The following is a 57,671-nucleotide window of genomic DNA, read 5'->3' as shown; positions in this document are numbered from 1 at the left end:
CTGGCGCTCTACGCTCTGCGCATAGAGCTGCTCCAGCTCCTCCTCGGCGCTGGCCAGCGCCGAGCGCAAACCGCCCATGTGCTGACGCAGCGCGTTCAGCACACTGCCTCCGGCCTCGCCCTGCTCGGCCGTCCACTCCGCCAGCTGGTAGAACGTCACCGGCGGAGTTGCCTGCTCCTGAGCCGCCAGTACGGCGGCCCACTCGCGCGCAGGGTCAAGGGCCGCAGCACGCGCAGCGGAAACATCCGCAAAGTTGCTGCGGAAATACGCCTCACCGCCGTCGCCGAACAGCAGAGCTTCCGCCTCGCGCAGCGAGAGCGGCTTCAGCTCGCTGTAGGACGGACGGCCGTGGCTCATCAGCCCGGTCATTTCGGCGATACCCGCCTCATCGGGCAAGAGGCCCGCTGCCCGCTCGCGCAGCGCTTCCGGCGTCAGGCCGAGCAGCGCCTGGCGGTCGCGCAGACTAAAGCCGCCGCCGGTCTGCAGCTTCGCGGCCAGAACATGAAAGGCATGGTACAGCACCGCCATGGCAATCGGCTTGCTCGGCCTGCGCACCGCCGAGAATCCGGCGGAGGCATAGCCCTGCCTGCCGGTACTGCCGCGGATGCCGCTTTTGAACGTCATATTGTTGTAGCCGCCGTGACCGGAAGCCTGATCCGAAGAAGGACGTACCCGGTTCTTCAGCAGACTGATGTGCGCGATAATCTCGTAGTTATCCTCCATGCCGTTCACCGGGGTCATGCCACGCTCGTTTTTGTCCGAGAGCAGGTAGACCAGATCGAACAGGGCGGAGGGGCCGTGAGCCACCGGTATCGACAATCCGTCCTCCGTAACGAGGAGCGGCGCTTTAAATGTATAGTCCGGCAGCTGCATGCCTTCCAGCTCACGCAGAAAAGCCAGCCCGACCGAGCTGGAATATCCGAAGTTATCCCCCTGCTCCCGCTCGTTAATCAGCGTGTACAGGTCGGTCTGCACCGATTTGAACGACTGGCTGAGCACCGCCCGGGCGAGCAAGGCAACTTCAGGCAGCAGCACATTAAGCGGGTCATCGACCCGCGTAATGATGGAGAGATGGATTACGTCAAAAGAAGAATACAGCCGTCCATAGTCTGCTATCCTGTTGCCAATCTGCCGGAGCGTCCGGTTCATCCCGGCCAGATAACGGCCGTCCTCGTGAAATTCCCGGTAGACTTCCTGGCGCACCATGCGGGGATCACGCCCGGCCGGATCCGGCAGGGCCATCGTCATCACCCGTTCCTTGCTATCTTGCACCTTGCCGCCATTCGCGCCGGCATGCAGCGCCAGCACCCCGGCAGCATTATCCCATTTCCGCTCGCAGCGCATAAGCACCGGCTCAATCGCTGCCGACACCTTATCGCCAAGGAACAGAAACAGCGCAGGGTAATGGATGCTGCTGCGTCCATCCCCCTTGCTGTGCAGCGCCTCTTCCTGCGCCGCATATTGTTCTGCATAGACCAGTGCTTCTGTTCTAATCATAGGCTTACTTCAGCTTTCTGCGGATGCTGGCCAGCTTCCCGGTCAGACTCTTGTAGAAGCCGTACATTTCATCGCCGTCGGCATGCTCTACCCGCTCGTATTCCAGACTGTCGCGCGCTTCAAGGAAGGAGACATACAGCCCCTCCAGCTTATAGAGCAGCGGAGTTACATCCTCGGCTGCGGTCATTTCTCCGGAACGGCGTGCCGCTTTGCGCAGCAGCACACTCCGGCTCTTCTCATCCAGAGCGCGGAAATGACGGTAGACGGCATATTCCACGTAGCTGCGTTCCTTCATTAGATTGGCGAACGGCTCCCAGGCATCTTCTTCCTCGTCGCGGTCGTAGACGTAGAGCGCGCCTTTTTTGACAATGGTATCGGTGTAGAGCGCCTCGATGAACTGGTCAAGCCATTTATCTTCATCCAGATACTGGCGCAGCAGCACATCCAGCTCGGCAGCCTTGGCTGCCAGTGCCTCATATTTAGCCAGCTCCTCGCGCACACGGGCAATCAGCTGCGGCGAACGGATCAGGTTCTCCTGAGCCATCTCCTTGTTGATGCTGCCGAAGATATCCTTCACGCCTTCACGCTCCAGACCGTTCTCACGCAGCGAACGCAGTTCATCCGCTGCCTTCTTCACTTCACCGAGGTTCGGACGGGAAGCGCCCAGCTGCAGGTCATATCCGCTCAGCAGCTTATCGAGATCAAACGGCTTGGTAAAGACAACAGAGTAGCGGCTGCTCGTATTTTCATCCAGCCCTTTTTCCGTAATGACTCCGGTATCCAGCGCCCGTGCAAAGTCAGCCCGGACTCTGGCGTTGTACTCACGCACACGGTCATTCACATAAGTGTCGCCCCATGATTTCTCAGGAATCGGGGACGGCAGATAGGTCCAGTTATTCTTGTCGGTCATCACCAGATGGCGGCCAATGCCTTCCTTATCTAGAATGGTGCGTTCGTAGTTCTCTTCATATACTCTTAGCGGAGTATAAACGAAGAGCGGCACACCGTTACGGGTGTTAAGCCAGAAAATCCGGTTCTTGACCTCGCTCTCCTTGATCGTAAACTGCGATTTGCCGAGCGCATTGTTCTGGTAATTACGGATCCCCTTCAGGATGCCCGGCGCTTTAACCGGCACGGAGACGAAACCCCATGACGGGAAGTGCAGGCTGCCCGAGCTGTTGCTCAGATGGAAAATCGGCACCGCATCCTCATCCAGCCGTCCTGCGATAATCCGTTCCACAAATTTGTCCAGCGGCTCCTCGCGGCCGTACTTCATCACCAGGAAGTCTTCCATCGAACGGGTGATCAGATCGCCGAATTTGTCGGTCAGGAACTCGGAAATCGAGCGTACGATATCAATCTCCTGCTCTCTCACCCAGCGTCCGGAATGCTTCAGCATTTCGCGGGCAAAGTCACGGATCAGATCGTCCCCGTCCTTCTGGTCCATCAGCTTGGAGATGTTCGCTGCAATATCCGGCACGTTGACGATATTCCAATAGTAGGTTTTGTTGCCGCGGTGGTCGGTCTGCTCTTCACCGTTCAGCAGAATGTTCCCGTTCTTTTCAAAAATCGTACTCAATGCGCTCAGAATTTCCGTAAACACCCCGTAAATCCGGCTGTTTTCTTCGTTCAGCAGCTCAAACAGATCCTCGTAGAACTGAATCATCTGCTCCGTACGCTCCACATCGGCATGCAGCCAGTACTCGTTGATTTTGGCTTCGATATAAGCATTCTTCTTCTTCTCTTTGGACACAAAAGCGCTCCGCGCATCGCCCAGCTTCTCTTCCGCACTGTCCTGGGCCGTCTCGATATCACGCGGCAGACGCAGCAGGCTCTCGCGCAGCGCTTCGATATAGGACTGGATCAGCTTCAGAATGCAGAAGCCCTTCTCGGTATAGAGCAGGCGGGACACATAGAACGGACCCTGCTCCGGATGCAGGAAAATGCGCTCCAGCTCCTCGCCGAACCGTCCGGTGATTTCGCCCGGCAGCTGCTTTTTGGCCTTGATATATTCCTCACGCGCACGGGACAGGAAGCTCTGTTCGAGCTCAGTGTCCATGTCAACAACCTGGTTCTTGATGACATTGGCGTGGCTCAGCCGTTCGCTGTTCTGATAGCCCGGCAGCGGTTCAGGTACGCGTGATTCAAACGTTTTGATCATCGTATCGAGATCGATGCCCAGCTTGCGGGCAAACTTCTCGACGTCCTCCTGGCCCGGAGCCTGCTGGAACATCTTGTCCATTTTGTCGAACAGGCGGTAGGCCAGATAAGTGGTCATCTCTTCAATCGGCAGCACGGCCGACGAAGCCCCGATAATGTTGTATTGATAGTTGGCCGGATACGTTTTGTTCATCTGGGCAATGTTCGTGTTGATGTTGCTGATATAGTCATGGATGGCGAATTCCTCGCCGGAGGCTTTTTCCTCGCTGGCCATAAAGTTCGTGATATTCTCAGCCGTTACGTTCATGCAGTAATCATAGGCATTCTCCAGCAGCTTGCCTTCTGTGTTGGTTGCAGAGATCAGATGGCAGAGGTTAAACGGCGGCAACGGTGAATTTACGGTCAAAATATTGCCGTACTGCTGGCGGAACCGCTCACCCCGGCTGTCCACATTCATCCAGTAATCCAGCTCTTTGAGCGCCGCATAACCGTTCTTGCGGATATACTCGCGGGTGTGCTCGCTCAGGCTTTTATTGGACAGATTGACGTCCGGCGTGAACAGGTAACCAAGTGTATTGACCCGGTCGATGCCCGCCGCACCGTAGTCACGTTCAATAATCCCGCGCACAATATAGGCGATATCGAGAAATGAACCGCTGCCTGTCCCGCCGGAAAGGCCGGTAAGCAGGAATACCATCAGCTTTTTGTTAGTGCCTACGGACAGTGTCTTGATCTTCTTGTCGATCGCGCCGACGACCTGGTTGATCTTGGTGAACATCAGCAGGCGTCCGGCCTGGCGCACACCGGCGGCCCCGTTCATGCCATCGGTAATGCTCAGCTCAGGCGACAGCCATTCCGTAATATACGGATCAAGGATGCTTCTGTTCTGCAGCAGACCGCCGATTTCCGCATTTGCCAGCAACACAAATTCACTCTGCGGGTCAAGGCCGATGCCTTTGTATTTTTTGCCTCGGTCTTGTTCATTCGTTTCAAAAGCCAGAAACTCCACGTTGTCCGGCTTATCCCGCTTCTTCTTGGAAATCGGGTCCTCTGGCAGCTTAAAGCGGCGGTTAATCTGATATTTCAGGCGCAGCAGGGCATCAATTCCCGTGCCCCCCAGGCCGATGATCAGGATCGGATTGTCAATGGTATCCACTCTGATCTTGTCGCTGACGATTCCCCCGCCGAGCGATACGTCCAGCTGCTGAATATGCTCTCTTACTACCGGTTTCATAGGTTCTCCCCCTCTATATTAAAAACTCCAACAGAATCGTCTTGTCTACTGTCTGCAGCGGCACCGAAACGCGGTCCCCGCTCTTCAGCTCCAGCCCGCGCGAAGCGTCAGCCGCCCGCCCGGATCTCTCAACTGTAATTCCCTCGCTGCTGCGCAGGAGCAGCCGGTCGTTTTTGCCCGGTGTGAAGATGACCTTCTCACTCTCCTTCAGTTCAGGAGCCAGCTGGAGCAGCTGGTGCAGCGTGAATTTGCCGCGGAAGCCGGACAGCTTCTTGTACTGCGGATACGTCTTCTCTCCGGTGTTGCCGTCCAGCACCTCTACGACCATCTGCCCGACAAAGCCGCGGTTGGCCTGCTTGCGCAGCATCCATACTGCCGCCGCCGCTATGAGCAGCAGTAGTACGCCGCCTATGATAAAGTACAGGGTATTTGAGGATTCTTTTGGCTGAAGCGGCTCTTCTCCGGTGGTTCCGCTGCCTGCAGCAGGCGCTGTACTTACAGCCCCTGTCTTCGCGTCGATCTTGAGCACATCACTTTCACGGTAAAAGCTGCTCTCCTCCGCACGGACCTTCAGCTCGTAGGTATGGCTCTCTTTTATTTCAAAAGAACCCTTGAACTCTGCGCCGGAATTGTCCAGCGGAAGCTCCTCTACTGTCCCCGTATCGAGGTCCGTAGCGAGCAGCACCGCATTCATATCTTGATACAAATTGCTGAGTGTTACCTGAGCACCGTTGCTGTAAAGGTGGGAGACGATGTCGATGGTGTCGCCCTTCTTGTACGCTGCTGACGGAGGTGCGTCTATCTTGAGCTCGAGATCATAGTTGAATACGAGATTAATGTCGATTTTATCCTTGGGAACACCCTTCACCTGAAGCTTCCAGTCTCCCTGCTCCGGCGACAGCAGCTTAATCAGGCTATAGGTGGACGACTTGGACAGCAGCACATCATCTGACGGGATCGCCACTTCCTTGCCCGACGGATCGGTCAGCTTCGCAGTCACCGGCTGTGCTGACATAATCGAGATATTCGCCTCCAGCACGCTGCTGTTCGGCACATTTACCGTAACCTCCTGAAAGCTGCCGTCCGCCGTGATCGACTGGACCGGAACAATCTTCAGCTTCAGGTGGCTGGCAAAAATCTCACTCAGAATCTGCGGCAGATCATCCGCGGAATTCGTCGTAAACGATTTGCCGCCTGTCTCATTGGACAGACCGGCCAGAATATCCTTATTCAGCTTGCCATCAGCATTAAGCCCTATAGTATACACCGGGTAGCCCTTCTGCTTGGCGGCATCCACCGCAGCGGACAGCTCCTGGTCAGACTGGCTCTGCGTCCGGCCGCTTGCCTCATCGAGGTCATTGTTGCCGTCAGCCAGCATGACGATCATCGGCTCATGGGTGGGGTCACTGCCGTTCTCAAGCACCTTGACCGCTTCTTCCATACCGACGGCGATGTCGGTGTACGGCCCGCGGTTCAGCCCGTCGATGAAATCCTTCAGGTCCTGCTTGTCGCCGGCTGAGCCGATTTCAAGCAACGCCTTCTCGCGCTGCACCTTGTCGGTGTAGGCTACGATTCCGACCTTATCACCTTGGGTGGACAGCATATCTATAAACATCTTCATCGCCTCACCAGCGATATTGTTCTTGTCACTCTTGTTCATGGAGTTGCTGACATCGATCAGCAGCACTGCATCAATCCGGGACGGGCCCGCCGCTGAAGCAGCCGAACCGGCCGAAGCCGCCGAAGCACGCAGGGTGGTGAACGGCGATGCCGTAAGGCACAGGATCAGCAGCAGTACAGGCATCAGCCTCTGCAGCATTTTCTTGATTGTTCTGGGGCAAAGCTGTGTACGAAGCATAAAGATGGCTCCTCTTGTGTTATATTCGGTAATAGAGACGTTGCAGCAGTTAGCTAAATTCTGTCAATAGCATGCCATTATGATATAATTAAACATTGTAAACTTCAACTTTAGGCCTGCATGAAAGGAAGAGTTCCATGATTTCATACGTCCTGCTCGGCATTGCGTTTCTATATGCCGTCATTCAAATTTCAATTTATGCCTCAAGGCGGCGCAGTCCGCTTACCCGTGACGATATCGACGAGCGGCTGCTCGCCGCCCTGAACGGAGGGACAGCATCCCGTGACTAAAAAAAGACCCGTAACCTTCCGGCCGTTCAAGGCTCCGCGCTACGCCTATAACAAGCTGCGGATCTGCCGGCACTGCGGCAATTATACGGCGCTGGGCGAAGAACGCTGCCTCAAATGCGGCCGCGCCGCGCTCAGACCGGCCCTGCAGCAGGCTGCAGCGCTTGCCGGACGAAAGATGCAGACCCGCCTGCTGCTGCTCCTCCTGCTTACCCTGGCTGCGGTCTACTTCGGCCAGAGCCTGCAGCAGATGGCACTCAGCGGCGCCGGGGGAGCTGTGCTCATCGCAGCTCTCTACTATATGCAGCGGAAAGTCCGGCAGAATGAAAATCTTGTCTCCCTCAACGAGCTGCTGGGCCGGAATGTCGACCGCATCCGGGAAGGCCTGGAGCTGAACCGGCAGGAGGCCGTCGCCGTACTGCGCGAGGATGATGTGCTGGCTTATGAGAAGCTGCGCGAAATCTCCGTCCTGCTGCGCGGTGACCGGATCGCCCGCCAGCGTGTAGCCCTGCTGCACGGCTTCCAGCTGCGCAAGGATATGAATCTGGAGCTGGAGCAGCTGCTGCTGCGTGATTTCGAGCCGCTGCTCGCCGAATATATCGGTGAGATTGCCCGGGTCCGGCCCGAGCTGATCAAGGACCGCACGCTCCGCTATGTCAAAAATTATGAGGTGCAGATTCTCGAAATGGATAAGGGCAGAGACATTCTGGCCGGTGTTGCCGGGGCGGCTGTACGCCTGAAGAGCTATGTACTGCTCTATTCCGGTTTGATCGGAAGATATATTCAGGATCTGCCCAAGGACCGTTTTTTGCGTCTATCCAAGCTGATCTCCGCCAGCCCGTATGAGGCCTGGAACGGACTTGACCAGAAGGTAGCGGAAGTCAGAGAAGCGAAATACCGCTGGGACCCCGATTTTTAGATAGAGTGCCGGGAGATTCAGGCATGCTGTATTTTCGAAAAAAGGGGCTACTATACTATGACGTTCAAACAAGCCATAACCCTGCGGAATATTATGATCATTCTGTGTATATGTATGGCGGGGCTGCTCATCTCGAAGGCGCTGCGGATCGAAGACAAGCTCCGGATGGTGCAGGAAGCTGAGCGGCTGTACGCTGCCGGGGATCTGATTGCCGCCGAACGGCTGTACCGTCAGGCGGCGGATAATTTTTCTATCCATTATAAAGAGGAACAAATTGCCGGACGGCTCATGGAGCTGGCACCGATTACGGCGATCCGCAGCGGTCTGGACTCACTGGTCCGTACATCTGCAGATCAGCTCGTAACCAAAGATTTTTCCGGATTCATGGAGAGTTATGCTGCTCTGCTCAGCCTGAAATCCAAGTATTTTATCAGCGGCGGGCCATATGAGAGCTTTTACCGCCAGCTGTCGGAGGAGTCGGGAATTTCCGCGCAGCTTACGGGCGGTTTCCGGCAATTCAAAGACCAGTTTCTGGCTGAGCTTGCGGCCGGTGGCGGGGATGATACCGGTGAGACTTTCAAATGGAACCTGCTGCTGATTCCGGACGCATATTATGGAGGTCAAGAGGCCAAGGATGAGCTGCTGGCAGCCGGCTTCAAATCCCATGACGTTGCCAGGCTGAAGGTGCTGGCAGCTGCCGGAAGCTTCCAGCCTATGCTGGACAGCGCCTTATCCATGGCACAGGCCTACAGCAGTCACAGTTATACAGCTCCATGGGTGCAGGAGCAGGCGGAAGAAAGCGCACGGCTTATCCTCGGCAAGGATCTTGAAGGCGAGAATGTATCGGCTTTTGCCGGACATGCGGTGGCCTACCGTAACTATGCTGCATCAGCAGGACTTGATGCCGGCACTTCCAAAGTGCTGGCCTCCATTGAACGCAGCACCTCAAAGCTGCTGTCGAGTGCGGCCCGGCTGGTCCGGGACGGACAGTATGCTGAAGCGATTCAGCTGTATAGCAGCCTCACTCCGCTTCAGGATACTTCAGCCGGGATAGCCGCTGCGCAGCTGGCCTGGAATACGGCAGAGCCTGTCCGTCTGCTGCCGGGCGGTGATGAGCAGGGGAAATATGTATTGGTAACTTCCGTTACTTCTAAGTATGGGGCGAAAATCGCTGTAGCCGGTATAGATAACAGCGGCAGGCTGTACTATGCCGATCTGCAGGAGGATGGAATCAGCTCCACCCGGACAGGAGACATTATTCCGGACTTCGGGCGGCTAAGCGGCATTTCTTTTGACGACCGGCTGGCTGCAGTGGCCGAAGTGCCGGTTGTGGTAGCCCAGGGGAGCCGGGATGACGGCCGCATTGATTTTACAGCCTATCAGATTAAGCCTGAGGGCATTTCTGTACTGTTCACCTTTGCCGGTGACAGCTATGAGCTACAGGCAGAGGACGCCTCCATTCTCGTAGCCAATGCAGATACTGGCGACGGCGCGTCCGGCGAGACCGGAGTGTATACTTTAGGTGAAGGCAGCTATCAGTTTGCCGGAATCCGGCAGGTGGTGACAGAGCCTCCGCTTATCTCCGCTAACGATTTGGAGCTTTATCCGTACGAAACCGTGAAGCTGGGTATGGAAATTTATATCGACAATAGCGGACGGAGCGCCGGCTTCGCTGACGGTCGTTACTTCGCTCTACAAGGTGCTGCCGGTTCGTTCACAGGCTCTGCTCTGGTCACAGGGCAGTACCAGGGGAGCAATGATTATATTGGGACGGGAGCCGGTGAACAGTATGTTCCTGTATTCGTTGTTGACTCACTCGAGAGTCTCAACTCAAGCGGTGCAGAAACGGGTACGGATCCGAATATGGATTCCGGTCTGAATATAAACCCGGATGCAGGTGCGGATTCGAATCCGGCTTCGGATGATACAGGTGACGGCACGAATTCCAATACCGGTTTGGACTAAATAAAACAGAGCAGCGATTCTTCAGTTCATCCGAGGAACGCTGCTCTGTTTGTTGTTGTAGAAGATATGCTGACTGTGTAAATCCTGAATCCCTGTCCACGTCAGGTTCAGCAATTTCTAACGGACACAGATGACGTTAAATGCCGGTTTTGCGGTGACTCTCCCATTTAACGGACCCGGATGCACTTATTTATACCACCAAGCCGGGTTATCTGAGTATAGGCGGGCAATAAAGGCTTTGGAGTCCGTTAGAGCTGAGCCGTACCGTAAATTAGGTGTATAACGTCATCTCAGTCTGATAGATCCGCAGCCAGCAAGTCTTGCTTTTTCCCGCAAATCCCCGCTCACATGTTCCAGACACATCCCGCCACCACCGTCCATTCCAGCTCATCCAGGTACTCCAAAAATCACATCACCCTGCCGGGATTATCCTGCTGAACCGGCAATGTCTGACTTTTTCCCGCGTCCCATAAGACGTCTATAGCGCTTCTGCGCATAAAGAACCTCCGAGGCGGCGGAGACGGTATCCTTGACCTCACCCAGCACTGCTTTTGTCTCCTGCACACAGGCTTTCATCCGGCCGAACTCCGACTTCACCCCTGCCTGCCTGATTTTCGCCTCATCCAGCGTCACCTGGACATTTGCCTTCACCTCATCCACCGGCTTTTTGAGGCGGTCTACCGACTGCTTCACTCCATCCAGCGACTGCTTCAGGCCGTCGAGGCTGTTCTTAAATTCCTTAATCGGGTTACCCATGTCTATCCCTCCTGAATATCCTTTCCCTATACTTACCCAGAATGGAAATAGCGGATTCAGCATTTCGCCCGGTTTATATATGCACAATAATGAAGGATCTCTGGAACATTTAAGTACGAGACAGCCTGCTGCGCTCAGCGCGCCGAGCCGCGCAGCTCCGCACCTTCCTGCTTGCCGCTGCGCCGGAAGGAGTACAGCAGCCAGATGCAGGCGGCTGCCACGCCTGCCGCGCAGGCCAGGAACATAGCCCTGTATGTCCCTCCCTCTCCGGCAATCCCGCCTCCAATAACCAGGCCGCCTGCCGCCGTGCCGAGCATCATCCCGATATTACGGGATAATGCGAGTATGCTGCTGACCATACCCAGCCTTTCTTTGGCGGCAAGACCCATAACTATACTGGTGTTGGGTGAGGTTATCATACCCATCGCACAACCCAGCAGCAGCACAGGCAGGAACATCGAGCCTGCACCAAGCGCCGGGGCGGCGAACCCCAGCGCCAGCAGTGTGGCGCTCATGAGCAGAAGTCCGGCCGCCAGAATGCCGAGCGGGCCCTTGCGGTCTGCAATCCCCCCACTTAACGGGGCCGTCACCACAAGTGCCAGCGGATACCCGATCATGATCAAACCGATCCAAGCAGGTTCGGCCCCGGACAGCCGCAGCACCGCAGGCAGAGCCAGCTGTGCTGTAAAAGCCGTCATATACGTAATCACCGTAATGGCAATTCCCATGACAAAGTTTCGGTCGGCAAATCTTCCTTTTCCGGGTACTGCAGAAGCTGGCCTATCCCGGCCAAACCCCGGGCCAGCCTCCACGGACTCCTTAGCCTCCACTTCAACAACAGGCCGCTTCTCCCTCCGGCCCGCTGCACGGGTATGAGAGGCATAAGCGGCACCTGTTCCTGCCGAAGCCGCGAACAGCAGCAACACCGGCAGTGATAAGAACGAAGTCCGGCCGCCGAGATCCAGAGCAAGCATCAGCGCAGACAGGGCAACAGCGAACCAGACGGCTCTGCCTAGATTCAGTCTGCCTCCCGCTGTTTCCATATCCGGAGGAATTAGCAGATGCGCGAGCCCCCCTACAACTCCGGCTACTGCGGCCAGCAGCCAGAAATTGCTCTCCCAGGATAACCACTGGATCAGGAAGCCGCCAAGTGCCGGTCCGGCCATAGAGCCTGCGGCTACAAAAGTGCTCATCAGACCGAGCGCCCGCCCCCGCTGCTCCCCGGGAAACACAGAGACAATCAGGGCCATATTAGTGGCCTGGTACATCGAGGCGCCAACTCCCTGAATGACTCTGAAGACCAGCAGCAGCACCGCATTCGGAGCCAAGGCGCAGCCCAGCGCTCCGAATGCAAAAGCAAACAGGCCGAAGTTATGCACCTTCCTGCGCCCGAGCATATCCCCCAGTCTGCCCATCACGGGCAGCAGTACCGAAATGACGAGCAGGTAGATGCTCACCACCCACTGGGCGGAGGCCACCGGGATATTCAAATCCGTTGAAATATCGACCAGCGCGATATTGAACATGCCGGCAGACAGGTTGGACAGAAATGCGCCCAGACAGATGACTACCTTTACGGGTGAAAGGTTTACCCGCTTAGCCGGGGAATTCATAGAATCTTTTGCAGTGCAGACTGACTCCAGATGTTCCAATTCTCCTCTACTTCAGCTGCCGAAGAGACTAAGCCGAAATAGCCCTTCATGTTCTCCACAGTCATCTCATGCGCCGCCCGGGAGTACGAGGCACAGGCATCCTCTGCCAGTACAATATGGTAATCCCGCATAAAGCCGTCGCGCGCCGTTGATTCCACACATACGTTAGTGCTTACTCCGGTCATGATCAGCGTTTCAATCCGCAGCGTCCGCAGTACAGAATCGAGCCGAGTATTGATAAAGGCGCTGTAACGGTGTTTGTTGACTACAATCTCATCCGCAAGCGGCGTTACTTCAAAAAACTCCGCCCCCCAGCTCCCCCTCCGGCATACCCCCAGCGAACCGCGTCCGGAACGCGAGACCCATACCTGCGAATCCGTGGCTCTTTCATGGAACGTCTGGATATAAATAACCGGGACATCATGCGCTCTTGCCGCCGCAATCAGCCCGTGCAGCCGCGGCATCATCTCTTTTACAGCGGATACATCATTCCCTCCTGAGGCAAGCACACCTTCCGGGTGGCAATAATCATTCTGTACATCTACTATTATGAGCGCTGTTCTTTCCGGCATAATCAGATCTGCTGTTAATTCCATATCGTCACCTCTTCTTTATTTGGGGGAACCCCGTTGCTACATGCTCAGTTCCCGTTTGTCTTGTTGACGAACTGCATATCCACAAGCCCGTCGTAGGTATATTCGCCATTAAAAATCCCTGTCTTGATCATCACATTCATATCCTTATCGAGCGCTTCCTCCGAGATGATCCCGTCCGGACTCCACAGCTGATCTTCGAACGCCCGGTCAAGCGCAGCCTGCGCTGCCGTATCCGAAAGGGTCGGGAACTCGGCCTTCAGCACCTTCATTGCTATCTCCTGATCCTCCTGAATCACCTTCAGCGCTTTAACGACTGCATTTACTGCCTTCTGAACCGTTTCCGGATCCTTTTCAATCGTCGATTTCTTCACGCTAAGGACTGAATACGCATAGTCACCCATGTCATGAAATTTATAAAACGGCTCGTCCCATACCCCCTTCTCCATCCCGTCACTGATCTGCGGCTCTGCACCGTTCGCAATATCCGCAGCTCCCTGCTGCACCATCGCTACAACCGTCGAGCCGTCTGCCGGCTCCAGCAGCTGTACATCCTTTTTGGGATCAAGACCGAGCTCCAGCAGTAAATACTGGGTCAGCAGATTCGGTGTTCCTCCATGCCGTCCGGCATTTACTTTTTTGCCCTCTATAAAAGCTTTTAATTCCTCATTCGAACCGCCTGCCGGTGCCGTACCCTTTTTGGCCATCAGATAGACATTCGCACGGTTGACGACATTGCTTACCGAGATAATCGGATCCGAATTGCCGATGTTCGCCAAGGCGTTCGACTCCGGCCCCCCGATGACCCCCCACGCATCCCCGCTGACTACCGATGTGACATGCGCACCGCCCGCAGCCTGCAGCATTTCCACCTCAAGCCCTTCTTCCTCAAAATAGCCTTCCCGCTGGGCGACATAGAGCGGCAGATAACCGGTGTAGTGAAGGGGCTCGGCGATGATGAGCTTCTTCAGCCCCTTATCTGCAGTGGCGGCGTCGGCATCAGTGGCCCCATCGGCACCGCAGCCTGACAGCAGAATCATACCGGAGATAACCAGCAGGACGGCGGGCAGCTTGAACCTACGTGTGTTTTTCATTCATTTCTCCCCTTTTGGATAAATAATCTATAATGATTTCTGCTACGCCTTCTTCATTCCGTAACCTTTGGACAGCCATTTTTCCAGCAGCACGACTCCCATATACATCACCATGGACAATACTGACAGGACTACAACCCCTACCCAGACCAGATTGATGTCCAGAATCGTTCCGGCATAAATGACCATCCGCCCGATCCCGTGGCTTGAAGCAATAAACTCTCCGACAATGGCTCCGGCAAGCGACAGGGCAATATTAATCCGTAGACTGCTGATCATCCACGGCATTGCCCACGGAATCACTACTTTTGTAAACACCTGATGTCTCTTGGCGCCGAGGGAGTACATCAGCTTCTCCATATCCTTGTCCACACTCTGTACACCGCTGTGCGCCGACAAGGCGGCGACCACTACTGTCATGGCAAATGCCAGCGCCACCTTCGAGAAGAATCCGATACCAAGCAGAATGACCAGCACCGGAGCCAGTGCCAGCTTCGGCATGGCATTCAGCAGGATCAGAAACGGCTCGCTAATTCCGGCAAATTTACGCGACCACCAGAAGGAGAGACCCAGCAGTGATCCAATCAGAGTGCCGCCTACAAATCCGAGAATCGTTGAGCTGGAGGTGTAGGCGATATCCTCAAGCAGCGTCCCTTGCGTGATCTGCGTCCAGGTTGTGGTAAGAATTCGCACCGGACTGCTCCAGTAGTACGCATCCATCCAGCCGATCCGCGTAAACAGCTCCCAGCAGAGTACAATCAGCAGGGCGACTGTCAGGCGTCCGAAACTGATTACCCTTTTGGTACGGCGGACCATTGCTTCTTCGTCCTGAATGAACGGCTCCACCTGCTTTTTCTCCGGCCTGGGCACCGCCGGCCCGGCAGCTTCAAGCTTGTGGATGATATACCCCTTCTTTTGCACACTCTCCATTCTGTTCTCCCCCTTAAGGTTGTAAGTATTAATTAATCCGGCTTCCTTCAGGTATCTGCCCTTCAGGAAATATGAGCAGACGGCTTGCCGGAGAGCAGATCCAGCAGATGGGCCTTGAGCTCCATGAAAGAAGCAGACACAGTATCTTCCATATGCCTCGGGCGCGGCATGTCCACCGAAATTTTGGAGATGATTCTTCCGGGACGTCCCGAGAACACATAAATGTCATCCGACAGGTATATCGCCTCGTCAATATCATGGGTGACAAAGAGCACCGTCTTCCGGAAGTCCTCCCAGATTTCCAGCAGCCAGTTCTGCATCGTCAGCCGGGTCTGGGCATCGAGCGCACCGAAGGGCTCGTCCAGCAAAATAATATCCCGGTCATACAGCAGTGTCCGCAGCAGCGCCGCCCGCTGCCGCATGCCGCCGGACAGCTCTGCGGGATAATGCCCACCGAACCCCTTCAGCCCGTAGCGGTCCATGAGTGGCTGGGCCCGGGCTACGGCTTCTTTGCGCGGCACACCGCGGATTTCCATTCCGAGAATGATGTTGTCGAGAATCGTCCGCCAAGGCAGCAGCATGTCTTTTTGCAGCATATAGCCCACATGCCCGGTCTTTCCGATAATATCCTCCCCGTCAGCCAGCACACGGCCCGTGGATGGAGGCATGAGACCCGCTATGATATTGAAAAGTGTCGATTTCCCGCAGCCGCTGGGGCCGATGATGCTGACGAACCTGCCCTCTTCAATCGATAGATTCGTCTCTTGCATAGCGATAATCTCCTGCCCATCCCGGCGGAACCACTTGCTTACTCCGGCAATTTCAATCTTTGTCTTCATCCCATCGCCTCGCTTTCCAGTCTCTAAATATGCAAAAAGCCGTCAGCTTTAGACAGAGCCCAAGGGCTCATGTCTGAAAACTGACGGCAGGCCGGCTCTCATGACAGATCAGAGTTCCAACGTAACGTTCAGGTACTGCTCCAGGTCCTTCTCCAAAATTATGATCGTACCGGAATACTCGGTCTCCACATCATAATCTTTAAGAACGGCCTTGATATTCAATTGAAATTCATCCATAAACGCCTGCTTAATCTCCTTCTTGAACACTTCATGCAGCACCAGATTAATCTCGCGTCCGGCCGAAGCATGATGGGTATCAAGCACTTTGAGAACGGGAACCCGGCTGTTAACGGATAAGATAATAATCTTGTTCCCTACAAAATCGACCTTCTGCTGCTTAACGCCAGCGTTGAACAGCTTCTTGTTGATCTCGTTGTACACCCTTAGAATATCCTGTTTCCATTGTCCAGCGGAAGCGATCATGGCGATCACACCTTTATAGCTCATAGTAATGTTACATAATACTACACAAGAACCGAAAACCGTGTTATCACCTATCACTTATACATCATTATAGATAAAAAGATAGAGTTGTCAACCGAAATAATGTCATATTTATTAACTCAGAGAAATAAAAAGCATTTAAATGTAAGGTATAGTATCACAAGATTCCCATTAATCCATACAGATGCAAATGCCCCCGAGTCTGACAGGATACCCCTGCCACTCCCTGACCTGTACTCGTCCCCTGTAAGCGAAGGAGGATTTAGGGTATACAGGAGCGGAATCTTTTAGCCGCGAAGCTCTTGCAGCAGCGCCATTATCGTATCTTCCTCCACCGGAACAGAATAAGAGCCATCCGCAAATGACTTCATCGCCCCGATCCCATCCTGGAAAACAAAGCGGATTTGTCCGCTGCGCACTTTTTTATCGGTATACATCTTCTCCACCAGCATCCGGTTCGTAATGGACGAAGGCACTTCCGTAGGCAGGCCTGCCCTCCGCAGCAGAGCTTCGACCCGCCCGGCTTCATCACTGGTCATATACCCGAGCTTCACTCCGAGTCTCGCCTGGATTACGAGCCCCACGGCAATAGCTTCCCCGTGCAGCAGTTCATACCCGCTGACCGCTTCCAGCGCCCTCCCGGCCGTATGGCCGAGGTTCAAGATCTGCCGCAGATTGCTCTCATGCTCGTCCTGCTGGACTACCTCATATTTGATCCGGCAGTTATGCAGCGCAATCTCTTCGCAGATTTCAGGATCCAGGATCAGCTCACCGTCCGGTGTAACAACCCTGCTGATATTCTCCTCGAGATAACGGAAAAATCCGGCATCCGCCAGGCAGGCATGCTTAATCGTCTCGGCCAGACCGCTTCGGAACTCACGGACCGGAAGCGTGCGCCAGGCGGCCAGATCAATATACACCTTGCGCGGCTGATGGAAAACGCCAATCAGATTGGTTGCAACCGGCGTATTCACGCCGGTTTTGCCGCCGACGGATGCATCGGCCGCTGCCAGCAGTGTCGTTGCATAGTTCAGGCTCGGAACCCCGCGGCCGAAGGTTCCGGCCAGAAAACCGGCCAGATCCGTAACCGCCCCGCCGCCTACTGCGATGATGCAGCAGTCCCTCCCGTAGGAATGGCTCAGCAGCTGGTCTTCCAGCAGCGCTTTGGTCTCGCGGGTCTTGGATTTCTCGCCCGCAGGGAAGGCGAACAGCTCTGCCGCAAAGCCATGCTCGCGCAGCAGCTCCAGCAGCGGACGCCCGTACAGCGGCTCAACGGAAGAATCCGTAATCACAGCAAACTTGCTTACGCCGGGGACAAGCCCCAGCTGCAGATCGCGGATCAGCGAGGGAAACAGCTTTTCACCAATTTCAATTGCGTAAGAGTGATCGACCCTCTTTTTCAGTACAACCTCGAAGCTCCGGGACATCGCTTTTCCTCCTTTTTTTCTCCTGCTCAAGCAACTCTCCTGCCGTAATTCCTGTCATCCATACAGCGGGGCTGTCACCATCTTCATATATTTGGCCAGATCTGCTCTGGCCTGTCCGTTCTGCTGCCATACTCCCAGATTCCAGCACATAAACCGGAGGCCAAGGAAGCGGGATGCCGCCCGGAACAGCATGGCATAATGCTGCTGCGGGATTTCGCAGCCCAAGCGGCCAAGATGTCTCCGGTAATCCTCTGCCTGCTGCAGCGTCCCGCAGCGCATGGGGATATCCATGAACAGTGAGCCGTAGCGTGCCTCTTCCCAGTCGATGTAACAAACCTCCACATTGTCCTTTACAAGAACATTGCCCGGGTTCAGATCATTATGGATCATCGTATACGTATCTGTATCATGGATTACCGGTATCATGTCCTTTACAACCCTTTCGGCTATCGCCTCAATTGCCGAAAGGGTTTCTAGCCCGAATGCTTCGGCAAAAGCCGGATTCTGCCTGGCATATTCCCAGGAAACGCTCCAGTTTGCATGAATGACCTCCGACAGATAGGCTTCGTTAACCTGCGGCAGCCACGGCAGATCGCATCTGCAGCCAAGATTCACATAATGGATATACGCCAGCGCCTCCATCTCCTTATGCTGTAGTGCAGGCACATTCAGCCTGCCGTAATCGGTCCGGCAGTCTGCATCTTCAATGCACAAAAGGCTTCGTCCTTCATGCAGCGGCTGGCCCGAGAGGCTGAACGGAACCTTCGCCCCCTGCGAATAGAGCCTGGAGAGTGCCGAACGCTCAACAAAGGTAGCCTGCTTCGTGATCAGCGAGACCTCCTCTTTCGGAGCGGCTCTGCCTGTCATTCCCGGCCCGGACTGAAGCCAGACTTTATTGCGCGTCAGCTCAACGGCCTTTGACCCCAGATTCATAGGGGTGCTCTCGATCTCCAGCACTTCAGCTGCGGATGAGATAAAGCAATAGACTGTATCCTTGATCAGGCCAATCCTTTTGCTGCTGTCGGTCAATTGCATAGGCACTCTTCCTTCATTGTAATGGACTTACTGGTTGTTTCGAATATAGGTATGATCAGCAAAGCTTGCGGTACGTACAAACTGATTCCTTTCGTAAAATCTCAGGGCACCCTTATTGCTGGCAGCCACCCGCAGATAAATGTTATTTTCGCCCGGCCTTTGCTTCATTCGATTGATGCAACGGTTCACGATGCTCTTCCCGTACCCTCTGTTCTGCAGCTCCGGCGCAACTACCAGATCACGGATAAAATCTCCGTCGGCAATGTATGCGCCCGCCAGCCTGTCCCGAAGCCAGAATGACCGGACCTGGCCCGAAGCTTCGTATGCATCCAGCATTTCCCTGAACGATTCAGGCCCTCTGCTGCACTGGTCCGTCTCCCAGCCGTTTTCAATCCTTAGCTGCTCGTAGGCAGTATCGAACAGATCAATGAACGAACCCAGCATTTCCGGAGTAAACCCCCGTTCGGTCAGCAAAGAGCCGTCTCCGGTATACTCTTGATTATCGTTCACATACTGCAGCTGATAGCCCTCCAGATCAGACACAAATCCAAGCTCTCTTACAAACTTTATAATTTCAGTGTTGTTTCCATAAACGTTAAAGCAGATTTCCCGCTGCTCCCCCGGCTGCAGGTAAGGAGAGATTCTGTCATTTATCAAATTCAACAGTACGCCAGGCTCCCCGCATTGGCTGAATGCAGCGTAGGCTATCACACAACCGGTATCTTCCGCCAGACACAACACTCCCTGGTTAATCCCGGATTCCCCGTAATATAACACCGTAACTCCGTTACGTTCAAAAGCGGACTGTACATACTCCAATGCCCCTACGGAGATCAGCGAAATCAGCTGTAAAATCCGGTTATTACGCTCCTCCATTATTCATATGCTCCTTCCGGATCATCGTCCGGTAGACGAATTTGGGAAGCGCCGCCTGTCTGCGCCAGCGGGACTTCTGGCCTTTGGCTACAGGTGAAAAAAGCAGCCGGTGAGCCCACTCCAGATTGAGCTTTTTCCAGATGGCGGGAGCCGGCTTCACCTTGCCCGAGATGACGTCCAGGCTGCCGCCTACTCCGAATGCCAGCTTTACCCCCTCCAGCTCTCCGCGGTGATTATGCAGCCACTTATCTGAATAAGGCGCCCCCATGGCAAGGATCAGCACATCCGGCTTGCTTCTCCGGATATCGGCTATGATGTCCGGTTCATCCTCCGCGCTGAAAAAACCGTGGTGCCGGCCTGCAAGCTTCACCTGCGGATAACTGCGGGCAATCTGTTCCACTGCCTGCACGCTTGTCCGCTCATCCGTCCCCAGAAAATAAAAGCTCCACCCCTGCTCATTCCCTTCTGCAAGCAGCCGCAGTAGCAGATCATAGCCGGTGACGCGTTCTGGGACGGGTTCACCTTTTCTTTTGGCCGCAAGCACAATCCCGATGCCGTCGGGTACAACCAGATCTGCTGAGCGGATAATCTCCTGCAACAGCGGATCTGACTGGCTAGCCAGTGTAATTTCAGGATTAGCTGTAATCAGATGAAACAATCCGAAGGGCTCCTTGCCGATTTGCTCAGCGAGACAGGCCACCGTCCCGTCAAGCGTCAGTCTGGAAAACGGCACACCCAGAATCAAAACATAATCGCTCATATATTAACCTCCCAGTCTTCCAATACGCTCCAGGTCATAGCAGGCTCTCCCTGCAGCGAATGCATAGTGCCCGTAAAGATAGATTCGTTACGTATCCCATTCTCAAAATAATGCTGCAGCACAGCGCGGGTTGACGCCGTAACATGCATGCCGCCAAGCCTGCCGGCTTCGAGCCACAGCAGCTCTCCTTCTTCACCGGAAACCAGCCGGCTTCCAGGTGCAACAATGCCCATGAATATGTACTGCATGCGGATCTCCTGCCCGGCCTTGAGCCGGCTAATGATGTAGCGGAGCTTCAAGCCTCCGACATCCGGCCCCGCAAGCCCTGTTTCTTCTGCAATTTCCCGCACACACGCCAGCTGCGGATCGCCGAATTCCCCTTCCTCTATATGGCCTCCAATAGGAACCAGATGTCCGCCCAGAAAACGGCTGCCGCTCTTTTTTTGCAGAAACAGCATTTCTCCGGCTTCATTAAACAAAAAAGCAACTGCCATCTGCCTGAGCCGCATACTAAATCACTCCACTCCCCGGATACGAACACGCAGGAAAATTATACCACAGTACATTCCAGCCAATCAGCCAAAAAAGCCATATGCAGGAAAAGTATTCCCGGCAGGTGAATAAGAGTACAAGCTTAATCTATTGGAGGCTGATAAAATGTTGATTAATGTGCTTGATAAGGGATACGTCCGGCTTGTAGATCATATGGGCAGTGATCTGACCGTTGTGAATGCAGCAAGGGTTTCTTATGCCAAACAATCGGAGGAGCTTAGCGAAAAGGATATCCGGCTGATCCAATTTCTGGCCCGGGAAGGGCATACTTCACCGTTCAGACATGCTGTCATCCAGTTTGAAATCTATGCGCCGCTGATGGTCGCCAGGCAGTGGTGGAAGTATGTGGTCGGTTCGGCCCATTACGAGGGTACCGGTGACAGCCTGGAGGCCTGGAATGAGTCCAGCCGCAGGTATATCACGGAGGAGCCGGCCTTTTACCTGCCTGCGGGCGGAGAGTGGAGGAGTGCGCCGGAGAATTCCAAGCAGGGCAGCGGCAGCCTGATTGCCTGGGAGCTTGGGGAGAAATATACGAAAGAGCTGATGGACTACACCGGGCTGGGTATGCAAAAATACGAGGCCGCCCTCGCGGACGGCATCTGTGCAGAGCAGGCACGCCTGTTCCTCCCTGCCTACGGCCTGTATGTCCGCTGGTACTGGACGGCATCCCTGCAATCGGCCGCCCATTTCCTGCAGCAGCGGCTGGAGCATGATGCCCAGAAGGAAATTCAGGATTATGCCAAAGCCATCCTCAGCGTAGTAAAAACGTTATTCCCGGTTACTGCGGACGAGCTGCTGTCACGCTGACTGTCAGTTGTCCTCTGTGCGGAAATCCCGCAAACCGGCACGAACAAAAAAACACCCCTGCATTAAGACTGCAGGGGTGCTGCTTCATTGCATAAAGTTCATTATTCAGTAAGCTTTAACAACCTGCTCCTCCACAAACCTGCCGACACGTTCCGTATATTCAGCCCACCGGTGATCCTTATTTTCTATAACCAGCTTCGGAATATCCCATGCGTCCACTACCGGCCGGACGAATGCCTGACTGCCGCCCCACAACGCAGCGGCCTCCCGGAAATCCTCATCGGTGTGCAGCGAGACGGGTCCCCATTCATTGCCGCGCACACTGCAGATAAACCGCCACTGGGCCTCCACATCCAGCTGGTAGAAATAGATCAGCACCGGGTTCAGCGCGGCCAATATATCCTGCAGCGACGCGGTCATTTTAGCCAATTCAGGCAAGGCCATGCCCATATGATGAGCATAGCTAATAGCATCCTGAAACAGCACACTTTCAATAATCGTTACTTCATCGCTGCTTCCAAGCCGCTCCTTCACAAATCTCCGGAACACAGCCTCAAGCTGTGTCCTAAACAGGCCAGCCTGTTCCTCATCCGCCAGGGAAGTGAATTCATACCCCCGGATAAACAGCGGATGGTTTTCCTCCAGCTCCAAAATGCACCTGCTCACCACTCCCTGTGACGTAAGCAGCTCTGCAACGGAAGAGGCACAGGTTGTTTTACCGGAGCCCGGCATACCGTCGATGATAATCAACCGTTTAATAGACGTTGTCATTTTTGCCACCTCCAATCTGTTCCCTGGTCAGCACGTACATCTCTTCTCCGTTACAGTCCGCGTAATCTCCAGCCAGGCCTTCGAGCACACGGTCCAATGTGAAGCCGAGCCTGCCAAGAATCGTAACAGAGGCTGTATTTCGCGGGTCGGCCTTGGCGTATAACCGGTCCAGCCCGACTACCCCAAAGGTATATTCCGCCAAGGCCGCAGCCGCTTCAGCAGCATACCCCCGGCCCCAGTACTGTCTTCCGATCAGATAATACAGCTCTTTGTCAGGCGGGCAAAAATCAAGTGTGCCTACACCGCACCAGCCGATGAATGCACCGGACTCTTTTTCCCGGATGGCGAACGAATATTTAAAGGCTTCATCAAACGGTGTATCGTAGCTGCTGATCAGCCAGTCAAAAACCCCCTGATACTCCTCAGCGGAAAAGACATCCATATGCATATAAGTAAGCACTTCCGGGTCCTGCATCAGCTCAAACGATTCCTGCAGATCACTTTGGATGTACGGGCGGATAAGTAGCCGCTCCGTTTCCAGGCGCATCACAGATAGAGCCTCTATCATGGCAATTCCTCCTGTTTCTTTCAGGCAATATGTGCTAAGCATAATCCGGCGCGCCGGCAGGTGCCAATGTAGAGTTTGATTTTAACCGAGTTTACCCGCTGCTTATAACAGTCGGAGGCTTCTTAATCAAGAGTCACCGCGTCATATAAGGCTTCATCGATCCCCTCAATAAAAGGCGTCCAGTCCCCAGAGGAATAGAGCATCAATTGATGCATCGCACGCGTACATGCTGTATAAAAAAGCTTCCGCTCACTCTCCCGCCGGTACGTCTGCGCAGAAGCGTCATAGATCAGCACGGCATCGAATTCGACTCCTTTGGCGAGGTAGGCGGGGAGGACCAGGATTCCTTTTTCAAAAGTGAGCGTATCCTTCGTAACCAGCCTCAGGCCTATAGCGCCGTGTGAAGAGAGTGCCTCATAGGCTTCGCGGCTTTCGTCAGCTGTTTTGGTAATGACTGCAATGGAATCGAGGCCTTCCGCCTTGAGCGCAGCAATATCCTTCATCATCCGTAACGAACGTTCATCGGCACTGCCCAGCTTGGTGAGACACGGCTTCCTGCCCTCCCGCTCAAACGGAATGATCCCCGCCTCCGGCAGCAGCGATTTCGTAAACTCCACAATCTGGCGGGTGGAACGGTAGCTCCTGACAAGGGTGATCAGAGCTGTCTCTTCCTCACCATACAATTCCGTTAAAGAGGAGTCTGCTTCAGCCAGATTCGTCGCCTGCGGAAAAATCGCCTGCCCGAAGTCGCCGAGCACAGTCATCCTCGCCCTTGGAAACAGCTGCTTCAGAAAAGCATACTGAAACGGAGAGTAATCCTGACCTTCATCTATAAAGAGATGTCTGACAATGGTATTCGTCCGCGTCCCCTCAATGAGCTCCTTCAGGTACAGGAACGGGGTTGCATCCTCATAGAAAAGCTCAAGCCCATCCAGCTTCTCCCGGGTCTGCCCGCAAATATCAGGCCACAGCTCCGGCACAGCTGCAGTCCCCGTCATCTGCCGGTAAGCCTCATCATCCTCCGCAAACAGCTGGCTGTAAAGTCCGGTTACATCTATAAATTTCAGGCGTCTGACCTCCCGCTTCAGCGGCTTAAAGCTCTCCTTCACAATCAGCCGCAGCAGCAGCTCCTCCTCCTGATCGGCGTAGTCGAATACGTTCTCTTCACCCTGCTCTTGTCCGCGCAGCTCCCCGTAGATTTCCTCATATTGCTCTGCGAAATCGAAGACGGCCGACTGCCGCTGCACTTTTTTGAGCAAGGTGCTGTAGGCTTCGGCATATTGCTCGGTATCGAGATAATCCAGCTCATCCCGGGCCCAGTCCGCCTCCAGCTCCTTCACTTCAAGCGCCGCCAGCTCCCGCAGCAGCCAATCCCGCAGCAGGGTAATCCGGTTAGCCAGACGTATAGTAGGGGCATAGCTGTAGAACTGCGATTTCATCTGTGCCGCCGTAATCAGCTCACGGTCCCGGAAGCGGATGCTGCGGAATAACATGCCGTCCTGGCCCAGCCACAACGCGTAGCTGCGGAGCGCCTGCAAAAAATCACCGGATGCCTTATAGGTCATCCCGCTCATCCGCGCTTCATAACCCGGAGCCGTCTCCGGACTCATCGCATATTCGATCTGCGCGAACGGGTCCTCTAGCCGGAACTCTGTCCCCAGCCAGTGCTCCAGATATTCCTGGAAGGTCGTCTGCTGCATGTTCTCCTCTCCGAGCTCAGGCAGGACGGTGGATACATAGCTGTTGAACATCGAATTCGGCGAAAAAAGCACGATCTGGTCTGCCGTGATCCGGCCACGGTGCTTATACAGCAGATAGGCCACCCGCTGCAGCGCTGCGGAGGTTTTGCCGCTGCCGGCAGCGCCCTGGACAATAAGCATAAGGCTTTTGTCATCACGGATAATCGCATTCTGCTCCTTCTGGATCGTAGCTACAATGCTCTTCATCTGTGAATCAGCACCTTTGCCGAGCACCTGCTGCAGCAGCTCATCACCGATGGTCAGGCTTGTATCGAACACATTCTGGAGCTTGCTGCCCCGGATCTGATACTGCCGCTTCAGCGTCATCGTTCCTGTTATTTCTCCGCCCGGTGTCTCATAAGCTGCAGCGCCGGGTGAGTGGTCATAATACATACTGGCAATGGGCGTGCGCCAGTCATAGACCAGGAAGTCCAGGCCGTCTTCAGTGGCAAAAGAGGCTACACCAATGTAGATCGGTTCGCTGCCGCCCTGGTTCTCCTCCTGAAAATCAATGCGTCCGAAGTACGGGGACGGCAGCAGCCGCTTCATGCTCTTGTAACGCTGCATCCGCACCCGGTGGCTGCGCTCCCGCTCGGACAGCAGCGCCTCCTGCTGCTTGATGCTGTAAAAGGTCTCTTCAAAATCCTCGTCAGTGCTGGTATTAACGGTCACTTCCTCCCAGAACCGCTTACGGATCTCCGTTACCTGCTCCCGCAGTCCGGACACCTCCGGTTCAATTCCGGCAATGGCTGTCTGCAGCTCCTCCGTTACCAAATCCAGCCGCTCCTGCTCCCGCTGCCAATCCTCCGCATGAATCATCCGCTGACACACTCCTTTATTCATCTGGTCTGCCTTCTGCAAAAAATCAGGTTTGACAAAGCTTCAAATCCTATGGTAAGATTAAAGTATAAATAAGATGTAATACTTATGTCTTTATCCAAATGAAAATAGTGACGCTGTTTTACTATATCACAACGGATTTTATCGTGCAACGGATTTATTTATGTGGACCCGGCAGAGACTGCCGGGTTCTTTTTATTCAGCTGGAGATTTCGGCGGAGATTTTAGGCGCGGCTCCGCTCTGCTGATTGAACGGCCGGCCACTTCCCGTTATGATAAAAGTATCCATGTTTGCAGGAGGTTAACGATCAATGGCAGTATTCATGAACGAACAAATACGGGCGTCAGAGGTTGTACTGACCGGACTCCGGGGCGAGAAGCTCGGTGTTGTCTCCAGGGAGGAGGCGCTGGCGCTGGCCCGGTCCCAGGGGGCCGATCTGGTCTGCACCTCGCTGATGAGCAGCCCTCCGCCCTGCACCCTGATGCCCAAGGGCAAAGCAAAGGCTGCAGCCCAGAAGGAAGCGGCTTCCGCACGCAAGGCCGGTTCCGGCCAGGCCGCCGGGCGTAGCGGCGGCAAAGACAAGGTCAAGGTCAAGGAGCTGCGCTTCACCGCCCATATCGAGGAGCACGATTATGACACGAAGCTGCGTCAGGCGGACAAGCATCTGCGCTCCGGCAAGCCGGTGCTGCTGAATGTCCAGGCTTCCGGTGCCAAGGAAGCGGCCGCAGCCAAGGCCGTAATGGAGCGGCTGGTTGCCGATCTGAAGGAAGCCGGAGTCAAGGACACCGGTATCCAGAGCGGCGGCAAAGGCTCAAAGGTGCAGCTGAATCCGCGTTAAGCAACGCGGCAGCTAAAAAAAGGGCGTCATTACAGCCGGGATATGGCTGTAATGACGCCCTTTTGTTGCGGGGGGCAGCCGGGAGACATCTAACGGACTGAGATAACGTTATTCTGTGGTTTACCGGCTCATATAGCTGCAGCCTGGCGAGATTCAGACTCCACCACGGACAGCTACAACCAGCAACAGTCACACTCACACCACGTCCAGCTACAACCCAGCGATTAGTTGTACCCGGCAATATGAACAACTGGTATGCTGTGCATGCATAGACCAGCCCCGAATCAGCTTACTGTACTACTCCTTACTCCCTGCTCTCAAACCCTGATTCCGCCCCCCGCACAAACGACAGCACCACCTTGGTGCCCGCCCCTACTATACTCTCAATGGCGATCGAGCCTCCGTATCGCTCCATAATCGCCTTGGCGATGGCCAGCCCCAGTCCCGATCCGCCCTTTGCCCGGTTCCGCGACCCTTCCGCCCGGTAAAAGCGGTCAAAAATATGCGGGAGCTGCTCAGAAGAAATCCCGATTCCCGTATCTGTCACAGATATAATGACCTGATCCTGATCTGCCTTATGCGCAATACGCACACTGCCGCCTTCGGGGGTATATTTCAGCGCATTCTCCACAATATTGCGCAGCACCTGATAACAGGCACCGGCCGGCATCCGGACCGGCAATGGACCGGCATCGGTTACTTCACCTGCGCTCAAAGTGACACCGGGACCTACATGTACGGTCTGGGGCAGGAGCTCGCACAATACTTGCCGCACATCACACTCTTCCCCGGCTCCCTCCTGCTCCGGCTCCTCCGTCTCGGCCAGCAGCAGCAGCTGGGCAATTAGCTCCCTCATCCGGCCCGCCTCATCCATCATGTAGCCCAGGGATTCCTCCAGCACCTCCGGCGACTGCTTGCCCCAGCGCTGGATCATATGTGTATGTCCCTCAATGATGGCCAGCGGTGTCTTCAGCTCATGGGAAGCATCCGCCACAAAACGCCGCTGCTGGTCAAAGGACACACTGAGCTTTTGCAGCAGCGCATTAAAGGTCGCCCCCAGCTGGTGCAGCTCATCCTGCGCAGCAGGCAGCGCAAGCCGGTGCGACAGATTGTCCGCCCCGATGCTCTGCACCTCGCCGATCATGCTGCGGATCGGCTTCAGGGCGGAGCGGGCGACGAGCCACCCGGCCAGCGCTGCTGCCCCGGCAGCCAGCAGCAGGCCGAGCAGCAGCAGCCGGCCTACCTCGCGCGAGGCTGCCGCCGCTGCAGAATACCCGCTGTCAGCCAGCCGCAGGGTTACCGTGCCAAATGCCGGCAGGGTCAGGCTGCTTACCGCCTCATACTGCCCGGACCCTACACCGCCAAATACCGACGCGCCATTCTCTGCTGCTGCACCATCCGGCCTCGCCGTGTCCTTCCCTGTGCCTGCACCGGCTCCCAGCGCCGATCCCTCTTCTGCGAGTACCCGCCCTTTGGCATCCAGCAGCTGCAGCGTCTGTCCTTCATCCAGATCAGCGGCAAAGGAAGACAGATCCGGCTTCAGCACCGCTGCCGCCCCGCTCCCTCTGCCGAAGCCGGGCCTGAGCAGAGAAGGGAGGAAGGTAACCTCCTTAATCTGCAGCTCGAACTGCTTCAGCTTTTGGGTGAGCAGCTCTTTCTCCTGCTTCTGCGTCCATTGGCTGAAGGTAATATACACAAAGCCGCCAAGCACAGCCGCGACAATCAGGGAGGCCAGCGCAATGGATGCGCTGACCTTGCGGGAGAATGTCCACCTCTTCATTTTCCGTTCACCCTCCCCGTCAGTCCCTCAGAATATAACCGCTCCCGCGGACTGTATGGATCAGCTTGTCCGCGTAGCCCTCATCCACCTTCATGCGCAGATACCGGATATAGACATCCACCACATTGGTTTCGCCCTCATAGGAATAGCCCCAGACCAGATTCAGCAGCGCTTCCCGGTTCATCAGCCGGTTCTTGTTCTGCAGCAGGCAGCGAAGCAGCTCAAATTCACGCTGTGACAGCTCGATGTCCTGACCGGTGCGGGTTACCCGGTGTGAAGCTGCGCTGAGCGACAGGTCCTTGGCTTCCAGCAGATCCTCCGGCTCCCGGCTCTGCTGCAGCCGCCGCTGCAGGGAGCGCATCCGGGCGAGCAGCTCCTCGATGGCGAACGGCTTGGGCACATAATCATCCGCGCCGGTATCCAGCCCCCGCACCCGTTCGCTGATGGTATCGCGCGCGGTAATCATAATGATCGGCGTCTGCTTGACGGCGCGGATTCTTTTGCAGACCTCAATTCCGTTAATTCCCGGCAGGTTCAGATCAAGCAGAATAAGATCATAGCTCCCCTGCACTGCCTGCTCTGCACCGGCCAGACCGTCTCTGGCAACGGTAATGTCATAGCCCTCATAAGCCAGCTCCAGCTCCAGCAGCCGGACCATGGCCGCTTCATCCTCAATAATCAGGACATGCTCCTTCATACTCAAACGGTACTCCACCTTCTCACAATATCAAATTAATTGCTGTGCTGAAGAGACAAACCGGCCAGCGATGAAGCCTCAATGCGATACGTTCCGGCGCCGATGGTTCCGCTGACTCTCCCGCCCTTTACTGTTAACGGGAAATCCGTTTCCGGCTTACCGAATGTTGCACTTGCCTCCACCTGCACATCCGCCTGCTCAGGCCAGGCCAGGCTGACATTACCTGCGGTATTGGACACGTCCCAGTGGCCGCCCACTTTTGAAGACTCAATATGAATATTGCCTGCTACGCTTTCTGCCTTAATGGACGAGTAAGCATCCTCAACAGACAGATTGCCGTTTACAGTCCGGATATCCAGCGGCCCTGTAACGTTTGTAGCATCAATGTTTCCGTTCACCACGGAGGCTGCTGCGCTTTTCCCGGCACCCGCTAGCGTAACTACCCCGTTGTCCGTATGGAGGGTCAGATCGCTCCCGCTCTCTTTTGCCGTAATATTGCCGTTATCCGCAGTTAATGTAATGAGCCCGCCCACCGTCACTTTTGACAAAAGCACGTTTCCATTAGTAAGCTCTGCCTGCAAACCGGCTTTAACAACCTTTGGCAGCGTAACCGTCAGATGAATGCTGATATTATAGCGGCTGCTGGCTGCTTCCCCGTAGGTCTTTATGCTGAGCTCCTTGCCTTCTTGTACCTTAATTCCGCATTTGGCTGCGATAGCTTCCGCTTCTGGACGGGATGCATGATCGACTACCACCTTTGTATGTACCTCTATCTGTGTCCCGCTGCCCTGCTTCAGTTCAATGGAACCGTTCACCCCGGTAATGGCAATCATCTTTGTGTCAGCGCCCGATTTGATGCGGGTAGTCCCTTTGTCAAAAGAATATCCCGACTCTGTCACCTCAACCGTAACCGGCGTCTTCACTTGTCCGGCCGGCTTCGCTTCAAAAACAGCCTCATCCAGCTGCCGGGCAAGCACCCCGCTTCCGAACCCAGAGCCTGCATACAGCAGCACAGCTGCCGCAAATCCCGCCGCTGTAACCTTCACGGATTTTTTCATAACCTTATTCCTCCCCATCCCTTGTGATTGTTCGGCTTAATGGTATACCACAAAGGATGAGAAAGGCTTTGCAGCCAGATTAGAGTTTGATTAGAAGGGCGGGACAAAGCTTTTTCCTGATATGTAATAACATACCACCCGAAAGTCAAATCCGTCTATTTCAGCACACACCCTATTCGCCGGTTCCTAAGTAATTGCCAAAAAGACCATCCGTAACCGGATGGCCTTTTCTATCTAACATCTCTTACCAGTTGTTCCCCGAACCTGTGACGGTGAAGCCGGCAGAAGCATTCATAAATTTACCCGATGGCGCACCAGTAACCGTATTGCTGTTGAACATCGAGCTGCCGGTTGCCGAGCCGTTGATATATACGCCGTAGGTTCCGGAATTCAGTATGCTATTGTTGGCATAAGTAACTGAAATATTCGGAGCCGGTTCTTCCACAAAAATCCCCGAGTACGTGCTGTCCTGGATCGTATTACCGCTTACATTAACCGCGAGGTTCTGCGCCTTGCCGCTGTTGTTCAGCCAGTAAGCCCAGATGGCCCCGATCTGATAGCCGTAGTCACGGTGAGCCGAGCCTGTACGCAGCAGCTTATTCCCCTGAATAGTCAGCGTACCGGTCATGGACGGAGGATTGAAATTGGTGCCAAAAGAGATCCCGCCGCCTGTCCGCACAGTGTCCGTAAGCAGGTTGCCGATTACCTTGTTGTCCTTGCCGCCGTAAATGGCGATGTTGTTGGCCAAGGTCGGAAGCTGCACCGTATTGTAGCTGAACGTGTTATTGGTATTGAGGAACGTGTCAGACCACATAGCCATGCCGTCGTCGCCGCTGTTCCGCACCGAGTTGTTCGTTACGGTAGAGTTTGATGTGCCCCGGTGCAGGTTGACGCCGTCCGCCCAGACATTGCGGATTCTGGAATTGGATGCGGTAACGTTATCCGTCTGATTGGTGAACCAGAAGCCTACTTTTACATGCTCGATCCACAAGTTGGTTATGAGCGAATTCGTACCGTTGCCCTCGACAGCGGTGAGCCCATTGTAATCGTCACGGATGATGTCGCTGCCGCTGATTTTGAAATCGGACAGGGTTACATTTCCGCCTCTCAGATAAAAGCCCGCATAATTGCCGGACAGGGTGGAGTGCCAGATGCCTGCCCCTTTTACGGATACCCCGCTGTCGAGGTACAGTCTTGTTCCGCTGCCGTCATAGCCGGCGCCTTTGTTACCATTGTTCAGATGAAAGGTTCCCGCCGGAATCCATACGCCCTTGTAGGTGCCGCCGGAGTTTTTGACAGCAGCAATTGCGTTGTTAAAAGCCACCGTATCATCTGCACCGTCGTTTGCCACAGCACCATATGAGGTAACAGCTACATAGTTGGACGGCATAGCGAGCGCAGCAGGAACGGCTTCTGTTTCAAGCAAATCTACCGTAACATAAGCGGTCGAGCCAAAATTCAGATTGGACGCATTCCGCTGCAGCTTGATGACCGTTCCGGCCGGATAGACTGTATCGAGCAGTACAGACACTTCATCGTACATATGTGCAGGTGTGGTCGAAGCCGCATTCGGATTGTTGGACCAGCGTACCTCTCCGCCCTCTGTCCCCCATTCCCCGTAGTTCCAGCTGTATTTGGAGGTGAGATTGATGTCTTTGAAAAGCGTTCCGCCCACGTACATGCTGACCGCCGACTCTATGCCCGTTCCGGACGCATTATCCGGGATCGCATAGCGGATTGTTATACCCTGTGCAGGCTTGGCGAGCGTAATCTGCACGTACTGGCCTGCTGCGGTCAGCTTGACCGCTTTTCTGCCCGAGGCTTCGGAAGCAAGCTCTCCGGCTGTAGTTGACGGACCGATGAGTGCGCCGGTGTAGGCGGCATTTTCAGCTTCGTAGGTGTCGTAAGGCATCATTGCTCCAAATGCTCCCGCCGATGGCGTAGGTGTTGGAACCGGCGTGGCTGTTGGTACTGGTGTTGCGGTCGGCACCGGTGTCGGTGTCGCTGTCGGTGCGGCCGTTGGGGCAGGTGTCGCCGTCGGTGCAGGGGTCGGGGTAACTGTGCCTGAGCCGTATACCTCAAGCTCTGCAGCCTGGCCCCCCGTTGCCCCGCTGTTTGCTGTGAAATTCACTCTGATATATCTGGCTGAAGCTGCTGTAAAGGTAATGGATACCGTGTTGTTCGCAGCCGGGTTAAAGGTATAAGTCTGGGAAGCGGCAAGCGTGCTGTAGGAGGTATTATTCGTGCTGCCCTGTACAGACAGGGTCTGCGTTCTTGTCCCCCAGGCGGACGGAAGCTTGAGCTGAACGGTATGAACCGTCTGCGTACTGCCCAGATCAACGGTCAGCGTGTTAGGGTAGCTGTTAGCTGCCCCCTCGTAGTAGCTGGATGCATTTCCGTCCACCGCATTAGCTGCGGGAAAACCGGAGACGGTGTTGTTTGCGGTAACGCTTTTGTTAAGAGCCAAATTGGCTCCCTGGGACAGATCCAGCGACAGATTGTCCAGATTAACGTTGCCGCTGTCTGCTGTATCAAACTTGTAGGTGATTGTGCTGCTGCCTGCACTCAGGGCAACCGTCTCTGAGGCAATGGCCCAGCTGCTCCAGCCGGCTGTGGCTGGAAGCGATATTTGCTTCAGCTTGGTGCCGTTCACGTACAGGCTTAAGGTTTTGGCGGAGCCCGTGCCGTTGGCGTATCTTAGAGCAGCCGTGTAGTTCCCTGCCGAGGAAGCGTTTACATTAAACTTCGCTGAAGCATTTCCTTTATTGCTGTCCGTGAACCCGCCCGCGAATCCGGTCCCGGTGTAGCCGGAATGGTCGGACGCGGACGCCGCCCCTCCGGACAGTACAGCCGACTCCGCTTCATACACTTGTGCTGCCGCCAGAACCCGTGGAGCTCCCGGAAACTGCAGCGCCACAAGCGCGATTACCAGAAGATAGATCAAAAATTTGCCGTTGCTTAACCTTTTTAACATTATACTTCCCTCCCGTGTGTAACAATCTGAGCGCTGCCTGCGGATCATAGAATATGAACGCGTATTGCGGAAGCACTTTTATATTAAAATGTTTTGGCGGCATTATCCGGACCTTTGGCGGTGGAATCCGGACGTTTGGGGACATTTGCCTCTCATTTCCCCCGTTTAGCCAAATGCGCCGGATTCAGAGGCATTTTTGCCTCTTCTTTCGCCCATTCAGCTAAATGTGCCGGATTCAGAGGCACTTTTGCCTCTCCTTTCGCCCATTTAGCCAAATGTGCCGAATTCAGAGGCATTTTTGCCTCTCCTTTCGCCCATTTAGCCATATGTGCCAGATTCAGAGGCATTTTTGCCTCTTATTTCGCCCATTTAGCCAAATGTGCCGGATTCAAGGGCACTTTTGCCTCTCCTTTCCCCCGTTTAGCCAAATGCGCCGGATTCAGAGGCACTTTTGCCTCTCATTTCGCCCATTCAGCCAAATGTGCCGGATTCAGAGGCATTTTTGCCTCTCCTTTCGCCCATTCAGCCAAATGTGCCGGATTCAAGGGCACTTTTGCCTCTCCTTTCGCCCGTTTAGCCAAATGCGCCGGATTCAGAGACACTTTTGCCTCTCCTTTCGCCCATTCAGCCAAATGTGCCGGATTCAGAGGCATTTTTGCCTCTCCTTTCGCCCATTTAGTCAAATGTGCCAGACTCAGAGGCATTTTTGCCTCTTATTTCGCCCTTTCAGCTAAATGCGCCGGATTCAGAGGCATTTTTGCCTCTCATTTCACCCATTCAGCTATATGCGCCGGATTCAGAGGCACTTTTGCCTCTTATTTCGCCCGTTTAGCCAAATGTGCCGGATTCAGAGGCACTTTTGCCTCTCATTTCCCCCAACTAGCCATATATGTGCCACTTCTCAGCTTTTCGGCCTGCTGAACACTACATTTTTCACACCAATTAATCAAAGATATAATGTAACATTAAAATACTAATGCACGCAGCCAAGCCTTATCGCGTAAAGCAAAAGCAAGCATCATTTAAGATCGGAGAACTCCACAAATGCCAAACATTCTAATCATAGAAGATCAGGAGGACCTCAATCTCCTGCTGGCGGAAGCTTTGCAAAGGGCCGGTTATACGGTTACTTCCGCATACAACGGCCCGGACGGGCTCAAGGCCATCCGCAGTAACCCTTATGATCTGCTCCTGCTGGACATTATGCTTCCTTTTCTGAACGGGGATGAGCTTCTGGCGGAAGCGCGGACCATCACCGACATCCCGGTCATCATCATCTCTGCCAAGGATCAGGTCAGCACCAAAATCGGTCTGCTGAAGCTCGGCGCGGATGATTATATTACTAAGCCGTTTGATCTGGGCGAGGTTGCCGCCAGGGTGGAATCCAGTCTGCGCCGCTCCGGTAAACAGTCTGCGGCTGCAGCGATAAGCCGTTATAAGGACTTGGTGCTGGACAGCGGCAGTAAGCGGGTAAACGCCGCAGGAGCTGTACTCGAGCTGACGGCCAAGGAGTATAGCATTCTCGAGCTGCTGATGACGAACCAAGGCAAGGTTTTTACCAAAGCCAATCTGTACGAATCACTCTGGGGGGATGAATACCTTGGGGATGACAACGCGGTAAAGACGCATATGAGTAACCTGCGCAGTAAGCTGAAGAAGGTGAACCCCGCACACGAGTACCTCGAAACCGTCTGGGGGCTGGGCTACCGGCTGAATAAAGAATAAGCAGGCCGGACCGCGTTATAATGAATATTCTTAACCTTTTCTTAACCACCGGGACTTATTCTGTTGTCAGGAAGGAGAGGTTAACTGATGAAATCCTATGTACTCAGAACACACAAGCTCACCAAACAATACGGCAACGCCTCCGCCGCACTGCACGAAGCCTCCATCTCAATGGAGTCCGGTAAAATCTACGGGCTGATCGGCCAGAACGGGGCCGGCAAAACGACCCTGATGCGCCTTGTAGCCGGGCTGTCTTATCCGACTGGGGGGATGCTTGAGCTGTTCGGGCATACAGGGGAACGCGCTCTTCAGGCAGAGCGGAAAAGACTGGGCTGTATGATCGAGCATCCCGGTTACGTTCCCCATATGAGCGCAAGGGATAATCTGCGGTTTTACCGGCTGATGCGCGGGATTCCCGGGCGGGACATTGAGGAGGAGCTGCTGGAGCTGACCGGACTATCCGGCACCGGCAAAAAGAAAGCCAGAGACTTTTCCCTTGGCATGAAGCAGCGTCTGGGCATTGCCATTGCCCTGCTTGGGAGTCCGGAGCTGCTGATTCTGGATGAGCCGATCAACGGGCTTGACCCGCTGGGCGTCGTCGAAATCCGCGAACTGCTGAAGCGGCTGTGCGGAGAGCAGCAGCTCACCATCCTGATCTCCAGCCATAATCTGCCCGAGTTGTACCAGACGGCGACTGATTATATTTTTCTGCATCAGGGCCGGATCAGAGAGAGCCTTACCCTGGAGCAGCTGGATGAAAACTGCAGGCAGTACCTCCGCATCGGCAGTGACCAGCCGGAGAAGGTTGCAGGCATTCTGGAGCTGCAGCTCCATACAACCCGGTATACGGTTATGCCGGACCGTTCCATCAAGCTGTATGATTATGTACAGGATAAGGAAAAGGTAAGCCGGGCGCTGCATGATAACGGTGTGCTTGTATCGGAATTTTCAGTCCAGGGCGATACGCTGGAGAACTACTTTTTGTCCCTGATTGGCGGTGATTCACATGCTTAACCTTATTCAGGCCGATCTGTTCAAGCTGCGCAAATCCGCGGCACTCAAGCTTCTCCTTGCCATAACAACAGTGTGTGCAGCGGTGATGGCGGTCTTTGCCCGCCTGATCCCGAACGGCAGTCTGGATGCCGGTGCCACCGGCCTTGGCTTCCTGTTCTCTGATGTAAATGTCATCAGCATTCTCGGCGGGGTTGCTGCCGGGCTGCTGGTTTGCGGTGATCTGGACAACAAAACAATCCATGATGCGGTTGCGAACGGGTATAGCCGGTTTACAGTGCTTGCCGGAAAAGCGGCTGTACTCAGCCTAATGGTTGTATTGCTGCTCCTCCCTTATGCCGTCATTACCTGGATTGCGCTGGGCACCGGTGCTGAATTCAGTATGGGCTCAGCGGCTCTCGGATTCCTGAATGTGCTGACGAGCGGCAGCAGCGCCGCAGGGGCTCCCAAAATGCTGACTGTTATACTGAGTCTGCTTATCGTATACGCAGCACAGCTGAGCATCTGTCTGCCTGTCGCTTTTTGGATTAAAAAGCCGGTTATTGTGGTCGCTATTGCTTACGGATTCTCGATGCTTACGGGACAATTAATGCAGTTAAGTACACGTCTTCCAGTGCTTAAGCGAGTGCTGGCTGTAACGCCGTATGGGGAAAATTATATTTTCATCACACCGGCTACGGCAGCAGGTGATATGCTTACTGCTATTCTGGTTAGTGCGGGCTTTGCTGCTGTAATGCTTGGACTATCGTATCTGGTGTTCCGCAGAACTGAGCTAAAATAGGATTACAAGGAAGGGTTGTGGGCTATTTGCTTCTTGCCGCCGGAATAACTGCCGTTATCTTAATAGCCGGGCTAGCCTGGCACAATCTGTTGATCCGGCGGCAGCTGCAGAGCATCAACCGGCAGCTGGACAAACGCCTGAGGGAGAATACCCGCCAGCCGCTCCGGCTTGCCCTGATGAACAAGGAGCTGACGCTGCTCGCGGGTCACATTAATAAATGCCTGAAGGCGGAGGAGATGCTCCGTCTTCAAGGCATTCAGGAGGAGCGGGAGCTCCGGGAGCTGATCGCGAACATCTCTCATGACCTGCGTACTCCGCTAACAGCGATCAGGGGATATCAGCAGCTGGTGATAGACGAGGGTCTAACCTCCGGACAGCAGAAAAAGCTGCAGACAGCGCAAAAGCATGCACAGGCGCTGGGGCAGCTGATCGATCATTTTTTTGAATACTCCTATCTGCTGCAGACTGAGCCTGAGCTGATCATACAGGAGATCAACCTGAGCAATGACACAGCTGAATGCCTTGCCGCTTCCGTCGCTGTACTTGAGGAGCGCCGGCTTGGAGTTGAGCTTGTGGAAGCAGCGCCGGTATTCGTGTGTGCAGATAAAGAACACCTGTCCAGAATCATACACAACCTGATCCGTAACGGAATTCAGCATGCAGACGGTATCCTTACGGTGAAAGTTATATTATCTGAGGACGGCAGCCGTGGCGTCCTGTCGTTCAGTAATCCGGTCAACAGTGCTTCTTCCGTGAATGCCGGACGGCTGTTCGAGCGTTTTTATACCGGTGATCAAGCCAGAAGCGGCGGCTCCGGACTGGGCTTGTCGATTGTCAGGCTGCTGGCGGAGCAGATGGGCGGAGCGGCCGGAGCAACCATCCAAAGCGGAATTCTCGAGATCCGCGTTGAGCTGCCGCTGGCCGTCAGAACCGGTACAGCTGTACGTGATTAATGCTATGAATACTGCTATTTAGGACTGCCCTTTCTCTGCAAGCTGCTCCTGGGCCAGGCGGATCATTTCCCTGACCATGGAGCCGCCGATTCTGCCGCCGATATGCCCGGCCTCTTCGGTTGTCAGGTTGCCGTTATTGCCGGACTGCAGCGGAATGCCAAGCTCCTTGGCTACCTCATATTTCACATCATCCGGGTGATTCGGATCCACCGCGTAACCTTCGCGCCTCATTACATCCGCTTTGAAGTTCTGCATGCCCTGCGCAACCCCCGGCACTGCATATTTCCGGCTTCTTCTTGCCATCCTGCTTCACTCTCCTAAGGTTATTTCCCCTAGTTTCTCCGGAGTGCGGTTATCTCATCCAGCCACAGCGCCGGCTGCAGCCGGCAATTCATGGTTCCCTGCAGAGCCGCAACGAGTAATCGTCGATCAGACTGCGCATGGCAAGCCTCGACACCCAGCCTTCCGGGATGCCGCTGAGCCCGTAATAAGCTCCGGCAATCTGGCCGTATACCGCTCCGGTCGTATCAGCATCATTGCCCAGATTAACGGCAAGCAGCGCTCCTTCAGCAAAGCTCTCTGAATGGTGAAATGCCCATAGCGCCGCCTCCAGTGATTCCACAACATATCCGCTGCCCTGAATTTCCGGCGGCTTCTTACGCTTGTAGGAGCCGCGCTTGATATCGAGGATGTGCGGGGTCAGTTCCTCCTCTTTAAGCCAGCCGGCCAAGGCTCCCGGAGCCAGCATTTCCTCCTTGCTCCAGCCGTGCAGGCCGGCCAGAATATAGGCGGCCATCAGGCGGCAGGCGCTGAGGCATTCCGCTGCTCCGTGGGTAGTCCTGGAGCTGAGCGCCGCATAGCGGATGGCCTCAGCCGGATCAGCCGCATAAAACAGCACAACAGGCGCAAGCCGCATGATCGAGCCGTTTCCGGCGGCCAGAGGATTGTCCGAGCCGCTGTAAGGCTCCCCGCCGGACTCATACCTCAGCAGCGCTGCCCGCGTAGCATTACCGATGTCGAAGCATTCCCCGGTGCTGCTCAGGTGGCCCTCGCGGAACCAATTCAGGTACCGCCTCATCTGGTCGGCGGGATCAAAGCCCTGCTGTTCCAGCAGGCTTTCCGCCAGACAGAGTGCCATGGACGTGTCATCCGTCCATTGTCCCGGCTGCAGCCCGAATACCCCGCCTCCGATCATATCCTCCATAAGCGCGAAGGTGCCGGGAGCCTTGAACTCCACCGTGGTTCCGAGCGCATCCCCAGCGGCCAGCCCGTGCAGGCATCCCCGATAGCGGTCTTTACTTAATGCCATAAACTCATCCTCCTTATGGTTGATGTAATAAAGCGGCTCTCAGAGCTATTAAACACATTCTCTGAGAGCCGCCGCAGGTATTATAAGAGCATGAAATTATTCTTCGCCCGGATACTTAAGCCCCCACTGGGCCCGGACCTGATCCAGCAGCTTCATAATGGCAACGGACTCATCCAGCGTCATAACAGGACTTTCGGTCAGGCCAGCCTGCAGACAGCGGCCTACCTCCTCGGCCTCAAAGCAATAGCCGTCCGAAGCACGCTCCTGCTCAAAGGACTCTGCCATCTTCCCGCCGATGTACAGCTCAGCTGCCCGCGGATTCACCAGCGTATCTTTGACAACAATATAGCCATCGGTTCCAAAGACATGCGCTTCCTCCGTCAGTTTGAGCCGGATTCCGCCGTTCAGCGAAGCGCTTTTACCGCCCTCGTAGGACAGCAGCAGCGAGAAGTGCTCATCCACTCCGGTCTCCCCGATATGTACAGTACTGGATACTGACTCCGGATGCGGCCCCAGGATCATGGAAGCGAAGGATACCGGATAGATGCCGACATCCAGCAGCGCGCCGCCGCCCAGTTCAGGATTAAGCAGTCTTCCCTGCGGATTCCAGTCTGAGCGGAAGCCGAGGTCAGCCTTGACCAGACGGACATCCCCGATCCGGCCTGCTGCGATCCATTCCCGCACCTTCACGATGGCCGGAATATAGCGGCTCCACATGGCTTCCATCAGGAACAGCTTGTGTTCACGGGCGTAAGCTACAACCTCTTCAAGCTCTGCACTGTTCACCGTAAACGGCTTCTCGCAGAGTACCGCCTTGCCGGCGCGCAGGGCCAGCAGCGCATTCTCTTTATGGAACGGATGCGGAGTCCCGATGTAGATGGCATCCACCTCCGGATCGCTGACAAGCTCCTCATAGGTAGCATAAGCCACCGGAATGCCATGGTTCCGGGCAAATTCATCCGCACTTTCCTGCGAGCGTGATCCGACGGCATAAGCGATACCATTAGTGGCATGAGCCAGGTCCGTTGCAAACTTATGGGCAATCCAGCCGGTGCTGAGAATCCCCCATTTTATCTTGTAAGCGTTATCGTTTGTCATTATTGTCCCCTCCTGCCGGATTCTTGTGATTCCTAATGATTCTATCAAACTGCAACTCATGTGTAAAAGATTGCCGCCGGCTCAGACCATAGCCAGCAGCGCAAATACGCCCAGTGCCGAGAACAAGACTGTTACCAGCAGTGTGGCTGCATTCCACAACCGGTGTATCAGCGCCAGATTCTCGATATAGCTGCGCAGAAACACCCGGCGAAGCAGCTGCTGCAGCAGACGGATAATTCCAAAGCCCAGCCAGCCGAGCAGACTGATAAGTATGACCTCATAGCTTCCCTTCAATACGAACCTGTCTGCTACGGCGCCGTCGTAATGCACCGGTACAAAATCGGGCATCCGCTTGTATAGATACAGATAGAGCAGTATTGGAATCGTGGCGGCAACGGCACTAAGCGAAAACGTCATTCTGTTCTTGAACATCCGGTTAATCCTCCGCATGCAGCAGAAAAACACGGTTATTAAACCCGCCCCGCTGTGCCGCCTTCCCTGCACGTATTTGCTCAAGCAGCCCGCTGTGTCCGCCATGAACCTCAGCAAGCGCCCGGATCACCTCCAGCAGATCAGACAACTCCTCCAGCGCATGCTTGTCCTGCTCAGCCGTGAAATATTCCTCCATCTCCTCGCGCAGCTTCTCCCTCAGTGCCTGTATGTATTCTCCGGTGTCCATTATCCTTGTAGCACATGTCTTACCCTGCGAAGCAATCAGCGCCGGAATACCGTCTCTGACAAGCTTGTTGTATTCAGTCACAATCGATCATCCGCCTTTCAGCTGTTCTTTTTGTCCCTTATCAGCCGCTCCACAAAGGGCAGATCCGCCGGGGCAAAGTCATATTCCGCCAGCTCATGCCTCTCCACCCAGCGGCAGGCATCATGGTCGCTCATCCGGAGCTCACCGCCGGTATATTCCGCTTTCCAGGCGATCAGCCTGATTCTCAGGCTGCCGTAATCATGCTCATGGCTGCCAAAAGCCTCATAAGGCCGGATGCTGATATTCAGCTCCTCCATCAGCTCCCTGCGCAGACACTGCCGGGCATCCTCACCCTCCTCCAGCTTGCCGCCGGGAAACTCCCATAGTCCGGCCTGCGCTTTGCCCGGCTTCCGCCGGGCGATCAGCAGCTTTCCCTCTTCATTATGGATAATCGCCGCAGCCACTTCAATCATCATTTTTCGCTCCTTTTATCCCGTTACCCGGCATTGATGGAATATGCCATATAGTGGTTTATTATGGTAAAATATGATCTATATACCGTTTCGATGGTTCATAGATTGATAGAGCAGATACTTCTGCGGGGAGGCTAAATGTGAAAGACATATTCAAGCCCAATGTTATGAAGGATGAACCCAAACCGAACCAGTCACTCAGTCTGCGCATCAATATCTTTTTCTTCAGCACGTTTATTATATTCTGCATTATTATTGTCCGTCTGGCTATTCTTCAATTTGTCGAAGGCCCCACCCTTTCTGAGGCAGAGGCCAGCCGCGATACCAAAAATGTGCCGCTTGCCTCCATCCGCGGGACCATTTTCGCAAAAGGCGGAGAGCAGCTGGCTTATTCGACTCCGGTGCAGACGCTCTATTTTTCCCTGACGGCCGAATACGCCCAGACCGCTACTGACAAAGCCACCGGCATTACCGCACGGACTCCCGAGGCCGTTGCCAAAGCGGATTTGCTGGCTGCCGGGCTGGCTGCTGATTTTGCCAAATACGGCGCTAAGGTGCCTGAGGATCAGGTGCTGACCAAAGCGGCTATCCTCAAAGCGATGGACCTTGATTCCAAGGTGTATTCAGGCTTCATGCTGCGGCCGGTCAAACGCGGTCTCACTAAAGAGGAAATTGCTTATTTTATGGAACACAAAGACAAGTATCCGAACCTCACAGTCAGCGAGGAGGACGAACGCCATTATGACCCGGACACGGTAGCTGTGCAGACAGTCGGCTATATCAAAACCTTCAAGAAATCGAACAGTCTGGATATTTACAAGAACATTCTTGCCGCCATGAAAAAAGATGGTGACCCCGGCCTCTCCTACCGTGATGATGAATTTGTCGGCTTCGACGGGCTTGAGCTGCAGTATCAGCGCGAGCTGCGCGGGCGTAACGGCTACATCTCCGTTGGGGTGAACGCCAAGAACATGGCTGAAGGGATCGAGGCAACCGTTCCTCCCGTGAAAGGCAATGATCTGTGGACTACCATCGACAAGAACATTCAGCTCAAAACCGAGCAGGCTATTCTCGATCAGATCAAGTGGGTTCACAGTAATCCTGTGCAGGGAAAAGTTCACCGTGACGCCAAAACCGGCTATGCGGTGGCAATGGAGGTCGATACGGGTAACGTTGTAGCGATGGCAAGTATGGAGGATTATGATACCAACCTGTGGACTACAGGCACGATGCCTGCTGACGTGTGGAACGAGCTGATGCTGAATTATCAGAACGGTGCAGTGACTCCGATTTCCTCAGGCCGTTCAGGTCATAATTTTGACTCGGCGGTATTGCTCGGTTCGGTAATCAAGCCGCTGACCGTACTAATCGGGCTGAATGAAGGCTTCATCACAACCGGTACGAGCTATACCGACAAAGGGAGCACCACCTTCGGGCGGGCCGGTTATGAAACTACGGTCCGCAATTCCGGCGGCCATGCCTACGGGTACTTTAAATCTCCGGCTGTAGCCATCGAGAAATCCTCCAACGTCTTTATGATTGATATGGTCGGCAAAAAACTCTACGAGAAGTATGGCTCCAAGGGCGTCGATGTATGGGATAAGTATATGAAGGAGTTCGGGCTTGGCGAGCCGCCGGAGAGCGGATTACCGAAGGAGCATAAGGGCGTAATTAACTATTTCAAAGAAGCGGAGAACGGGAGTCCCCAGTCTGCACTGGTCTATGCCTCCTTCGGACAGCAGGGACGGTATACCGTGCTGCAGCTTGCCCAGTATGCTTCCACACTGGCTAACCGGGGTGTACGGATTAAACCGCAGCTGGTCAGCAAAATCACCGATCCGGCCGGCAACACCGTCAAAGCCTTCGGCCGCGAGGTGCTGAGCGAGGTTACTTTTAACAATGCTTACTGGAACGAAATCATCAAGGGCATGAACACGAGCGTTACTGCGTTTGAGGATTTCCCGTATGACTTTGCCCGCAAGACCGGTACGTCCCAGCAGGAATATTATGAAAATAAAAGCAGCCACCTGGCCGATAACGGCGTATTCATCGCCTTTGCCCCGCGCGACAAGCCCAAGCTCGCGGTCGCTGTAGTTATCCCTGAAGGGGGCTTCGGCTCCAACAGTGCTGCTCCGGTAGCCCGCAAAATTTTTGACGCCTATGACTGGGAATACGGCCTGGACGGTATACCCAAGAAGAGCCTTCCGCAGGCGGAGAGCACGGCGGAAGGTGCAGCGGCAGACGGAGCTGGAACGGATCAGGAGCAGGGAGATTAGCTGTACTGGCTATTATAATGATCTGTTATCCAGCAGATTCTCAAGAGTTTGCCGTGATTCTCCGGGAAGGACTCCACGCTTACAATTTATTAATTCACAGGCACATCATACAAAAACCAGCCCGTTCCTGAAGCGGAACGGGCTGGTTTTTCATGCGTTATTTTATAAAAATAGTGTTCATTTATATTAAACGTTACTTGTTCAGCACAAGCTCCAGACGCACCTCAAGGTCATTCTCTGTTTCCATTACGATGTTATGCGGACTGGTCAGGCCGAAGTCGGCAAAGGTAACCGTTGTTGTTCCTGACAGCATAAGCTGTCCTCCGCTGTATACCACCTGCGAATCAAAAACAACGTCCTTGTCAATTCCCTTAACGGTCAGTGTTCCCTGCATCTGCACAGGCACCGCTGTACCTTCCGTCCATTCGGCCGGCAGCTCGGAGAAGGAGCTTACGACGAAGGTTGATTGCGGGAATTGGGCTGCATCCAGGAAATCAGCAGCTTTTACATGCTCGTCCCGTTGTCCGTTTCCGGAATCCAGCGCACTCATCTCAATTGCACCTTCACCGGTCATTGCCGCTGCATCATCCAGATTAACATTCCATGTCCCTGTAACCGACGGATTCACAAAATTCACTGTTTCCTGGGAGGTTGTAACCGACCAGTATACCTTCGATGTATCCGCTACGCTCCATGCACCGTTCAATTGCTCTGCGGTAACCGCAGTGCCTGCTGTCTCTGACGTATTTGCACCAGCTGTACCCGAGTTAGCGGATGTCTGTTCCTGCGCAGGGATAACCGACTCGATCTCCACGTTATTGCCCAAGCTGTTGTTCAAAAGTACAAAGCCTGTGATTGCTCCTGCGGCAACGACACCTGCGGCTGCCCATATCCATGTTTTCTTCATTATTATTTCCTCCATCCATGTATTTTCTCTATGCCTTGTCCGGCTTGAACCCATTCTAGCAAAGCAATATGTCGGGAATAAGTCGAAGCACCCTGCGGTGGAATGTGGTAAAATGGTCGTGATTTTAAGTACTTCGGATTGATCAGTCCGCAAAAGGAGGGCTATGACATGAAATCCATTCTGATTGTTGAAGATGAAGAAGCCATTGCCCGCGTGCTCAGCGCCTACCTGAAAAAAGCGGGCTACCACGTCACCCGTGCCGCCGACGGGCGGACGGCACTCGAAGTGTTCGGGGGATCGCCTCCTTCCCTTATATTGCTAGACATTATGCTGCCGGAAATGGACGGCTTCGAGCTGCTGGGCCAGATCCGCAAAATCAGCAGCTGCCCGGTCATCATGCTGACTGCCCGGGACGGCATCAAGGACCGGCTGGCCGGGCTTGACGGCGGTGCGGACGACTATATGTCCAAGCCGTTTATTCCCGAGGAGGTCGTCGCCCGTGTAAATGCGGTGCTGCGCCGCCCTTCCCAGTGGTCTGACGGCAGCGGCAAGCGCCATTTCGGCAGCCTGTTCGTTGACTTCAGCGCACGCAGCATCTTCCTGAACGGGGCAGAGGTCAATCTCAGCCCGCGCGACATGTCCGTGCTGCTGTTTCTGGCTGAACGGCCAAACCAGATCTGCACCCGGGACCAGCTGATTGAGCAGGTGTGGGAGATGGACTATGACGGCAGTGACCGCGCTGTTGACCTGTCGATCAAACGGCTGCGGCAGGCACTCTCGCACTGGCCTGCTTCAGAAGGGGAAATCCGCACCCTGCGCGGGACGGGGTATCAGCTATGGACCGAATAACAAAACCGCGGAAACGCACCTCCATTCTCACCTACTGGACGCTCCGCTACATCATCATTATCAGCACCGGGCTGCTGCTGACGGCGCTATTGACCTTCTGGTGGATTCAGCAGGAAGCGATGAACAACCGGATGCAGACGACCGGCCTGCTGGCCCAGGAAATTGCCGACCGCAGCGTCAGCAGCGACGGGACGATGCAGATCAGCCCGACGCTGGCCAAGCTGGTCGAAGACCGGAAGCGGTTCTTCAAGGTATCACTGGAAATGTGCGTCATTGTTACGGACCCGGCGGGCAAGCTGCTGTTCTCCGATCCGCCGCTGACCCAGGAAGAGATGCATTACAAGCTTAACGACACCTTGACGGATGCCCGCAGTCCGGAATTCAAGGCCGCAGTTGCCCAGATCCGGGAAGGCAGCGAGACACTGGGGCAGGTTATCGTGCTTCAGTCCAAACGCTCGCTGCGGCATATTCCGCAGGAGGAGATTATTTTCTTCTCCATCATTGTTCTGTTCCTGATTATTCTCAGCTGGCTGACCATCTATCTGTTATCCGGCAAGCTGGCCAAACCGATTCAGCGGGTAGCAGCAGCCGCTTCGCAGATCAGCAACGGTGAATATAACATCATTCTGGATACAGGAGCCAAAGAGCGGGAGATTCATGAGCTGCTTGTCTCCTTCCAGGAGATGTCCGGCAAGCTGCAGCAGTTCGAGCAGTCCCGGGCGGTCATGCTGGCCGGAGTATCCCATGAGCTGAAGACGCCGGTCACCTCCATCAAGGGATTGGTCCACGCCGTGCGGGAGGGTGTCGTTGAGGGTGACGAGGCAGATGAGTTCCTCGACATCGCCCTGCTGGAGGCGGGCCGGCTGCAGCGCATGGTCGCCGATCTGCTGGATTACAACGCCCTGACCGCCGGCATCGTTGCTGTCCGTCATGACAGGATAGACGCAGTTCCGCTCCTGTCGGAAATCATCTACCAGTGGAGGCTGACACAGGCCGAAGAGGTGATTGAGCCGGTGCTTGAGCTGCCGGAGAAGCCGCTGTATGTGCGGGGTGATCCGCTGCGCATCCAGCAGATTATTGTCAATCTGCTGAACAACAGCGTGCAGGCCGCACCAGCGGGAGAGCCGCTGCAGCTGACGGTTAAGCTCAGCATGGTTCCACGGGGATATGCGGAGATTTGCATCACTGATGACGGACCAGGTATAGCCCCGGATATCAGGGACAGGGTCTTCGAGGCCTTCTTCCGCAGCAGCAGCAAGCAGAGCCAGCTGCGCGGCCTGGGGCTTGGCCTGACCTTTAGCCGCCTGCTGGCCGAGGCAATGGGCGGCACCCTCATGCTCGGCGAACCTCCGGCTGAAGGCTGTACGTTTGTGCTCACGCTGCCGCTTCAGCCCTAGCGCCCGTGCAGGCGCGGAAGCAATGGCACCGCGCGGGCGAACCAGTAGTACCGCAGCCTGCGCACATGGTATAATCACTTGCACGGGCTTTACATTAAGATGAACCGTGAACCGGAGGCTGTCTATGCTTACTTTTGAACAGAAATTAGCGATCTTTGATTCATACCCTGAGCTTGAGCGCAGAAATGTCTCGCTCGGCCGGGTGAACTACCATTTCGAGGGAAGCCGGCATGAGAAGAAGACCGTCGCCTCCCATCTGCATCCGAACGGCAACGGCTTTGTCTATGCCGGGCTGCTGCGGGGCTACGAGACGGACGGCAAAGGGCTGGTGAATATCCGTGAATATTCCGAAGCCGAGCTGCGCGAGCTCATCGAGGCTTCCATCGCCTCCCTGTCCATGTATATTCCGGAGGCTCCTGCAACAAGCAAACGCAAGAAAAAAGCGGCGGCAGCTGCTGACGCGGAGTCCCTTTGGGTTAACGCTGACGGCAACACGCTGAGCCTCAGATTTGAAGAGGATCTGTGGTACCTCTACGCCGGTCTGCAGCTGGAGATGGCTTTTGAAACCATTGAAGAAGCTGAAGAATATCTGGCGGAAGAGGGCTTCCGCCCGGCAGGGAACTAAAAACTCCGCTGTGAGGCATCAAAAAACCTGTACGCTGCAGCGGATGCTGCGGGGTACAGGTTTTTTTGGTTGTTACTCAACGTCTACCGCTTGCCCGGATTGCATATTCAACGGGGCGAAATTTGTATCGTCTTTTTCGGCAGCATGCCTGTCCTCCCCGCTTATTCCGCAGCCTTCAGCACTTCCTCAGGAACTACTATTTCCTTAACGGTGTTATACTGGCTCATGGCAGCCTCCTGCTTCACTTCCCTGTATGTTCCTTCCCCGTCCAGCATTTCTTTGATTACCAGCTCTTCGGTTGTTCCCGTCGGCCAGTACGTCTGCTTATCTACGCGGTATTCAAGGCTCATGCTCTTGAGCAGCTCAAGCTGTTGAAGAGCCAGTTCTTCACTACTGTACTGAAGCTTGTAAAAGTCCTCCAGATCCTTCGTCTGGTCACCGGACAGCTGTGCGCTCAGGATATATTCCTCCCCTGTCTCCGATACGGTCACGTAAGGCAGAATCGTCTTGAGCATCTCCATCCGCCGTACAGGACTGGACTGTACCTGCACCGTTAGCTTCAAATCTTCCAGAAAAGAGTCAGGCATCTTCCGCCACAAGCCCTCCAAAAACATATAATAGCCGTCATCCGTAAAATACGACTCCGTATCCGCAGGTTCCTTATCTCCTATGATCATCGAGCCGGCCTGATGCATCTGCAGCGGGTCGAGAATATACTCAGACGTTGTTGTTGTCTCCGAGGTATACTCGGCAGCCTTAGTGTCCGGTGATATGCCGGTTGATATCCGGGAATGCGACTCCTGTACATAGCTGTTCAGCGAACCGCCCGCTTCAGCGATTCTGTCTATCAGCTTCTCCGCTTCCTTCTCCTGCTTCTCTGACGGACCGCCATCCGCACAGCCAGCCAGGCTAACCGCGATCAATGCAGCCAGCATACCTTTTACCCACTTCTTCACAATGTAATCCTCCCGTATAAACTTTATATGGGATTATACACCAAAATTAGGCTGTCTGCCGTTACAAAACTGCAATTCACTCTATCTACACGCTGCAATCTATGGTTAGATGAATGGAAGACCAACCAATCCAAAGAGAGAAAGAAGCGTGGACCCGCATGAGTTTTGAAATTGTAGAGGCTACCATTCCCGAAATTCAAACCGCACTTGCCGCCGGAGAAATCACTTCACGACAGCTGGTTCTCATGTATTACGAGCGCATTGCCGAGCATGACAAAAACGGCCTGACGATCAACTCTGTGCTGGAGATCAATCCGGATGCGCTGTTCATCGCCGAAGCTTTGGATCGGGAACGTACACTGCAGGGACCACGGGGCCCGATGCACGGGATTCCGGTCTTGCTCAAAGACAACATCAATACGGGGGATAAAATGCATACCAGCGCCGGATCGCTGGCGCTTGCGGATTCTTTTGCCGGCGAGGATGCCTTCATTGTACAGAAGCTGCGCGAAGCCGGAGCTGTTATTATGGGCAAAGCCAACATGACGGAGTTCGCCAATTTCATGACGAACGGAATGCCCTCAGGCTACAGCTCGCGCGGCGGACAGGTGCTGAATCCCTATAATATCTCCACACCGACCGGCGGCTCCAGCGCCGGATCCGCCGTCGCCGTTGCCTGCAATTTCTGCACGGTGTCAGTGGGCACTGAAACATCGGGGTCGATCCTTAATCCCGGCAATCTCGGCTCGATCGTAGGCATCAAGCCGACCGTCGGACTGCTCAGCCGTTCCGGCATTCTGCCGCTGTCGAACACACAGGATACGGCCGGCCCGATGGGCAGAACCGTCCGCGACGCCGTTCTGCTGCTGAACGCCATGCTCGGCCGGGATGACAGCGATGCTGCTATGGGGACAAGCACCGGCAGGGTGCATGAGGACTATACCGCTTTTCTTGACCCGGACGGGCTGCAGGGGGCGCGGATCGGGATTCCGCGGGATTATTATTTTGAAGAGCTGACGGAAGAACAGCTGGCGCTCTTCAACGCTTCTGTAGCGAAGATGCGCGAGCTTGGGGCAATCATTATTGACCCAGCTGATATCCGCACCGCGCGCGAGATTAAATATTCCTCTGTGGTATTGAATGAATTCAAAACCTCTCTGAATGCCTATCTGGCCAAGCTTGGAGCCGGCGCAAAAATACGGACGCTGAAGGATATTATCGACTTCAACCATGCCCATCCGCAGGAGACGCTGCGCTATGGACAATCAACCCTGATTGATGCCGAGTACACTTCCTCGGGTACGATGACCGAGCCAAATTATCTGCGCGACCGGGCCACCGATCTGCGGCTCTGCAAAGAGCTGGGGATCGACGCAACCATGAAAGAGCACCAGCTGGATGCACTGCTGTTCCCGGCCGATTTTGGCGCAAGAATTACTTCAAGATCAGGCTACCCGTCCATCGTTGTTCCTTCCGGCTACACCTCGGCCGGCGCCCCGTTCGGGGTAACGTTCTCGGCGCAGGCCTATCAGGAGCCGCTGCTGATCAAGCTGGCCTATGCCTATGAGCAGCATTATAAGGTTCGTAAAGCCCCTTCACTGCGCAGCTTCATTTAAGCCGCCAGCCAATCTGCTTACTCCGCAGCTATGCCCATGTGCCTGTTGCCCGCGTGTGACAGCCCCCAGGTACGCAGCTCATAGCTGCGGATGCCGGTAGTGACATAAGGATCACGTTCGGCAATCCGGACGGCTTCTTCCCGTGAAGCCGCCCGGATAATGACCATGCCGCCGGGACAATCGCTGAACGGGCCGCACAGCACCAGCTGGCCGCTGCGCTCAAGCTCCTGCAGATGCCTTACATGCGCCCGGATAATCTCCATATCCCGGCGGTCCTGCTCTGTGGGACTAAGCAGAATCACATAACAGATATCCTCCTGCATCTCCGTTGCTTCCATACTCGATCCTTCCTCTCTTTTTCCGGTTAAATGGTGCTACTCATAATCACTCCGGCTCTCTTCATCCGCAATATTCTGAATCTCCTCCGCCAGCATCAGATAGAACCCGTAGTCACTCTCGGCATGCAGCTTCAGCGCCCGTTCCTTCATAAATTTGGCACTGCCTTCTGCCGCCTCCTCGTCGTAGAACAGGAGAATGGCATCGCTTTTGCGGAAAAGAAGATCATCCCTGGCCCTGAACTGCCAGCTTCCGTCATACGGCGCATTGCTGACTGCCCCGCAGTAATCCGCTCCCGCCACAATCCGCCGGTATTCGTTCTGCTTATCCTCCTTCCACTTCTCTTCCGGATTGGCATGGGCGGTTATGATCCCCAGCTTCAGCTGCGGATACAGCCGTTTCAGCTCCAGCACAACCTCGCAGGCCCAGAGATCCACACCGTATTGTCCGGGCGTAATCACCCAGTCCACACCGTCCTCGATCAGCGGGATGAGCCGGTTTTCCAGCGCTTTTTTGATATAGGGAATGCCCTGATGCTTGTTGTCAAAAATCCCGAGCTCATGCGCACGGTAGCCTGTTACCAGTAAAGTTGTCATGGGCTCCTCTTTTCTAAAATCGTTCTCTGTGTTTGCCGCATTCTACCCTTCATTATATACCAATTGTTTCACCGCTTCCCCCGGGGATTACTGTATCCCGACTTTAAGCCGGCTTTCAGGAACATCTGCTATAGTAACCTCGAAATTCAGTTGAGAGTTCCAATTAAAGGAGAATTGAACATGAAAAAGCATGTCCCTTATATGCTGGCCAGCGGCCTGATTGCCGCCATTCTGCTGGCAGGCTGCAGCTCCGGCAACGGAAATACAGCATCACCCTCTGCCGTTAGCCAAAACGCCGGAACCGGAGCAAACAGTACTGCCGTTCAGCCTGGAACGGACGGGCAAAGACCGGACGGTATGAACAGGTCTGGTATGAATATCGGGAAAATCAAAAGCATCAGCGGCAGCACCATCACCCTGTATACCGCGCAAATGCCGGAAGGACGGCCGCAGAATAACGGTGAAGGCGGACAAGCCGCACCGCCGGACGGCGGCAAGGACGGACAACAGGCTGACGGCCAGCAAAGTACTCCTCCCGAAGGTGGCGCACAAAGCGGTGAAGCCGGCCAGCAGGGCGGCGGACGCCAGGGCGGAATGGGCGGTATGATGCAAAATTTCTCGGAGGAGACGACTGACATTACCGTCACCGCCGATACGGAGTATGTCTCTGTTACCTATGAGAACGGCCAGCAAAAGGAGACTGCATTAACCCTTAGGGATCTCAAGGCGGATGATGTTATCCAATACACCCTGCAGACCGATACTGCCACAGCAGTGAAAATTACGGTTGGTTCAGGCGGCTTCGGTTTCGGCGGAGGCGGCAGGGGCGGTGCTCCCGGATCCGGGAACGGCCAGAGCGGCACTGACAGTTCAGCTGAGGCCGGCTCCACCGGCAAATAAGCCGGGAAAGAGGTTGGAATCCTGAAAGGGAGCCCGCCTCTTTTTTTTTGCCGCTGTACATATTTTTTAGCAGAAATGACTAAATTGAAGCAGTCTTTGGAAAACTTCATATACACAGCTGTCTACTCCAGAAAGGTCGGGTGATCCCATTGCTTGCTACTATCGTGTCCTATATCCCGGGCTGGGCAGTGTTCGGCCAGGCAGGCATTGCCCTGCTGTTCCCCCTTCTCGCAAACAGTCTTTATAAAGGACTGTATTCGCTGGTAGGCAGCGGCAGAGCCGTGGAATCGCCGGGTACCCCAAAAGGACAGCCGGCCGATCCGGCGACAAGTCCCGCCCCGGCTCCCCAAGAATTCAGCGGCGACTATACCGCCGATCTTAACTATATTAAGGAACGCATCGGCAGAAATTCCGATCTTCATTTCAAGGAATTTACCATCACCAGCCTGCAAAAGCAGGCCGTGCTGATCTTCGTGGACGGTATGCAAAACGACCGGCATTTGAACCTGAAGATTATGCAGTACCTGATGTCTGAAGTCACCGCAGAGTCCCTGTCGGAGCAGGGCAAGACCAGGCTTGGCCTGCCCTTTAGCCAGCTCAGCGAGGCCAGCGATCTGACCATGTTCAACCAGTCCGTCCTGTTCGGACATGCCGGTCTGCTGGTCGAAGGCCTGCGTCAGGGCCTGCTGATTGAACCGCCTGACGGCGCCAACCGTTCGCTGGGCGAGCCCGTCTCGGAAGCGCTGCTGCGCGGGCCGAGACTCGGCTTCTCGGAAGTGCTCGGCGAGAACACCTCCATCCTGCGCCGCCAGGGCTTCAGTGATCAGCTGGAGATGCGTTCCCACCGGGTAGGAACCAGGATTAAAAAGGATCTTGTCCTCGCCTATATGAAGGACATTGTGAATATGGATTTGCTCAAGGAAGTAGAAACACGCATCTGCAAGCTGGATTTTGATTTTATGGCGGAGTCCGGATATGTTGAACAGCTGATTGAGAACAACTATCTGAGCCCGTTCCAGCAGGTACAGAACACCGAACGCCCTGACCGGGTAATCAACGCCCTGCTGGAGGGCAGGATTGCCATACTACTGGACGGGACGCCGTTTGCGCTGATCGTTCCGGTAACCTTCAGCATGCTGCTTCAGTCGCCGGAGGATTATTATGAGCGCTGGCTGCCCGGCTCTTTGATCCGGATGCTGCGCTTCGCCGCCTCTTTTCTGGCACTTATGGCTCCGGCCCTGTATATTTCGTTCATTTCCTTTCATCCCGGGCTGATTCCGACCGAGCTCGCTTTATCAATCATTGAAACCCGGCAGGGAGTTCCCTTTCCATCTATCATCGAGGTTCTGATTCTGGAGGTCTCCATCGAGATTTTGCGCGAGGCCGGCATCCGGCTGCCCAAGCCGGTCGGACCGGCGATGGGCATCGTCGGCGGTCTGATTATCGGTGACGCTGCCGTAAATGCCGGGATCGTCAGCCCGTTTCTGGTTATTGTGGTTGCGGTCACCGCCATCTCCTCGTTCTCCATCCCGATGTACAGCGCAGGGCTTACACTGCGGCTGCTCCGCTTTCTCGGAATGGGCTTTGCTGCGGTTCTGGGAATGTTCGGCACCATTCTGTTCTTCCTGCTGCTCTGCAGCCATCTCACCAGACTGAAAAGCTTTGGTGTGCCCTACCTGACTCCAGTATCCCCTTTCAGGCTAAGTGACTGGAAGGATCTGTTCTTCCGTTCACCGCTCAGTCTCATGAAACGCAGGCCGGTCATGATGAAGACACAGGACAGCAGACGGAAGTCATAATTACATTGCCAAGAGAGGAGACACACGATTGTTTATTCGTACGGATGACAAAATCACCGCTACTCAAGCAGCAGTATTCCTTAATAACACCGTGCTTGGTGCCGGAATTCTGACCCTGCCGCGCGGCGTAAGCGAAGCCGTGAAAACTCCGGACTCCTGGCTGTCCGTAATGCTTGGCGGTATCATTGTGATGGCGGTGGTAACGCTGATGGCAAAGATCAGCCAGCAGTTTCCCGGCAAAACCATTTTCCAGTATGCGGGGAGAATCATCGGCCGGGTCCCCGGTGCGGTGCTCTGCCTGGTGCTGATTCTTTATTTTCTGATCCTGGCCGGCTTTGAAATCCGTTCACTGGCGGAGGTTACGCTGTTCTTCCTGCTGGAGGGCACGCCTATCTGGGCAATTGTCCTGCCTTTTATTTGGGCGGGAACCTATCTTGTCTACGGCGGCATCAATTCCATCGCCAGGGTGTTCCAGATCGTATTCCCGATCAGCATCATGACCCTGATGATCTGCTACGCGCTCAGCTTCCGGCTGTTCGATATCGACAATCTGCGCCCTGTCCTCGGAAACGGAATAATGCCTGTCATTCACGGTCTGAAATCAACCGTTCTCGTTTACAGCGGCTGTGAGGTCGTCCTGACGCTTGTAGGGTTTATGCAGAGACCGGAGCACGCGGTAAAAACAATGCTGATCGGCATCGGCATTCCGGTCGGGCTGTATCTTTTGACAGTAGTCATGGTCATTGGCGGGCTCTCCATAAATTCGGCCATCACAAGCACCTGGCCGACCATCGACCTGATCCGCAGCTTTGAAATCAGCGGCTTCCTGTTCGAGCGTTTGGAATTTCCGCTGATGGTGATCTGGCTGATGCAAATGTTCTGCAACTTCTGCAGCTTCTTTTTTCAGGCCTCACTGGGCCTTTCCCAGGTTTTCCGGGTGAAGCTACATGCGGTGATCTATATGCTGGTGCCAGTCATTTTCATCTCGGCGATGATTCCCAAAACCGTTAATGAAGTGTTCAGTCTCGGGGACTTCATCGGCAGAATGGGGCTTGTCCTGTTTCTGCTGCTGCCCGTGCTGCTCTCCATCATCTGGTTCATCCGCACGAAAGGACTGAAGCAGCATGTATAGGCGGCTACTGCTGCTTATCCTCTGTCTCTCTCTGTTAATTACTACTCAGACCGGATGCTGGAGCAGTAAGGAGATCGAGGATCTGGCGCTTTACACCGGCCTCGCCCTCGATACGGGAGAGCTGACCAAAGCAGAGAAGGAGCTGGAGGAGAAGGGCATCTCCTATTCCAAACGAAACAAGGTCACAGCCACAGTTCAGGTTGTTCCAGTGAAAACTATAGGGAATACAGACAAACAAGGAGGCCAGCAGGCTGCGCATTATCAGAATGTCTCGGGCACCGGAGACTCTGTGCTTGAGATTTTCCGTCAGTTCTCTATCCGGAACGAACGGCCGATTGTCGGCCATCATCTTAAAGTTATCGTGATCTCAGCCGAGCTGTTGAAGCAGCAGTCGATAGGGCAGCTGTTGGATTTTGTGCTCCGTGACAATGATATCCGGCCCAGCACATTGGTATTTATCAGCCAGGGCCGGGCAGAGGAGACGATGGTCACCAAGCTCAATGATGAAATCCCTTCCTTTCATATCCGGCAGATGCTCCGTAACCAGGCCAGAACAAGTAAAGTAATGGGTCCGATGATTCTGTCCAAACTGGATGCGCTCATCTACGCCAAGCGGAGCTTTGCGCTTCAGAATCTCGTTACTGCGGACGGCGAGACCGAATTTGCCGGAGCAGCGGTTGTTAAAGGAGACTCAGGAAATTGGGTCGGCAATCTAAGCCAGGAAGACACGGAATGTCTGTCCTGGCTGACCGGCAAGGGTGATGCCGGCGCCATCAAAACCTATGACTGGGACAATGAGCCGATGACCTATGAATTGAAGGCACTGAAAAGCAAGATCAAGGCCCGTACGGAAGGGGACGAGATTCTGTTTGAGGTGTCCATCGAGACACAGGGCCGGCTGATTGAAACGTGGAGCACTACAAGCATCCCTTCTACGGGTGATAATACGGAAAGGGCAGCCAAACTTTTCGAAGATAAGCTGAAGCAGATGATGGAGCATATGATCGGCAAGCTGCAGCAGGATTACAAAGCAGATGTCGCCGGCTTCGGAGAAATACTCAGCATTCAGCAGCCCCGGGTTTGGAAAAAGGTTGAGGACCATTGGGACGAGGCGTTCAGCCGCTCCCGGATCAGCTTCAAATATGATCTCAGCATTACAGATTTCGGATCCTTTACCGAGTAAGGTTCCCGCTCCTGCGGTCATTCAAATAAAAACCGGCAGGCTTCCTTATCAGGAAACTTGCCGGTTTATTTGGCATATTCAAACGCTAAGATTTGTGTTACTTCTTATCGGACAAAATCAGAACACCCCGGCCCGGAACCATAGCCGTGCCGCTGTAGGTTTGGCCGGTCAGCAGATCGGTGCGCTCCGTTGTCCCGATATCCGCGCCAAGCTCCTCCTCCTTGTGGTTCAGGAGGAACAGATACGATACGCCGTCCTTCACACGCTGAACCGACTCGATGCCTGCCGGCGCCTTTACCAGCGGCTTGATGCCGTTCTCCTCGCACAGGTTCGTGAGGAAGCCGTGCAGGAAGCCGGCTTCCGGACTGGAAGCCACATAATAAGCTTTACCGTCCCCGAAGCTGTTGGCGGTCAATACCGGCATGCCCTTGTAGAAGTCTTTTCCATAACGGGCCAGCACTTCTGCTCCTTCAGAGTGAATCAGATCGCAGAGCAGATTGCATCCGTAAGTGCCGCTTAATGTCCCCCACTCACTGTCCATTACGATTTCGTTGCTCATCTCCGGCAGCAGCGCATCGATCTCCTCCGCCCAGATGCCGAGCACCTTGCGCAGCTCTCCCGGATAGCCCCCTACTGTAACCAGATCATTTTCATTGACGATCCCGCTGAAGAAGGTGGTCACGAACGTTCCGCCTGCCTTGACAAAAGCCTCAACCCTGGCGGCAAAGCCCGGCTTAATCATGTACATGACCGGTGCAATGACCACTTTGTACTTGAACAGGTCCTCTTCTACACCGATGATATCAGCTTCAATATTTTGCTGGTAGAGCGCATCATAGTATTTATGCACTTCTTTTACATAATCAAGGGCTACTGTTGGTCCGCTCGACAGGTCGAGTGCCCAGCGGTTCTCCCAGTCATAGACGATCCCGATCTGCGCCGCGCTGACTGCATCCAGCAGCTCATCGCCAAGCAGCTCAAGCTCCCGGCCAAGCTCTGCACATTCCCGGAAGACGCGGGTATGCTCGTGGCCGACATGCTCGATAACGGCGCCGTGGTACTTCTCGCAGGCACCGATCGAACGGCGCAGCTGGAAGAAGAGCACAGTGTCTGCTCCGCGCGCTACCGCCTGGTAGCTCCACAGACGCATCACACCCGGACGTTTCACTGAGTTGTAAGGCATCCAGTTCTGCTGGGCCGGCGTTTGCTCCATCAGCATGAACGGCTGGCCGTTCTTCAGTCCGCGCATCAGATCATGCGTCATCGCCGTAAAGCTGACCGGAGTATCCAGCGCCGGATAGTTATCCCAGGAGATTACATCCATATGCTTGGCCCACTCAAAATAATCCAGCTCCGGATAGAAGCCCATCAGGTTGGTGGTTACCGGAATATTAGGGCTGTGCTCCCGGATGGCCTCCTTCTCCAGCTTGTAGCATTCCAGCAGGCTGTGAGACATGAACCTCCGGTAATCCAGGGAAATGCCCTGGAAGTTGGTACGGTTCCCGTTCCATTCCTCACTCAGCTCATTCGGCACCACAATTTCTTCCCAGTCATAAAAGACATGGCCCCAGAACTTGGTATTCCAGGCTTTGTTCAGCACGTCGAGCGAGCCGTAACGGTCCTTCAGCCAGACCCGAAAGGCCGCCGCAGATTCCTCTGAATAATCGTAGCCGCCGTATTCGTTGGAGATATGCCAGATCAGCAGTGCCGGATGGTCCTTATAACGCTCAGCCAGTTTGCCGGCCAGCCTGGCTGAATATTTGCGGTATACCGGGCTGTTCGGATTAGAGTTATGCCGGCCGCCGAATTTGCGTTTTCTGCCCTGGACATCAACCCGAGTCACTTCAGGATAGCGGTGTGCCATCCATGCCGGATGCGCCCCCGTTCCCGTTGCCAGACATACATAGGTTCCATTTTTATATAACCGGTCCATCAGCTGATCCAGCTCCGAGAAATCATAGGTATCTTCAGAAGGCTGAATCATTGCCCAGGAAAAGACGTTAATCGTCGCTACATCAATCCCGGCCAGCTTAAACAT

General features: G+C 54.7%; 53 protein-coding genes (2 of these 53 running past the window's edge). 18 read left to right on the top strand and 35 right to left on the bottom strand.

Features of this window, described 5'->3' with window-relative positions; genetic code table 11:
• The 3 genes in view from AC4G46_RS04785 to AC4G46_RS04775 are tightly spaced (at most 13 nt apart) and all read right to left on the bottom strand, a layout consistent with a single transcriptional unit that may run on beyond the window.
• Nucleotides 1-1,497, bottom strand: partial view of a transcription initiation factor TFIID gene (locus AC4G46_RS04785; RefSeq protein ID WP_491126916.1) — the 5' portion only. 879 nt of this gene lie to the left of the window's left edge; 1,497 of the gene's 2,376 nt are visible here — the first part of the coding sequence; its start codon is at nt 1,495-1,497; its stop codon lies beyond the left edge, outside the window.
• A gap of 4 nt (nt 1,498-1,501) precedes the next feature.
• Nucleotides 1,502-4,891, bottom strand: coding sequence for a tubulin-like doman-containing protein (locus AC4G46_RS04780; RefSeq protein WP_491126915.1), 3,390 nt, complete (start codon nt 4,889-4,891; stop codon nt 1,502-1,504).
• Between the two features lie 13 nt (nt 4,892-4,904).
• Nucleotides 4,905-6,710 (bottom strand): vWA domain-containing protein, encoded by a 1,806-nt coding sequence (locus AC4G46_RS04775; RefSeq protein ID WP_491128792.1) that lies wholly within the window; start codon nt 6,708-6,710, stop codon nt 4,905-4,907.
• Nucleotides 6,711-6,886: 176 nt separating this feature from the next.
• Between AC4G46_RS04775 and AC4G46_RS04770 the strand changes: the two genes are divergently transcribed.
• Genes AC4G46_RS04770 through AC4G46_RS04760 form a run of 3 tightly spaced genes read left to right on the top strand, consistent with a single transcriptional unit; the run spans nt 6,887 to nt 9,920 of the window.
• Nucleotides 6,887-7,039, top strand: coding sequence for a hypothetical protein (locus AC4G46_RS04770; protein WP_491126914.1), 153 nt, complete (start codon nt 6,887-6,889; stop codon nt 7,037-7,039).
• A complete protein-coding gene (locus AC4G46_RS04765; RefSeq protein ID WP_491126913.1) occupies nt 7,032-7,955 on the top strand; it encodes a hypothetical protein in 924 nt (307 codons plus the stop codon). The genes AC4G46_RS04770 and AC4G46_RS04765 overlap by 8 nt, the downstream gene beginning before the upstream one ends.
• A 57-nt stretch (nt 7,956-8,012) precedes the next feature.
• On the top strand, nt 8,013-9,920 hold the full coding sequence (locus AC4G46_RS04760) for a hypothetical protein (protein ID WP_491126912.1): 1,908 nt from the start codon (nt 8,013-8,015) through the stop codon (nt 9,918-9,920).
• 426 nt (nt 9,921-10,346) lie between these two features.
• Here AC4G46_RS04760 and AC4G46_RS04755 read toward each other — a convergent pair whose 3' ends face one another.
• The 12 genes from AC4G46_RS04755 to AC4G46_RS04700 form a co-directional block, all read right to left on the bottom strand.
• A complete protein-coding gene (locus tag AC4G46_RS04755) occupies nt 10,347-10,676 on the bottom strand; it encodes a hypothetical protein (RefSeq protein ID WP_491126911.1) in 330 nt (109 codons plus the stop codon).
• Between the two features lie 134 nt (nt 10,677-10,810).
• A complete protein-coding gene (locus tag AC4G46_RS04750; protein ID WP_491126910.1) occupies nt 10,811-12,289 on the bottom strand; it encodes an MFS transporter in 1,479 nt (492 codons plus the stop codon).
• Entirely contained in the window at nt 12,286-12,924 is a 639-nt protein-coding gene (locus tag AC4G46_RS04745; RefSeq protein WP_491126909.1) for a cysteine hydrolase family protein, read from the bottom strand. The genes AC4G46_RS04750 and AC4G46_RS04745 overlap by 4 nt, the downstream gene beginning before the upstream one ends.
• Nucleotides 12,925-12,968: 44 nt before the next feature.
• Entirely contained in the window at nt 12,969-14,015 is a 1,047-nt protein-coding gene (locus tag AC4G46_RS04740) for an ABC transporter substrate-binding protein (protein WP_491126908.1), read from the bottom strand.
• Nucleotides 14,016-14,057: 42 nt separating this feature from the next.
• Complete coding sequence (locus tag AC4G46_RS04735; protein WP_491128791.1) at nt 14,058-14,831, bottom strand: ABC transporter permease; 774 nt, start codon at nt 14,829-14,831, stop codon at nt 14,058-14,060.
• Nucleotides 14,832-15,007: 176 nt separating this feature from the next.
• Nucleotides 15,008-15,784 (bottom strand): ABC transporter ATP-binding protein, encoded by a 777-nt coding sequence (locus AC4G46_RS04730; RefSeq protein WP_090716006.1) that lies wholly within the window; start codon nt 15,782-15,784, stop codon nt 15,008-15,010.
• A gap of 108 nt (nt 15,785-15,892) precedes the next feature.
• Nucleotides 15,893-16,291: a Na-translocating system protein MpsC family protein gene (locus AC4G46_RS04725; protein ID WP_260510150.1), complete on the bottom strand. Its 399-nt coding sequence runs from the start codon at nt 16,289-16,291 to the stop codon at nt 15,893-15,895.
• A 284-nt stretch (nt 16,292-16,575) separates the two neighbouring features.
• Nucleotides 16,576-17,715, bottom strand: a complete 1,140-nt coding sequence (gene aroB / locus AC4G46_RS04720) for a 3-dehydroquinate synthase (RefSeq protein WP_491126907.1) — start codon at nt 17,713-17,715, stop codon at nt 16,576-16,578.
• Between the two features lie 54 nt (nt 17,716-17,769).
• A complete protein-coding gene (locus tag AC4G46_RS04715) occupies nt 17,770-18,750 on the bottom strand; it encodes a phosphotransferase (protein ID WP_491126906.1) in 981 nt (326 codons plus the stop codon).
• A 27-nt stretch (nt 18,751-18,777) separates the two neighbouring features.
• On the bottom strand, nt 18,778-19,626 hold the full coding sequence (locus AC4G46_RS04710; protein ID WP_491126905.1) for a GNAT family N-acetyltransferase: 849 nt from the start codon (nt 19,624-19,626) through the stop codon (nt 18,778-18,780).
• A complete protein-coding gene (locus AC4G46_RS04705) occupies nt 19,613-20,386 on the bottom strand; it encodes a WecB/TagA/CpsF family glycosyltransferase (RefSeq protein ID WP_491126904.1) in 774 nt (257 codons plus the stop codon). Before AC4G46_RS04705 ends, AC4G46_RS04710 begins: the two co-directional genes overlap by 14 nt.
• Nucleotides 20,383-20,880 (bottom strand): NUDIX hydrolase, encoded by a 498-nt coding sequence (locus AC4G46_RS04700; protein WP_491126903.1) that lies wholly within the window; start codon nt 20,878-20,880, stop codon nt 20,383-20,385. The genes AC4G46_RS04705 and AC4G46_RS04700 overlap by 4 nt, the downstream gene beginning before the upstream one ends.
• A 163-nt stretch (nt 20,881-21,043) precedes the next feature.
• Between AC4G46_RS04700 and thyX the strand changes: the two genes are divergently transcribed.
• The gene (gene thyX / locus AC4G46_RS04695) at nt 21,044-21,745 is read left to right on the top strand and encodes an FAD-dependent thymidylate synthase (protein WP_491126902.1); all 702 of its coding nucleotides are present in this window, start codon (nt 21,044-21,046) and stop codon (nt 21,743-21,745) included.
• A 105-nt stretch (nt 21,746-21,850) separates the two neighbouring features.
• On the opposite strand, the gene AC4G46_RS04690 is transcribed toward thyX, so the two are convergent.
• From AC4G46_RS04690 to helD, 3 genes are all read right to left on the bottom strand, one after another.
• Entirely contained in the window at nt 21,851-22,516 is a 666-nt protein-coding gene (locus tag AC4G46_RS04690) for a P-loop NTPase family protein (protein ID WP_491126901.1), read from the bottom strand.
• Nucleotides 22,500-23,084: a GNAT family N-acetyltransferase gene (locus AC4G46_RS04685; protein ID WP_491126900.1), complete on the bottom strand. Its 585-nt coding sequence runs from the start codon at nt 23,082-23,084 to the stop codon at nt 22,500-22,502. Before AC4G46_RS04685 ends, AC4G46_RS04690 begins: the two co-directional genes overlap by 17 nt.
• Nucleotides 23,085-23,206: 122 nt before the next feature.
• On the bottom strand, nt 23,207-25,666 hold the full coding sequence (gene helD, locus AC4G46_RS04680; protein WP_491126899.1) for an RNA polymerase recycling motor HelD: 2,460 nt from the start codon (nt 25,664-25,666) through the stop codon (nt 23,207-23,209).
• Nucleotides 25,667-25,974: 308 nt separating this feature from the next.
• Between helD and infC the strand changes: the two genes are divergently transcribed.
• Complete coding sequence (infC, locus tag AC4G46_RS04675; RefSeq protein ID WP_491126898.1) at nt 25,975-26,502, top strand: translation initiation factor IF-3; 528 nt, start codon at nt 25,975-25,977, stop codon at nt 26,500-26,502.
• A 304-nt stretch (nt 26,503-26,806) separates the two neighbouring features.
• On the opposite strand, the gene AC4G46_RS04670 is transcribed toward infC, so the two are convergent.
• The 6 genes from AC4G46_RS04670 to AC4G46_RS04645 form a co-directional block, all read right to left on the bottom strand.
• Nucleotides 26,807-28,282 (bottom strand): sensor histidine kinase, encoded by a 1,476-nt coding sequence (locus AC4G46_RS04670; RefSeq protein WP_491126897.1) that lies wholly within the window; start codon nt 28,280-28,282, stop codon nt 26,807-26,809.
• 19 nt (nt 28,283-28,301) lie between these two features.
• Complete coding sequence (locus tag AC4G46_RS04665; protein WP_491128790.1) at nt 28,302-28,979, bottom strand: response regulator transcription factor; 678 nt, start codon at nt 28,977-28,979, stop codon at nt 28,302-28,304.
• A gap of 35 nt (nt 28,980-29,014) precedes the next feature.
• A complete protein-coding gene (locus AC4G46_RS04660; protein ID WP_491126896.1) occupies nt 29,015-30,037 on the bottom strand; it encodes a DUF4097 family beta strand repeat-containing protein in 1,023 nt (340 codons plus the stop codon).
• A 244-nt stretch (nt 30,038-30,281) separates the two neighbouring features.
• Nucleotides 30,282-33,011 (bottom strand): galactose-binding domain-containing protein, encoded by a 2,730-nt coding sequence (locus tag AC4G46_RS04655; protein WP_491126895.1) that lies wholly within the window; start codon nt 33,009-33,011, stop codon nt 30,282-30,284.
• Nucleotides 33,012-33,163: 152 nt separating this feature from the next.
• Nucleotides 33,164-33,337: a hypothetical protein gene (locus AC4G46_RS04650; RefSeq protein WP_491126894.1), complete on the bottom strand. Its 174-nt coding sequence runs from the start codon at nt 33,335-33,337 to the stop codon at nt 33,164-33,166.
• 132 nt (nt 33,338-33,469) lie between these two features.
• Entirely contained in the window at nt 33,470-33,694 is a 225-nt protein-coding gene (locus AC4G46_RS04645) for a hypothetical protein (RefSeq protein ID WP_491126893.1), read from the bottom strand.
• A gap of 361 nt (nt 33,695-34,055) precedes the next feature.
• On the opposite strand from AC4G46_RS04645, the gene AC4G46_RS04640 reads away from it, so the two are divergent.
• From AC4G46_RS04640 to AC4G46_RS04625, 4 genes are all read left to right on the top strand, one after another.
• Nucleotides 34,056-34,736 carry a response regulator transcription factor gene (locus AC4G46_RS04640; RefSeq protein ID WP_491126892.1) on the top strand — a complete coding sequence of 227 codons (681 nt, stop codon included), beginning with the start codon at nt 34,056-34,058 and terminating at the stop codon, nt 34,734-34,736.
• 87 nt (nt 34,737-34,823) lie between these two features.
• On the top strand, nt 34,824-35,750 hold the full coding sequence (locus AC4G46_RS04635) for an ABC transporter ATP-binding protein (protein WP_491126891.1): 927 nt from the start codon (nt 34,824-34,826) through the stop codon (nt 35,748-35,750).
• Entirely contained in the window at nt 35,743-36,528 is a 786-nt protein-coding gene (locus AC4G46_RS04630) for an ABC transporter permease (protein WP_491126890.1), read from the top strand. The genes AC4G46_RS04635 and AC4G46_RS04630 overlap by 8 nt, the downstream gene beginning before the upstream one ends.
• A gap of 17 nt (nt 36,529-36,545) precedes the next feature.
• Nucleotides 36,546-37,481, top strand: a complete 936-nt coding sequence (locus AC4G46_RS04625) for a sensor histidine kinase (protein ID WP_491126889.1) — start codon at nt 36,546-36,548, stop codon at nt 37,479-37,481.
• Between the two features lie 18 nt (nt 37,482-37,499).
• Here the strand turns inward: AC4G46_RS04625 and AC4G46_RS04620 are convergent, their stop codons facing one another.
• The 6 genes from AC4G46_RS04620 to mutT form a co-directional block, all read right to left on the bottom strand.
• The gene (locus tag AC4G46_RS04620) at nt 37,500-37,784 is read right to left on the bottom strand and encodes an alpha/beta-type small acid-soluble spore protein (protein ID WP_491126888.1); all 285 of its coding nucleotides are present in this window, start codon (nt 37,782-37,784) and stop codon (nt 37,500-37,502) included.
• Nucleotides 37,785-37,872: 88 nt separating this feature from the next.
• Entirely contained in the window at nt 37,873-38,790 is a 918-nt protein-coding gene (locus tag AC4G46_RS04615) for an ADP-ribosylglycohydrolase family protein (RefSeq protein ID WP_491126887.1), read from the bottom strand.
• A 96-nt stretch (nt 38,791-38,886) separates the two neighbouring features.
• A complete protein-coding gene (locus AC4G46_RS04610; protein WP_491126886.1) occupies nt 38,887-39,888 on the bottom strand; it encodes a Gfo/Idh/MocA family protein in 1,002 nt (333 codons plus the stop codon).
• An 81-nt stretch (nt 39,889-39,969) separates the two neighbouring features.
• Nucleotides 39,970-40,320 carry a DUF1648 domain-containing protein gene (locus tag AC4G46_RS04605; RefSeq protein WP_491126885.1) on the bottom strand — a complete coding sequence of 117 codons (351 nt, stop codon included), beginning with the start codon at nt 40,318-40,320 and terminating at the stop codon, nt 39,970-39,972.
• A 4-nt stretch (nt 40,321-40,324) separates the two neighbouring features.
• Nucleotides 40,325-40,648 (bottom strand): nucleoside triphosphate pyrophosphohydrolase, encoded by a 324-nt coding sequence (locus AC4G46_RS04600; protein WP_491126884.1) that lies wholly within the window; start codon nt 40,646-40,648, stop codon nt 40,325-40,327.
• Between the two features lie 17 nt (nt 40,649-40,665).
• A complete protein-coding gene (gene mutT, locus AC4G46_RS04595) occupies nt 40,666-41,064 on the bottom strand; it encodes an 8-oxo-dGTP diphosphatase MutT (protein ID WP_491126883.1) in 399 nt (132 codons plus the stop codon).
• A gap of 164 nt (nt 41,065-41,228) precedes the next feature.
• Here mutT and AC4G46_RS04590 point away from each other — a divergent pair, with 164 nt between their 5' ends.
• Nucleotides 41,229-43,337, top strand: a complete 2,109-nt coding sequence (locus AC4G46_RS04590; RefSeq protein ID WP_491128789.1) for a peptidoglycan D,D-transpeptidase FtsI family protein — start codon at nt 41,229-41,231, stop codon at nt 43,335-43,337.
• 193 nt (nt 43,338-43,530) lie between these two features.
• On the opposite strand, the gene AC4G46_RS04585 is transcribed toward AC4G46_RS04590, so the two are convergent.
• A complete protein-coding gene (locus AC4G46_RS04585; RefSeq protein ID WP_491126882.1) occupies nt 43,531-44,244 on the bottom strand; it encodes a YceI family protein in 714 nt (237 codons plus the stop codon).
• A gap of 168 nt (nt 44,245-44,412) precedes the next feature.
• Between AC4G46_RS04585 and AC4G46_RS04580 the strand changes: the two genes are divergently transcribed.
• From AC4G46_RS04580 to AC4G46_RS04570, 3 genes are all read left to right on the top strand, one after another.
• A complete protein-coding gene (locus AC4G46_RS04580; protein ID WP_491126881.1) occupies nt 44,413-45,093 on the top strand; it encodes a response regulator transcription factor in 681 nt (226 codons plus the stop codon).
• Entirely contained in the window at nt 45,081-46,490 is a 1,410-nt protein-coding gene (locus AC4G46_RS04575; protein WP_491126880.1) for a sensor histidine kinase, read from the top strand. Before AC4G46_RS04580 ends, AC4G46_RS04575 begins: the two co-directional genes overlap by 13 nt.
• 124 nt (nt 46,491-46,614) lie before the next feature.
• Complete coding sequence (locus tag AC4G46_RS04570; RefSeq protein WP_491126879.1) at nt 46,615-47,115, top strand: hypothetical protein; 501 nt, start codon at nt 46,615-46,617, stop codon at nt 47,113-47,115.
• Nucleotides 47,116-47,276: 161 nt separating this feature from the next.
• Here the strand turns inward: AC4G46_RS04570 and AC4G46_RS04565 are convergent, their stop codons facing one another.
• Nucleotides 47,277-48,071 (bottom strand): DUF6612 family protein, encoded by a 795-nt coding sequence (locus AC4G46_RS04565; protein WP_491126878.1) that lies wholly within the window; start codon nt 48,069-48,071, stop codon nt 47,277-47,279.
• Nucleotides 48,072-48,184: 113 nt separating this feature from the next.
• Here AC4G46_RS04565 and AC4G46_RS04560 point away from each other — a divergent pair, with 113 nt between their 5' ends.
• Entirely contained in the window at nt 48,185-49,687 is a 1,503-nt protein-coding gene (locus tag AC4G46_RS04560; protein WP_491126877.1) for an amidase family protein, read from the top strand.
• 17 nt (nt 49,688-49,704) lie between these two features.
• Here the strand turns inward: AC4G46_RS04560 and AC4G46_RS04555 are convergent, their stop codons facing one another.
• Both AC4G46_RS04555 and AC4G46_RS04550 read right to left on the bottom strand, forming a co-directional pair.
• A complete protein-coding gene (locus AC4G46_RS04555; protein ID WP_491126876.1) occupies nt 49,705-50,025 on the bottom strand; it encodes a YciI family protein in 321 nt (106 codons plus the stop codon).
• Nucleotides 50,026-50,061: 36 nt separating this feature from the next.
• Nucleotides 50,062-50,619, bottom strand: a complete 558-nt coding sequence (locus AC4G46_RS04550) for an SLOG family protein (RefSeq protein ID WP_491126875.1) — start codon at nt 50,617-50,619, stop codon at nt 50,062-50,064.
• Nucleotides 50,620-50,799: 180 nt separating this feature from the next.
• Between AC4G46_RS04550 and AC4G46_RS04545 the strand changes: the two genes are divergently transcribed.
• From AC4G46_RS04545 to AC4G46_RS04530, 4 genes are all read left to right on the top strand, one after another.
• Entirely contained in the window at nt 50,800-51,519 is a 720-nt protein-coding gene (locus AC4G46_RS04545) for a hypothetical protein (RefSeq protein ID WP_491126874.1), read from the top strand.
• A 149-nt stretch (nt 51,520-51,668) separates the two neighbouring features.
• Nucleotides 51,669-53,318 (top strand): spore germination protein, encoded by a 1,650-nt coding sequence (locus tag AC4G46_RS04540; RefSeq protein WP_491128788.1) that lies wholly within the window; start codon nt 51,669-51,671, stop codon nt 53,316-53,318.
• Between the two features lie 28 nt (nt 53,319-53,346).
• Nucleotides 53,347-54,450 (top strand): GerAB/ArcD/ProY family transporter, encoded by a 1,104-nt coding sequence (locus tag AC4G46_RS04535; protein WP_491126873.1) that lies wholly within the window; start codon nt 53,347-53,349, stop codon nt 54,448-54,450.
• Nucleotides 54,443-55,633 carry a Ger(x)C family spore germination protein gene (locus AC4G46_RS04530; RefSeq protein ID WP_491126872.1) on the top strand — a complete coding sequence of 397 codons (1,191 nt, stop codon included), beginning with the start codon at nt 54,443-54,445 and terminating at the stop codon, nt 55,631-55,633. Before AC4G46_RS04535 ends, AC4G46_RS04530 begins: the two co-directional genes overlap by 8 nt.
• Before the next feature lie 97 nt (nt 55,634-55,730).
• Here the strand turns inward: AC4G46_RS04530 and AC4G46_RS04525 are convergent, their stop codons facing one another.
• Nucleotides 55,731-57,671 carry the 3' portion of a beta-galactosidase gene (locus AC4G46_RS04525; RefSeq protein ID WP_491126871.1) on the bottom strand. The gene runs 90 nt beyond the window's last position, so only the last 1,941 of its 2,031 coding nucleotides appear in the window; the start codon falls outside the window, past its right edge — the gene reads right to left on this strand; its stop codon occupies nt 55,731-55,733.

This window comes from Paenibacillus sp. fava2 (assembly GCF_058313675.1).
Note: the sequence above shows the minus strand (reverse complement) of the source record. Positions and strands in the feature narration are given on the sequence as shown.

Bases quoted from the DNA above. Each gene is read 5' to 3' on its own strand.
- mutT (WP_491126883.1), bottom strand. From the start codon at position 41,064: ATGATGATTGAAGTGGCTGCGGCGATTATCCATAATGAAGAGGGAAAG.
- AC4G46_RS04750 (WP_491126910.1), bottom strand. From the start codon at position 12,289: ATGAATTCCCCGGCTAAGCGGGTAAACCTTTCACCCGTAAAGGTAGTC.
- AC4G46_RS04780 (WP_491126915.1), bottom strand. From the start codon at position 4,891: ATGAAACCGGTAGTAAGAGAGCATATTCAGCAGCTGGACGTATCGCTC.
- AC4G46_RS04650 (WP_491126894.1), bottom strand. From the start codon at position 33,337: ATGGCTAAATGGGCGAAAGGAGAGGCAAAAATGCCTCTGAATTCGGCA.
- AC4G46_RS04630 (WP_491126890.1), top strand. From the start codon at position 35,743: ATGCTTAACCTTATTCAGGCCGATCTGTTCAAGCTGCGCAAATCCGCG.
- AC4G46_RS04740 (WP_491126908.1), bottom strand. From the start codon at position 14,015: ATGAAAAACACACGTAGGTTCAAGCTGCCCGCCGTCCTGCTGGTTATC.
- AC4G46_RS04545 (WP_491126874.1), top strand. From the start codon at position 50,800: ATGAAAAAGCATGTCCCTTATATGCTGGCCAGCGGCCTGATTGCCGCC.
- AC4G46_RS04605 (WP_491126885.1), bottom strand. From the start codon at position 40,320: ATGTTCAAGAACAGAATGACGTTTTCGCTTAGTGCCGTTGCCGCCACG.
- AC4G46_RS04570 (WP_491126879.1), top strand. From the start codon at position 46,615: ATGCTTACTTTTGAACAGAAATTAGCGATCTTTGATTCATACCCTGAG.
- AC4G46_RS04555 (WP_491126876.1), bottom strand. From the start codon at position 50,025: ATGGAAGCAACGGAGATGCAGGAGGATATCTGTTATGTGATTCTGCTT.
- AC4G46_RS04685 (WP_491126900.1), bottom strand. From the start codon at position 23,084: ATGATAGAGGCTCTATCTGTGATGCGCCTGGAAACGGAGCGGCTACTT.
- infC (WP_491126898.1), top strand. From the start codon at position 25,975: ATGGCAGTATTCATGAACGAACAAATACGGGCGTCAGAGGTTGTACTG.
- AC4G46_RS04670 (WP_491126897.1), bottom strand. From the start codon at position 28,282: ATGAAGAGGTGGACATTCTCCCGCAAGGTCAGCGCATCCATTGCGCTG.
- AC4G46_RS04665 (WP_491128790.1), bottom strand. From the start codon at position 28,979: ATGAAGGAGCATGTCCTGATTATTGAGGATGAAGCGGCCATGGTCCGG.
- AC4G46_RS04655 (WP_491126895.1), bottom strand. From the start codon at position 33,011: ATGTTAAAAAGGTTAAGCAACGGCAAATTTTTGATCTATCTTCTGGTA.
- AC4G46_RS04615 (WP_491126887.1), bottom strand. From the start codon at position 38,790: ATGGCATTAAGTAAAGACCGCTATCGGGGATGCCTGCACGGGCTGGCC.
- AC4G46_RS04700 (WP_491126903.1), bottom strand. From the start codon at position 20,880: ATGGCAGTTGCTTTTTTGTTTAATGAAGCCGGAGAAATGCTGTTTCTG.
- AC4G46_RS04690 (WP_491126901.1), bottom strand. From the start codon at position 22,516: ATGACAACGTCTATTAAACGGTTGATTATCATCGACGGTATGCCGGGC.
- AC4G46_RS04660 (WP_491126896.1), bottom strand. From the start codon at position 30,037: ATGAAAAAATCCGTGAAGGTTACAGCGGCGGGATTTGCGGCAGCTGTG.
- AC4G46_RS04755 (WP_491126911.1), bottom strand. From the start codon at position 10,676: ATGGGTAACCCGATTAAGGAATTTAAGAACAGCCTCGACGGCCTGAAG.
- AC4G46_RS04635 (WP_491126891.1), top strand. From the start codon at position 34,824: ATGAAATCCTATGTACTCAGAACACACAAGCTCACCAAACAATACGGC.
- AC4G46_RS04640 (WP_491126892.1), top strand. From the start codon at position 34,056: ATGCCAAACATTCTAATCATAGAAGATCAGGAGGACCTCAATCTCCTG.
- AC4G46_RS04730 (WP_090716006.1), bottom strand. From the start codon at position 15,784: ATGAAGACAAAGATTGAAATTGCCGGAGTAAGCAAGTGGTTCCGCCGG.
- AC4G46_RS04610 (WP_491126886.1), bottom strand. From the start codon at position 39,888: ATGACAAACGATAACGCTTACAAGATAAAATGGGGGATTCTCAGCACC.
- AC4G46_RS04725 (WP_260510150.1), bottom strand. From the start codon at position 16,291: ATGAGCTATAAAGGTGTGATCGCCATGATCGCTTCCGCTGGACAATGG.
- AC4G46_RS04770 (WP_491126914.1), top strand. From the start codon at position 6,887: ATGATTTCATACGTCCTGCTCGGCATTGCGTTTCTATATGCCGTCATT.
- AC4G46_RS04745 (WP_491126909.1), bottom strand. From the start codon at position 12,924: ATGGAATTAACAGCAGATCTGATTATGCCGGAAAGAACAGCGCTCATA.
- AC4G46_RS04760 (WP_491126912.1), top strand. From the start codon at position 8,013: ATGACGTTCAAACAAGCCATAACCCTGCGGAATATTATGATCATTCTG.
- AC4G46_RS04585 (WP_491126882.1), bottom strand. From the start codon at position 44,244: ATGAAGAAAACATGGATATGGGCAGCCGCAGGTGTCGTTGCCGCAGGA.
- AC4G46_RS04550 (WP_491126875.1), bottom strand. From the start codon at position 50,619: ATGACAACTTTACTGGTAACAGGCTACCGTGCGCATGAGCTCGGGATT.
- AC4G46_RS04560 (WP_491126877.1), top strand. From the start codon at position 48,185: ATGGAAGACCAACCAATCCAAAGAGAGAAAGAAGCGTGGACCCGCATG.
- AC4G46_RS04715 (WP_491126906.1), bottom strand. From the start codon at position 18,750: ATGCAATTGACCGACAGCAGCAAAAGGATTGGCCTGATCAAGGATACA.
- AC4G46_RS04620 (WP_491126888.1), bottom strand. From the start codon at position 37,784: ATGGCAAGAAGAAGCCGGAAATATGCAGTGCCGGGGGTTGCGCAGGGC.
- AC4G46_RS04775 (WP_491128792.1), bottom strand. From the start codon at position 6,710: ATGCTGCAGAGGCTGATGCCTGTACTGCTGCTGATCCTGTGCCTTACG.
- AC4G46_RS04590 (WP_491128789.1), top strand. From the start codon at position 41,229: ATGAAGGATGAACCCAAACCGAACCAGTCACTCAGTCTGCGCATCAAT.
- aroB (WP_491126907.1), bottom strand. From the start codon at position 17,715: ATGTCCCGGAGCTTCGAGGTTGTACTGAAAAAGAGGGTCGATCACTCT.
- AC4G46_RS04735 (WP_491128791.1), bottom strand. From the start codon at position 14,831: ATGGTCCGCCGTACCAAAAGGGTAATCAGTTTCGGACGCCTGACAGTC.
- AC4G46_RS04575 (WP_491126880.1), top strand. From the start codon at position 45,081: ATGGACCGAATAACAAAACCGCGGAAACGCACCTCCATTCTCACCTAC.
- AC4G46_RS04710 (WP_491126905.1), bottom strand. From the start codon at position 19,626: ATGGAGGAGCGTAATAACCGGATTTTACAGCTGATTTCGCTGATCTCC.
- thyX (WP_491126902.1), top strand. From the start codon at position 21,044: ATGTTGATTAATGTGCTTGATAAGGGATACGTCCGGCTTGTAGATCAT.
- AC4G46_RS04580 (WP_491126881.1), top strand. From the start codon at position 44,413: ATGAAATCCATTCTGATTGTTGAAGATGAAGAAGCCATTGCCCGCGTG.
- AC4G46_RS04530 (WP_491126872.1), top strand. From the start codon at position 54,443: ATGTATAGGCGGCTACTGCTGCTTATCCTCTGTCTCTCTCTGTTAATT.
- AC4G46_RS04705 (WP_491126904.1), bottom strand. From the start codon at position 20,386: ATGAGCGATTATGTTTTGATTCTGGGTGTGCCGTTTTCCAGACTGACG.
- helD (WP_491126899.1), bottom strand. From the start codon at position 25,666: ATGAATAAAGGAGTGTGTCAGCGGATGATTCATGCGGAGGATTGGCAG.